Source organism: Azospirillum ramasamyi (assembly GCF_003233655.1).
In the GTDB taxonomy this organism is placed as follows: Bacteria; Pseudomonadota; Alphaproteobacteria; order Azospirillales; family Azospirillaceae; genus Azospirillum; species Azospirillum ramasamyi.
The window spans coordinates 169,048-226,718 of the sequence record NZ_CP029830.1 but is presented as its reverse complement, the minus strand read 5'-3'; the positions used below and the strand labels follow the sequence as shown (position 1 = coordinate 226,718).

Sequence of the window (57,671 nt, the reverse complement as noted above, 5' to 3'; positions counted from 1 at the left end):
GCTTCTGCTGGTGGGCGATACCACCTCCCGCCTGGTCGATCCGGACGACCGGGCGGTGGCCCCGCTGTTCGGCGACGGCGCGGCGGCGACCGCTCTCGAACTGGACGGTGCCGCGGCGCCCATGGCGTTCGATCTCGGCAGCGACGGTGCCGGCGCTCCCTACCTGACGGCGGAGGGCGGGGCGATGCGCCATCCCGACCGGCCGGCGCGCCTGTTCATGGATGGAACCCAGGTTTTCGCCTTCACCTTGCGCGAAGTCCCCGGCAGCCTGCGTGCCGCGCTCGACGCCGCCGGCTGGGCGATGGAAGCGGTCGACCACCTCGTCCTGCATCAGGCCAACGCCCAGATGATCCGCCATCTCGGCCAGAAGCTGGGCGTGGCGGCCGACCGGACCGTGGTGGCGTTGCGGGACGTCGGCAACACCAGTTCCGCCTCCATCCCGCTGGCGATCGCCGGCGCGCTGGCGGCGCCGCTCGCGGCGGGGACATGCCGGCTGCTGCTGTCGGGCTTCGGCGTCGGCTGGTCCTGGGGCAGCGCCGCAGTTGCGGTGGGGCCGCTCGCGATGTGCGAAACGGTTGTCCTGCCCGGCAGGAAATACCCGGCAGATTCTGCCGCCCCGGCAAGCCCTGCCGCCTGACCGGCAGAATCTGCCGAGGGGTCGGCAAATTTTGCCGGGTGCTTTTCTGCCGACCGGCATGGATTTCCAAGGAAACCCGGCAAAATTGAACTGGCCCGCTTCTTGCCTACTCCTTTGATGGGGGAATTAGTCCCCTTCCGGTAACCGGCGCTTCCAAAGAGGGGTGCTACCGGATATCGATCCTCCAAAGGAGTGGCCATCATGGCTGGCAACGTTACCCTCTCCTCTTCGATGCGGACCAACCTGCTGCAGCTGCAGAGCACGCAGGAACAGATCAACAAGAAGCAGAACATCCTGTCGACGGGCAACAAGATCAACACCGCCCTCGACGGTCCGACCGCCTTCTTCTCGGCCAAGGGCCTGAACCAGCGCGCCGGCGACCTGACGTCGCTGAAGGACGCGATGGGCCAGTCGATCAGCACCATCCAGGCCGCCGACAAGGGTCTGACCGCCATCGACTCCATGGTCGACCAGGCCAAGGGCCTGACCACCGCGGCCTACGCCGCGCTGGGTAACGACGCCGCCTCCGTGGCCACCCGCAAGTCGCTGGCCGCCCAGTTCAACACGCTTCGCGGGCAGATCGACAAGCTGGCCGCCGACAGCGGTTACGGCGGCAAGAACCTGATCGCCGGCAACGGCATGAGCATGGACAGCACCAGCGAGTCCCGCGCCGCCGTCAACACCATCACGGGTGTCGACAACGCCCGCGTCACCAACGTCCAACGGGCCGACACCTATTCGATCCGCATCCAGGGCGACGGCTCGATCGAGGGCAAGACCGCCGACATCGGCAAGGCCGAGAACGCCCATGGCCTGACCGGCCTGAAGCTGTCGGGCACGATGTCCAGCACGTCGGGCAGCTTCTCCAACGTCCAGATCGAAGTCCGCGGCGCCAACGGCCGCACCCGCGACTTCATCGTGTCGGACGGCAACGAAAGCCGCACGATCTCCTACTTCGACAACACGCAGACGATGACGACCAATCTGGCGCAGGCCGCCACGGCCGGCAACGCGCAGCAGTCGGGCGTGAACGTCAGCGGCACCATCGAAGAAGGCGACATCTTCAGCATCACCGTCGAAGGCCAGACCTTCAGCTACACCGCCACCTCCGGCGACGTCGCCGTGGGCATGAGCGGAAGCGGCAACGTCGCCGCCCAGCTGGTGGCATCGATCAGCAACGCCATCACCAGCGGCCGCCTGCAGGGCAAGGACGTCGCCACCGCTTCGCTGGGCTCCGGCAACACGATCGTCCTGACCGGTGCGACCACCGCCGGCGTGGTCCGCGACTTCACCGTGACGGCCAGCACGACCAACGCGCTGACCAAGAAGATCTCGGAAAGCTTCGCGTCGGGCACGGTGGTGTCCTTCACCGTCGACCGCAAGCTGCTGGAAGCGGCGAACAACCAGGGCAACGGCATCTCGACCATCGAGAAGAAGGTCGACCTGCAGATCCAGGTGACCAACTCCAACGGCGCCCAGATCACCCGCGACGGCATGAACGAGCAGGGCGACAGCAAGCTGTCCGGCGGCGAGCAGGCGTGGGCCTTCGACAGCGGCACCGTTCGCGTGAACGTCGATGCTGCCACGATCAAGCAGGCGGCGGACGCCAACTGCTCGGCCAACATTGTCACCAAGCAGGTCTCCGACGCCAACTCGTCGAACGACATCACGGTTCAGCTGAACGAGACGAACACCAACTCGATCACCGTGAACGCCGTGAACCTGTCGACCAGCGGCCAGGGCCTGAAGCTCGACGAGGCGCAGAACGACTGGACCGACCGCGCCGACATCGACAAGGCGGTGGCCGGCCTGGACAACGCCAAGGCGACGATCCGTTCCGCGTCGCAGTCGCTGTCGACCAACCTGAACATCATCACGACCCGCGAGAACTTCACCAAGGAGTTCAGCGACGTGCTGTCGGAAGGCGCCAGCAAGCTGACGCTGGCCGACCAGAACGAGGAAGGCGCCAGCCTGCTGATGCTGCAGACCCGTCAGCAGCTCGGCACCATCGCCCTCTCGCTGGCCAACCAGTCGCAGCAGTCGATCCTGCGTCTGTTCTAAGGCGTGGAGTTCGGGTAGGGAGTTCGGGTAGGATCACGCCCGGCGGGCGGCGGCATCAGGCCGCCGCCCGTTTCTTTTTTGGGTCCTGGCCGGGCCGGCAAAGGCCGGACGGCAATGGCCCGCAAGCCCCGGGTTCCGCACTCATGCCGCTCAAGTTCGTTCTTCGCCCCAACGAGAAGGTCATCATCAACGGTGCCGTCATCGGTGCCGGTGACCGTCCCGGCTCGTTCTTCCTCTACAACACCGCCAACTTCCTGAGAGGACGCGAAGTCCTGAAGGAAGAGCAGATCGACAGTATCGAGAAGAAGCTCTATTTCGTCATCCAGCTCGTCTACATCTTCCCGGAGGATGCGACGCTGAACCTCCAGCGCTTCGCATCGATCCTCGACGAAACGCGCCAGGCACGGCCCGACGCCGCCAAGACGCTGGGCGAGATCGAACGCCTCGTCGAAGCCCGCAACTACTACCGGGCGCTGAAGCTCTGCCGCAAGATGTTCAAGTCCGGCGATGGCGGGACCGGCGATGGCGGAAGCGCTGACGGCGGGACGGGCGACGACGACGATGCACCGGCAAACGATCGGATGCCGTGACCCTCGCCGAACTTCTCGACGCCGCATTGCCGCTTCATCGGGCCGGCCGGTTCGCCGAGGCGCTGGCTCTCTACCGCCGGATCCTGATCGCTGATCCGGCGAACGCCGATGCGCTGCACCTGTCGGCTTTGATCATCCATCGCGCCGGGCTGCCCGCCGCGGCGTTGAGGCGATTGCGGGCCGCGCTGGCGGCGCAGCCCCATTTCCCGGTGGCCTGGAACAGTCTCGGCAACATCCTGGCGGACATCGGCCGGCTGGACGAAGCGCTGGATGCCTATGCGCGGGCGATCGGACAGGACGACCATTATGCCGAAGCCTACAACAACCGCGGAACGGTTCTCCGGGGGCTAGGCCGGCGGGAGGAGGCGGTCGAAGACTATGTCCGCGCCCTGACATACGGGCCGGACAACATCACGGCCCGCTTCGGTTACGGCATACTGCAACGGGAACTGGGCCGGATCGGGCCGGCGGCCAATGCCTTCTACGCGGTGGTGCAGGCCAACCCGTCGCATCCCGATGCGTGGCGTCATCTGGCGATCTGCCTGCGCGGGCTGGGCCATCCGGACGCCGAGGACTGCCTGCGGCGCGCGCTCGTCGATGCGCCGGCGGACGAGGAGCTGTCGGTCGAACTGGGCGTGATGCTGAACGCCCAGGGGCGCTACCGGGATGCCTGCGACGTCCTGGCTCCGGCTGCGGAGGCCCATGGTGGCAACGCGCTGCTGCATTTCACGCTCGGCACCGCTTTGCAGGGCATGGGCCGCCTGCCGGAGGCCGTGGCCCGGCTTCGCCATGCACTGGGCTGCGAGCCGATGTTGCAGGGCGCCTGCAACAACCTGGGCGTGGCGCTGCTCGACCTCGGGGATGGTGACGCGGCGCTGCCGGTCCTGCGCCGTGCGATGGTGCTCAGCCCGGACGACGCGATGGTGGTCAACAACCACGGCACCGCGCTGGAGAACCGGTACGACCCCGACGCCGATCCGGGACCCCCGGCAAGATGGTACCGCCGCGCCCTTCGGCTGCGTCCCGATTATGGGAAGGCCCTGATCAATCTTGCCGGCATCCGCGGCGCCCTTCGGCAGACCGATGCGGCCGAGGATCTCTATCGTCGCGCAGTGGCGGCCGAACCGAGGAATACGGAAGCCTATGCCAATATGGCCAGCATTCGGTTGGACCGCGACGATCTGGCCGGAGCGGAGCGGTTGTACCGGCGGGCGCTGGCGATCAACCCCGGTCGGCCGGAGACACTGACCGGCTATGGTCTGGCCCTGCAGATGCGCGGCCGTATCGAGGAGGCGGAGGCGGCCCATCGACAGGCGCTGGCGATCGATGCCCGCAGTGCGGATGCCGCAGCCAATCTCGGGATGCTGATCTGGCAGTACCGCCAGGATGCGGCTGCCGCCGAACCCTGGATGTCGCTGGCCCTCTCGATCAATCCGGCGCTGGGCAGCGCGCATCTGAATCGCGGCCTGCTGCGGCTAGCCGGGGGGGATCTTGCCGGCGGCTGGGACGATTACCGTTGGCGCTTCCGGGCGAAGGGGTATGTGAGCCGGCGGATCGCCGTTCCGCCCTGGCGCGGCGAGGCGCCGACCGGCAGGCGCCTGCTGGTCTGGCGGGAGCAGGGGGTGGGCGACGAAATCCTGTTCGCCTCGTGCTTTCCGTCGCTCATAGCGCGCGCCGGCCATGTGGTGATCGAGTGCGACCGCCGTCTGGTGCCGCTGTTCGCGCGTTCCTTCCCAACGGCGACGGTGCGGGAGCAGTCGGTCGGCGCGTCCGGCCAGGAATTGATCGAACCGCCGGATGTCGACGCCCATGTGGCGGCCGGCGACCTGCCGGGACTGCTGCGTGGCAGCCTGTCCGCCTTCGAGCCGCAAGGCGCCTGGCTGGTCCCCGACCCGGCGCTGGTGGAGCATTGGCGCGCGCGGCTGGCGGCGCTGGGACCGGGGCTGCGGGTCGGCATCGGCTGGCGCAGTCAACTGATGACGACAGACCGCAAGGCCTCCTACGTGATGCTGGAGCATTGGGGGCCGCTGTTCGCCATTCCGGGTGTGGTGTTCGTCAACCTGCAATACGGCGACTGCGACGCCGAGCTTGCGGCGGCCGAAGCGCGCTTCGGGGTGTGCATCCACCGCTGGGACGATCTGGACCTGAAGGACGACTTCGACGGGGCGGCGGCGCTGACGGCGAACCTGGATCTGGTGATCTCGCCGGCCATGTCGGCGGGGGAATTGGCCGGGGCGCTGGGGGTGCCGGTCTGGCGCTTCGGCCATCGCGACTGGACGCAGCTCGGCACCGGGGTCCGTCCCTGGTTCCCGTCCATGCGCCTGTTCCAACCCAACCCCGGCGAAGGGTTGGAGGCGGTGATGGGTCGGATCGCCAAGGCTCTGCGCGCCGGCGCTTCGCCACAGGACAATGCAGGTCCGGGCGAGGGCGGTCCGTCGGCCGGCGCGGGGGCAGGGGACGACGAACCCGCCGATCGGGCTCCGGTTCCCAACGCGGGGTCCGGCCCAAAATCCGGTCCAGAATCCGGCCCGTCATCTCATAGCGACCCGGATCAACTGTTGGAATTGGCGGTCGCCGCCCACCGCGGCGGTGACGCAGCCGGGGCCGCCGCGCTCTATGGGCGTGTGCTCGCCTGCCGTCCACGGGATCCGGTGGCCTTGCACCTGTCCGGCCTGCTCGATCATCAGTCGGGCGCATCGGAACGGGGCGAGCCGCGCATCGCCGCCGCGGTCGCCGCCGCTCCCGCATATGCGACGGCGCATATCAGCCTCGGCAATGTCCGTCTCGCACTCGGCCGGGCCGCGGAGGCGTCGTCGAGCTTCCGGGCGGCGCTCGCCCTCCAGCCGGCTGACGCTGTGGCGTTGACCAATCTCGGCAATGCCCTGGACGGGCAGGGGTGGAGCGGGGCCGCTCTGCGGGTTCAGGGATGGGCGGTCGCCGCCGATCCTGAACTGGCCGAGGCGCATGACAATCTTGGCGCGATGCTGGCCCGGCACGGCCGGTGGAGCGAAGCCGAGCAGGCGCATGTCCAGGCGCTGCGCCGGGCGCCGCAACTGGTGGCCGGCTGGATCAACCTGTCGGTGGCTCTGCGGCGCCTCGGGCGTCCGGGGGCGGCGGAACGCGCCGGGTGTCTGGCGCTGACGCTGCAGCCGGCATTGGCCGACGGACTGGCGAACCGCGGCAGGCTTCTGCGAGAACTGGGGCAGGATGCGGCGGCCGGACTCTCCTGCGCCCGCGCCCTGGCGGTGGAGCCCGGCCACGCATCCGCCGCCTTCAACGGCGGGGTGCTGCATCTGGCCGCCGGTCGGCTGGCGCAGGGATGGGGCGGCTACGATCGACGCTTCGACACGCGCGATCTCGTCACGGCGGCCCGCCGCCCCGGCGTGCCGGCCTGGGGCGGAGAGGATCCGGCGGGCAAGCGGATCCTTGTCTGGCGCGAACAGGGCATCGGCGACGAGTTGATGTTCGCGCAGCGTCTGCCGGAATTGATCGCCCGTGCCGGGCATGTGGTGGTGGAATGCGATCCGCGCTTCGTCCCGCTGTTCACCCGGTCCTTCCCGCAGGCGACCGTCCGGTCCATTCCGGCGTCACCGGACGCCCCCGCTGCGGATGTCGATTGCCATGTCGCGATCGGCTCGCTGCCGCGCCACCTCGGGGGCACTCTTGCCGATTTCGCCGACGTCGGACCGGCCCTGCGGGCCGACCCGGCGGCGGTGAAGGAATGGGGTCGGCGGCTCGCCGCGCTGGGTGACGGCTTGCGGGTCGGCATCGCTTGGCGCAGTGGCCAGCTGGATCCGGACCGCATGCCCAGCTATACGCGGATCGAGGATTGGAGGCCGGTGCTGACCCTGCCCGGACTCGTTCCGGTCACGCTGCAATATGGCGACTGCGGGGCTGAACTGGCGGCAGCGTCAAAAGCCTTCGGCCGGGCGCCGCATCTGTTCTCCGACCTCGACCTGCGCAACGACCTCGACGGCACCGCGGCGCTGATGTCGGCGCTGGATCTGGTGATCGCGCCTGCCACATCGACCGGCGAACTGGCGGCGGCGCTGGGTGTCCCGGTCTGGCGGCTGGCGCTGCCGGGGGACTGGACGGCATTGGGAACGGCGGTGCGGCCCTGGTTCCCGTCGATGCGGCTTTTCCGGGCCCGCCCAGGGCAGCAGGTTAGCGATCTGTTGCCGGCAGTGGCGTCGGCGCTGTCGCGCCTCAAGGAGCCGACGGGCTGAGCGGCGCCCCTTGAAGGCCGCCGTAAAAAAGCGGTCATTAAAAAAGCCGGGAGAGGTCAATAACCTCAACCCGGCTTTTCAAACCCCGTTCGGGGGCGATGCTGTGATTGGGGGATTAATTCATAGTGCCGGAGCGCGTCAGGCGATCGATCTCTTCCTTGACGTGCAGCTTTTCAAGCTTGAGGCGCTTCACCGCGCTGTCATCCGGCCAGGACCGCTTTTCCTCGTCGAGGATCGCGCGATCGAGGCGCATGTGCTTTTCTTGCAGAGACGAAAGGCGAGCTTCAGTGTGCATGAGTCGCTCTCCATAGGATCAGTCCGCGTCCCGCCGCAATGTGACGGGCCGGTAACAAGAGTGTTCACCCATCTGAACCGCAGAACAACCCTATTCTTGCGTTTTATGCGCTCAAACCATGCAAAAAAGTGTCGCATCCGCCCGGTTGTATAACGGTATGTCACTGTCGTGGGATCTTGATATCACTCTGGGCAACACCAACCGGAGACCAACCCACCCTTTGCCGTGAAGGGTTATGCCGGCGTCGGTCCATCGCCGTGGTTGAGGGCCCGTCCGGCGATGACTTTCATTGCGACGCAGGCATCGGCATGATCGGGCTGGAGGATCAGCATGCGGCGATACCACCATGCGGCCTCGCCTTGGCGGCCCAGCCGGCACAGGATCGCGGCCAGTCGCGCGGCGACCGATGGAACGGTCGGGTCGAGGCGGGCCGACCGGCGCAGCGCCGCCACCGCGTCTCCGCTGCGGCCCAAACCGTCGAGAGCGATCCCCCATTGATGCAGCAGGGCCGCCCCGGCACCGAGTAGGGCTGCCCGGCCATAGGCGCCTGCCGCCGCCGGGATGTCCCCGCGCTCCCGCTCCGCATGGCCTAGTCCCTCCTGCGCGGCAAGCAGGGCGGGGGACAGGAGCAGGGCCTGGCGGAAACGGCCAGCCGCCCTGTCGGGCCGCCGCAGCGCACGCAGGATCTTGGCATGGTTGACCGCGGCCTCCGCATCGGCAGGCTCCAGCACCACGCTGCGGGCGAGCAGCACATCGGCTTCCTCCAGCCGGCCGAGCTGGGCAATCAGAAGTCCGTAGCGGTGAAGGGCTTTCCAGCTGGCCGGATCGCTCTCCAGAACATGGCGGTAAAGCGCTTCGGCTTCATCGAAGCCGCCGGTCTGGTGGTGGTCGAAGGCCCGCGCCAGCAGCGTGCCGACGGCGCCCATCAGGCCGGCGCCAGTGCGGTCAGCGCGCGCACCGCCTTCACGGTGGCGTCGGCCATCCCTTCGCCCGGACCGGGCTGGATCAGCCGCATCGACGGGTACCAGGGCCGTACGCCGGCGCCCAGTTGAGTCCAGTCGCGGGAGCCCAGCCGCCAAATGGGAACGCCCAGCGCGCCGGCCAGTTCGCCAACCGCGGTCGCCGGCGAGATCACCAGATCCAGATTGGCGATGAGGGCGGACACCCCTTCGAAATCGTCCTTCAGGTTCAGGTCGTCCCACCGATGCAGCCGGCGCGACGCCGTTTCCACCCGCGCCAGTTCGGCGGCGCAGTCGCCATATTGCAGCGTGACGACGCTGACACCGGGCAGGTCGAGCAGAGGCAGCCAGTCGGCAAGTCCGGTGTAGGAGGCGGCGCGCTGTGCGGTGACGATCTGGCTGCGCCAGGCCAGCCCGACTCTCAGGCCGGGCAGGGCGGCGACCCGGTTTCGCCACAGGGCGAGGAGTTCCGGATCGGGGCGCAGAAATGCGGGGCGGGACGGGAAGCGGTCCAGCCGGTCGCGGATCAGGGCGGGCAGGCTACCGGCTGGCATCTGCAGGTCGCAATCGGGCGGGTTTACCGTCTCCCGTCCGGCGGCGTCGGTGGTTTCGGCCCGCACCGAGACGCCGGGGAAAGAGCGGGCGAACAGGCTGACCAGCCGCCGGTCGCATTCGACCGTCACCGGCCCGTCAAGTTCCCGCAGCGCGTCGAAGCAGGAGGCGAACAGGATTTCGTCGCCCACCCCCTGTTCCGACCAGACCAGCAGCCGGCGTCCGCGCAAGCTCTCCCCATTCCACTGCGGACGGTCGATCCTGCGGGCGCGCTGCAATTGCCGGGCGGAGAAGCGGCGGGCATAGCCCTCCCAACCGCGGTCGAGCTTGCCGTCGGTCAGGTCGATCAGTCCGAGATTCCAGGCGGCGAGCGCGAAGTTCGGGGCGATCCGCAAGGCGTATTGCAGATGGCGCCTCGTCTCCCCCTGTCGGCCGGCGTACATCGCCATGGTGGCAAGGTTGTTGTGGGCGTCGGCGGAGTCCGGCTGGAGGGCCAGGGCGCGCCGGTAATGGGCGGTCGCCTCGCCGCTCCGTCCCGCCAGTTCGCAGGCATGGCCGAGATTGGCGAAGGCGGGCGGATTCTCGGGCTGAACCGCGATGGAGCGGCGGTGCAGCCGCATGGCCTCCGCCACCTGCCCGCCGGTCTGATGGCCGCCGGTCTGATGGGCAAGCCCCAGATGGGTCAGCGCTTCGGGGAAGGCGGGGTGCAGCGCCAGCGCGCGGGCGAAGGCGCGGGAGGCTTCGGCATGCCGCTTTTCGGCCTCGTGGATCAGGCCCAGATGGTTCCAGGCATGGGGAAAGACGGGATCGAGGCGCAATGCCTCGGCGATGAAATCCAGGGCGTCGGTGCTGTTCCCCGATTGGTGCAGAAGAAGCCCCAGAAGATGGAGCGCATCGGCATGTCCGGAGTTGGCCCGCGCGGGATCGGCGGCAAGGGCGGCGCGATAGCCGGCCTCCGCCTCCGCCGCATGGCCGGCGCGGTGCAGGGCGACGGCATGGTTCAGCAAGGCGTCGAAATCGGCCGGCGGGGTGGGGGACTGGGCCGGCGGCTCGGCGGGCTGCGGCAAGGCGCCTTCCGGCAAAGCGGCGCGAAGGGCCCCGGCGATGGCCTGCATCGTCGTCTCCAACCCTTCGCCGGGGTTGGGCTGGAACAGGCGCATGGACGGGAACCAGGGACGGACCCCGGTGCCGAGCTGCGTCCAGTCGCGGTGGCCGAAGCGCCAGACCGGCACCCCCAGCGCCCCGGCCAATTCCCCCGCCGACATGGCCGGCGAGATCACCAGATCCAGGTTCGCCGTCAGCGCCGCCGCCCCGTCGAAGTCGTCCTTCAGGTCCAGATCGCCCCAACGGTGGATGCGCACCCCGAAGCGCGCTTCGGCCGCCGCAAGCTCGGCGTCGCAGTCGCCATGCTGCAGGTTGACGAACACCACGCCGGGCAGGGCGAACAGCGGCCCCCAATGCTCCAGCATCACGTAGGAGGCCTTGCGGTCGGCGGTCATCTCCTGGCCGCGCCAGCCGATGCCGACCCGCAGCCCCGGTCCCAGCGCCGCCAGCCGCGCGCGCCAATGCTCCACCAGCGCCGGGTCGGGAACCAGCCAGGCGCCTTGCGGCTCGAAGGCGGACAGGCTCTCGCGCAGCCGGTGCGGCAGGTCGCCGGCCGGGGCCTGGAGGTCGTAATCCGGCGGATCGATGGTCTCGCGCGGACCGCCGCCGAAAGCGTCACCGGTGCAGCTTTCGGCCCGGACGGTGGCCTTGGGAAAGGAGCGGCTGAACAGCGGCACCAGACGCGGATCGCATTCGATGACGACCGGCCCGCCCGCCCAGGCGATGACGTCGGGATAGCAGGACGCGAACAGGATCTCGTGTCCCACCCCCTGTTCCCGCCAGATCATCAGGCGCTTGCCGCGCAACACCTCGCCCTTCCAGCGGGGCGCCGCGATCCGGCGGTCCGGCGTCGCCTCCCCGGCGGCGAAACGCCGCTCGTAGCCCGTCCAGCCGCGTGGCAGATCGCCATGCCGCAGAGCCAGCAGGGACAGGCCGTAGGTGGCGGAGGCAAGGTCGGGTTGCCGCGCCAGCGCGTCCTCGAAACAGGCAGCAGCTTCATCGAAGCGCCCCAGCGCCTGTAGGGTGTTGCCGAGATTGTTGTGCGCCTCCGCCATGCCGGGCGAAAGCCGGACCGCGCGATCCAGCGCGACGGCGGCGTCGGCATGGCGGCGGACGGCCGCGCGGCCGTTGCCGAGATTGTACCAGGCCTTGGCATAGTCCGGCTTCAGCGCCAGCGCGAGGCTGTAGGCCCTCTCCGCCTCGTCGTGGCGCCCCGAAGCGGCCAAGGCGTTGCCCAGATTGTGCCGCCGCTGCGCTCCGCCGGGATCGAGCGTCGCCGCGCTGCGGTGGGCCTGGATGGCGTCGGCGGCACGCCCCGCTGCGCGCAGCGCGCTGCCCAGATTGTCCCAATAATCGGCGACGCCCTTCGAGCGCTCCAGCGCCTTGCCGATCAAAGCGACCGCCTCATCCGCCCGGCCGGATTGCAGCGACAGCACGCCCAGCAGGTGCAGCGCGTCGGGATGTTGCGGGTCGGCCGACAGCGCCGCGCGGTAGCCCTGCTCCGCCTCGGCAAGGCGCCCGGCCTGATGGTGTGCGACTGCCTGCGCAAGCCTGCTGCTGTCCTTCGCCACGGTCCCGCCCCGTCCCAGATGCCCGTTCCCTCAAAGGGAGTGCCATCATCGGTGGATCACGGTAAAGATGCCATTGATATCGACGGTGTTTTCGATGGTGGAGGAAGACGCAATGGCCGGGTCACGCTTGTCCTCGCGCGGTGGATTGCGGGCGGGCGCCCTGCCGCCGGCGGTCCGGCTCAGCCGGCAGGCCGACGCGCTGGCCGCTGCCGGCGATCCGGCGGGGGCGGAGCCGCTCTACGCCCGCGCGCTCGCCGCCGACCCGACGCTGGCGGGCACCCACAACAACCATGGCAACGCCCTGCGCGCGCTGGGCCGGCTGGACGAGGCCGCCGCCGCCTATCGCGCCGCCGTCGCGCATGGCCTGGACGAGGGGATGGCCCACTACAATCTCGGCTCCGTCCTGCGGCAGGCCGAAAGGCGGGTGGAGGCGGAGGACGCGTTCTGCCGTGCGCTGGCCCTGCGGCCGGACCATGCGGAGGCGTGGAACAACCGCGGCAACCTGTGGCGCGACCTCGACCGCTTCGGCGAGGCGGCGGCGTGCTACCGGCGGGCGCTGGCGCTGCGGCCGGACTGGGCCGACGCCCACGACAATTTCGCCGCCGTGCTCTACCTACTGCACGAACTGGGCGGTACGGAGGAAGCGGTGGAGCTTGCCCGGCGCTGGCGGCGCGACCATCCCGGCAACCCGCTGGCCCGCCACATCGGCGCCGCCATCGCCGGCGAGGAGGCCGACCCGCGCGCGCCCGACGACTACGTGCGCCAGACCTTCGACCTGTTCGCGGAGGAATTCGACCGCAAGCTGGCGGAGTTGGACTACCGTGCGCCAGCCCTGCTGGCCGGGCTGCTGGCGGGCGAGAGGGCGGACGGCGGCCTGGACGTGCTGGATGCCGGCTGCGGCACCGGATTGTGCGCGGCCTCGCTGCGGCCGCGCGCCCGGCGGCTGGTCGGCGTCGACCTGTCGGACGGCATGCTGGAACGCGCCCGCGCCCGCGGCCTTTACGACGAACTGCACGCGGCGGAACTGGTCGCGTTCCTCGCCGGCGCGCCGGGGGGCTTCGACCTGGTGATGGCGGCCGACGTGTTCTGTTATTTCGGCGTGTTGGACGAGGCCTTCGCGGCGGCCCGCGCGGCGCTGCGCCACGGCGGCCGGCTGGCCTTCACGGTGGAGGAACTGGCGGCGGAGGATGGTCGCCCGCACCGCGTCGCCACCCACGGACGCTATGCCCATGCCGAAGCCTATGTGCGCGCTGCCCTGGCAGGGGCGGGGCTGGAGGTTCGGCGTTGCGACCGCGAGCGGCTGCGCTTCGAAAGCGGGGAGCCGGTGATGGGGCTGGTGGTTCTGGCCGTGAGATCCGCTGTTTAGGCCCGCTCATCAGCCCCGCCCCTCCCCCCGCCGGGGCCGGCGGGGGGAGGGGCGCTTGGCGGGCGGCTTGCTCACCGCTGCGGGCTCCATGGCGGGGGCGGTGAGGGCGTCGGCTTCCGCGGCGTGTCCGAGCGACCGGAGCGCCAGGCCCAGCGTATCGCGGGCGGCGGGATGGGCCGGATCGATGCGGACGGCATGCCGCAACGGCGCCAGGGCGGCGTCGGCGCGGTTGGTCGCGGCCAGCGCGATGCCCAGATTCAGCGCCGCCGACAGGAAATCGGGCACCAGCGCCAGGGCGTTGCGGAAGGCGATCACCGAATCCGCCCGCAGCCCCGTTGCGAACAGCGCGTTGCCCAGCAGGAAGGCGATGTCGGCGTCCTGCGGGTCGAGGGCGGCGGCGCGGATCAGATCGGTCAGGGCCGGCGTCACCTGCCCGGCTTCCAGCCGCAGCCGGCCGCGCGCGTGCAGCAGGGCGACCAGCTTCTCCCGTGCCGGCTCCAGCGCCGGTTCGATCCGCAGGGCGCGTTCCAGCAGATCCGCCGCACCATCGACGGCACCGGCATCGCCGCGGCCATGGCGGGCGAAGGCGCGGTCGGTCCATGCCTCCGCAAAGTCGGGGCGCAGGGCCAGCGCGCAGCGATAGCCGGCCTCCGCCTCGTCCAGCCGGTTCAGGCCGCGCAGCAGGTTCGCCCGGTTGGCGCGAATGTCGGCCGCCTCCGGCCGCAGGGCGACGGCCTTGTCGATCAGGGTCAGGCCGAAGTCGCCACGGCCGATCTGCCCGGCCAGGACGCCCAGGTAATGCAGCGCGTCGGGCTGTTCCGGCTCGGCGTCGAGGATGCGGGTATACAGTTCCTGCGCTTCGCCGAAGCGGCCGGCGAGATGCAGGTCGAGCGCGAGCGTCAGGGCTTCGAGGATCGTGGCCATGGCTAACGCTTAGGACGCCGGGCGGCATGGCCGCAAGTCCCCGCAACAGCAGTGCCGGAATCCGGCGCGAATACTCCTGTATTGAGTATTCCCCATTCTCCGAATGGGTTGGTTGCGCACTCTCGAATAAGAGTAAAGAAAGCCTTTACGGCGGACCGGGTTCACGGTAATTTAATGTCCGATTGTCACAGATTCGGGTAAGCCGGTCATGAACGTGGCGTCCGCCACATCGACGGTCTCACGGCCGTTCGCTTTCATGACGCCCCGCGGCAGCGATGCCGCCGAGGGTGGGGCCGGCGCCCGGATTCCGGCCGCCCCCGTCGCCACGACCTCCGGTGCGGAACAGGCGGAACCTCTCGTCAATCGTTTCCCGAGCATCGCCTACAGCTATGACACCGATGCCTCGCGGCTGGTGATGCTGTACCGCGATCCGGCGAATGGAAAGACCGTCTCGCAGATTCCGACCGAAGCGGCCCTGAAGCAGTACAAGGAAGCCCAGCAGCAGGAAAAGAACGCGCAGCGCGCCGCCCTGCTGAAGATGACGGTCGGCGGGGCTCAAGGTGGCGGATCCCAGGGCGCTGGCCCGGAAAACAGCCGGGCCGCCGGTGCCGCTTCCGGCCCTGGTGGCGCCGGCAACCCGGTCGGCGGCGGCAGATGGCTCAGCGGTGGCGCCGGTTCGTCGGGCGGCGTTGATGCTTCCGCCGCGGCGGCGTCTGTGTCACAGTCGGCGAAGACCACCGCCCTTTCCGCCGGCACGTCCGCCGCGCGGGTGAATGTGGTGATCTGAGAGCTTCCTCTCCCAAGGGTTCCGTCATGGGCATGGACATCACCTCCTCGACCGCCGGTGCGGCAATTTCCTTGAAGCAGGCGCAGGGGCAGATGGATTTCGGCGTCAAGACGCTGAACCAGATTGCCGAGCAGCAGCAGGCGGCGGTCACGGCCCTGATGGAGGGCGGCAGTGGCGGCGGCAACGTAACGCCGACGCGCGGCCAGAACCTGAACATCACCGCCTGAACATCACCGCCTGACCGAAGCGGTCGGAACAGGCGGCTTCCGGTCCTCAGACTTTCGAGTTCAGCAGCGACGTCAGCATCTCGTCCTGGGTTCGAACCACGGCGATGTTGGCGCCATAGGCCCGGCTGGCCGCGATCTGATTGATGCGCTCCCTCGCCGGATCGACATTCGGCGCCGCGACCATGCCGTCGGCGTTGGCGGCGCTGTCGTCCGGTGCGTATTCCTGCAGATAGGCCGGGGTGATCGGCGTGAAGGTCGCCCGCGTGCCGGGGTTGGCATCGGTCTGCGCCACCGCCAGCGGCTGATAGGCCGCCCGCTTGTCTCCCGTCGTGCCGTCTTCCGCCGGGATGGCGCCGGTGGAGCGGACATTGGCGACGTTGGAGGCGGATGCGTCGAGCCGACGGGTCTGGGCGGTCAAGCCGCTGAGCGCGGTGCCGATGCTGCCGACCATGACGGGCCATCCTCCATCCGACGTGTGTGTGGGGCGACAGTACCACATCAGGTTTACAAGAACAGGCGGACAAATCGGCCGTTCGGCGGCATGGGTTCCGCCTGCGGACTATCTCCCGGCGCAATCGTCCGCTGTCGGCAATCCCCGCTGTATCTTTTCAAATGCTTGCGCCATTATCGGGCGAATGGTCGAGGCTCCGGTCCCGATGGAGCCGGTCCAAGAAATTCGGTCCAGCCTCCATGGATCCAGACGTTCGCGAGACGGGAGCCGCCGCCTGCATGCCCAACACCGCCTTTGTCCTGACCGCCGCCGGGCTGACCGATGTCGGGCGTACCCGGTCCCGCAACGAGGACGATTTCCACGTCGATGCGGCCGGTGAATTCGCCATCGTCTGCGACGGGATGGGCGGCCATGCCGGCGGCGATATCGCCAGCCGCAAGGCGGTGGAGGAGATTGCCGGCTTCCTGAAGGATTACGTGTCGTCGGAGCCGATCACCGTGGTCGACCGCGACGACATCGACCGGACCCAGACCGACCCGGCGGCGACGGAGCCGGCGGTTGGCCGCGCCCTGGCGGTCGCGCGTTCGGCCGTGCAGACGGCCAACCGGGCGATCCACGACCTGAATCTCGCCCGCGGCTACGCCCAGGGGCGGGGCATGGGTACGACGGTCGCCGGGCTCTGGCGGGTTCCGGGCACGGCCCGGATGGTGACCTTCCATGCCGGCGACAGCCGGGTCTATCGCCTGCGCGACGGCGACCTGCGCACGCTGACCCGCGACCACAGCCTGTATCAGATCTGGCTCGACAATGGCGGGCGCGGGACGCCGCCGCAGCGGAACATCATCGTGCGGGCGCTCGGCACCGGCGAGGATGTGGAGCCGGAGGTCGCCGTCCATTCGCTGTTGCCCGACGACGTCGTCATGATCTGTTCCGACGGGTTGAACGGCATGGTCACGGACAGCGCCATCGCCCGCATCCTGACGGTGGAGCACGACCCGGCCAGCGCCGCCGCCGCGCTGGTCGATGCCGCCAACACGGCCGGCGGCCAGGACAACGTGACGGTGGTGGTCGGGCGCTTCACCGCCAACGCCTGACGGGTGCGGCCAAGGAGGGCGATCAGGGGCCGGTGGTGATGAAGCGGGCGGCGGCGAGCGCAGTTGGCGCGTCGTCCGGCATGGCCGCCAGCGCCTCCACCAGGGCGGCCAGATAGTCGGCCGCCGGTTCCTGCTCCGGCCGAGGGGTGGGGAACAGCGGCTCTGTCGTGGCGATGGTCAGCAGCAGCTCGCTGCCATAGGGCGGGCCGATGGTCCAGTGGCGTCCGCCATCCGCCCGGTCGCCCAGCCGCCGCGATGCCCCCGCCGCCAGAGCCGTTCCGCTGTCCGAAGGGTTGGGCAGCAGATGAACGACGGTGCCGTCGGTGGTGAAGTAATCGACTTGAACCCGCACCGGCCGCGCCGGGGCCTTGATCTCCATGATCAGCGGGTCGCCCGAACTCAGCTGCGGTCCGCTTCCCTCCGCTGTCGCCACCTCCGGTGTTGCCAATCCGGCCGTCAGCGGTTCCGCCACGCCCCGGTTGGCGTCCAAAGCGGCGGCGACGCCGGCCAGCGGCGCGCAGAACTGCGCATCGGCGGTGGCGAGGTCGAAGCCATGCTCCCAGCCGCCTGCCGCCGCTTCCACCGCCTCGCGCACCGCGGCCTCGGCCGTTTCCCCCGCCGCGGTGCCGGAGACGAGCAGGCGTCCGCCGGTTTCCTCCACCGTCACCAATGCGCAAGGAACCGCCCGCAACGCTTGAGCCACCGCCTCCACCGGCGGCCGTCGCGGCGCATCCGGCGCTGGGGCCGTGGCCGGGGAAGACGGCACGGCAGCCGCGCCGGGTGCGTTCATCGCGGCGGCAGGCGGCGAGGAGGGGGGCAGGGGCAAGTTTGGCGCGGGCCGGTTCATCAGGACCACGCCCGTCGCCAGCCCCCCCGCCAGCGTCAGACCGCCAAGCCACACCGGCCAGCGGCGCCCGCGCTTCGGTGCCGTCGCAGAAGCGGGAAGGGGCGTTCCGGTCAGGCCGGCGACCGCATGGCGAAGCGATGCGGCATCCGGGAAGGCGCCGCGCTCCCGCAGCCGCTCCAGCAGCGCCGACACCGCCGGGTGGTCGACATGGTTCGACAGCAGCCGCTCGACCAACCGGCCGGCGGCGGCAAGATCGTCGCTGCGGCTTGCGCGCGCCGCGGAGAGCGCCGCCCGTCCAAAGCCGGTGACCATGGCGGCGGCCGCGCTGTTGCGGATGGCCTCCGCTTCCAGCGCGCCATGAACGATTCCGGCCCGGTGCGCGGCGTCCAGCGCGCCCAGCACGCGGTCAAGCGTCGCGACGCTGTCGTCCAGGCCCAAAGCGCCATCGGAGAGCCGGTCGGCCAGCGTCGGCCCGGTCACCGGCGCGATGGCGACGAAGGCGGTGCCGGCATGCTCGCCGGAGGCCAGCACGGCGGGAATGGCCGGGTGGGACAGTTGGGCCGTGGCGGCGGCGGTGCGGCGGAACCGCTCCAGCGAGGCGGCATCGGCACACAGCCGTGCCAGCGGGATGGTCCACAGCGCCACCGCCTGCCCATTCTCATCCAGCGCGCGGTGCAGCCGGGCCTCGCCGTCCCGGCCGAGCAACTCGCGCAGCCGGTAGCGGCCGAGCCGCCGCTCAGAATCGGCCGTCACCGTCGTGGCCGCCGCCGTCCCCTTGCCGCGCTGCATTCCCGCTCCCCCTTGGTGAGCGCTGGTATAGCCGCAACCTGCCCGAGCGGCCAAGCCCCCAGCCACCCGGCTGAAAGATCCTGTCCGTCCGGCCGATCTGTACGAAAGGGGAATGCCTGCGAATACGATCCGCCGGTAACCTTTCGTTAGCCACGGCGGGGGAAGCTTGGGCGCTGAACCGGCAGAGCTGCGCCGGGATCGCCAACCCCGGCGCGGAGCCTGCTGCCTTGACCAACTCCATCATCCTGCCCCCGTCATCCGGACCGAACATCTCCTGGCTGAACGGGGCGGCGCTGTACCAGATCTATCCGCTCAGCTTCCGCGACAGCGGCGGCGACGGCTGGGGCGACCTCGACGGCGTGATCGAGGGGCTGGACCATGTGGCGTCGCTGGGGGTGGACGGGGTGTGGATCAGCCCCTTCTACCCGTCGCCGCGCACGGACTTCGGCTATGACGTCGCCGACCATCGGGCGGTCGATCCCCGCATGGGCAATCTCGCCGTGTTCGACCGGCTGATCGGGCGCGCCCATGGGCTGGGGCTGAAGGTGCTGGTCGATCTGGTCTGCGGCCACACCTCCGACGCCCATCCCTGGTTCGTCGACAGCCGGCGGTCGCGCGACGGGGAGTTGGCCGACTGGTATGTCTGGGCCGACGCCAAGCCCGACGGGACGCCGCCAAACAACTGGCTGTCGGTGTTCGGCGGCGCGGCCTGGGCCTGGGAGCCGCGGCGGCGTCAATATTACCTGCACCATTTCCTGTCCAGCCAGCCGGCGCTGAACCTGCACCATCCGGCGGTGATGGACGCGCTGTGCGAGACGGCGGAATTCTGGATGGAGCGCGGCGTCGACGGCTTCCGCATCGATGCCGTCGATTTCTTCGCCCACGACCCGCAGCTGCGCTCCAACCCCGCCGCCCTCTGGCACGAGCCGCAACCGCCGCTGAAGCCCTTCGCCCTGCAGCAGCATGTCTACGACATGATGCACCACGCCATCGACGGCATCCTCGCCCGCCTGCGCGAGACGGTGGAGCGCTATCCCGGACGCGTCCTGCTGGGCGAGCTGTCGAGCCAGCCCGGCGCCGGCCAGCGCATCGCGGCCTACTGCTCGCCGAGGGGGCTTCACGCCGCCTACAGCCTGTCGCTGGCCAAGCAGCCCTTCAGCGCCAAGGGCTTCGCCCAGGCCCTGACCTCTGTGCCCCGGCCGGACACGATCTGCTGGAGCCTGTCCAACCACGATGTGGAGCGCGCCGCCAGCCGCTGGCTGCCGGACGGCGCCGACCCGCAGTCCTTCAACGCCCTGCTTGCCATGCTGGCGGCCTCGCTGCCCGGCACCGTCTGCCTCTACCAGGGGGAGGAGCTCGGCCTGCCCAACGCCGTGCTGGAGCAGCATCAGCTGCGCGATCCCTTCGGCATCACCTACTGGCCCGATTTCCAGGGACGCGACGGCAGCCGCACCCCGATGCCCTGGCGCGCCGAAGAGCCCAACGCGGCCTTCACCGTCGGCGAGCCCTGGCTGCCGGTGCCGGACACCCATCTGGAACTGGCGGTCGACCGGCAGGAACGGACCGCGGGCAGCCGGCTGGCGGTGTGGCGGGCCGCGCTCTCCCTGCGCCGTGGCCTGGAGGCGCTGCGCACCGGCGCCGTGGCGGCGGTGGAGGAGCATGGCGACCTGCTGTCCTTCGAACGCGCCTGCGGCGAGGAGCGTCTGCTCGCCGTCTTCAACATGGCCGACCGCCCGGCGGAATTCGCGCTGCGTGGGCGTGGCGAGCCGGAAGCCCTGCCGGTGCCGCGCGCGCCGGGCGCCCTGCCGCCGGAGCAGACGGCCGACGGCCGGACGCTGGTGATGCCGCCGCTGTCGGTTTTCCTGGGGCGCCTCCGCCTGTCCTCCTGATCCCGCCGCATACGCCTTTCGATGGTGTTACCGACTCCCTCGAAAGGCAGGCATGCACATTTATGCGATGCAGGACTCCGCTTTGGATGGTTTGTTACGCTCTCGTCTAAGTCGCTGTAATTCCCTGATTCACTGCGGGTCATGGAAATCGTCAGCGGAAGCAATAATATTGCGGAGTAGCGGGAGTGGAAAGAAGAGCGTTTCTCACCAAGGCTGGCGTCGGCGCCGTTTCGACCGTTGCCGCCTCGACCCTCGCGGCCCCGGCCATCGCGCAGACCCAGCCGACCATCATGTGGCGTCTGGCGTCGAGCTTCCCGAAGAGCACCGACATTCTCTTCGGCACCTCCGAGATGATCGCGAAGCGCGTGTCCGAGGCGACCGACGGCAAGTTCCAGATCCGCGTGCATGCCGCCGGTGATATCGTTCCCGGCCTGCAGGTTCTGGACGCCGTGCAGAACGGCACCGTCCAGTGCGGTCACACCTGCGGCTACTACTATGTCGGCAAGGATCCGACCTTCGCCTTCGACACCGCGATTCCCTTCGGTCCGAACGCCCGCCAGCAGAACGCCTGGTACCAGTATGGCGGCGGCCAGGAGGTGATGCGCGCCTTCTTCGCCAAGCACGGCATCGTGCAGTTCCCGGCCGGCAACACCGGCGCCCAGATGGGCGGCTGGTACCGCAAGGAAATCAAGTCGCTGGAAGACTTCAACGGCCTGAAGATCCGCATCGCCGGCATCACCGGCCAGATCATGGCCAAGCTGGGCGCCGCCCCGACCCAGATCGCCGGCAGCGACATCTACCCGGCGCTGGAAAAGGGCACCATCGACGCCGTCGAGTTCGTCGGTCCCTACGACGACGAGAAGCTCGGCTTCGTCCAGGTCGCCAAGTACTACTATTATCCGGGCTGGTGGGAAGGCGGGCCGCAGGTCTCGCTCTACATCAACCAGAAGGAATGGGACGCGCTGCCCAAGTCCTATCAGGCGATCCTGACCGCCGCCTGCGCCGAGGCGAACAGCGCGATGACCGCCCGCTACGACGCGGAGAACGCCAAGGCTCTGAAGCGCCTGGTCGCCCGGGGCGCGCTGCTGCGTCCCTATCCGCGCGACCTGATGGAAGCCGCCCACAAGATCGCCTACGAGCTGTACGACGACATCGCCAAGACCAATCCGGAGTTCAAGGCGGTCTACGACAGCTGGAAGCCGTTCCTGGACGAGGTGCAGCTGTGGTTCCGCGTGGCGGAGCTGCCCTACGACAACATCATGCAGTCGGCCAACCGTCCGAAGTGACGGTCCGATACGGCCGGACCCGCCGTCTGAGGGCGAGCGTAAAGCCCGAAGGTACGAAAGGTCCGAGGAAACGGGAGGGCGGCCGGGTCGGCCGCCCTTCTTCCGTTCAGGCGAGATAGTTCAGCAGCGACAGCTTCTGCGTCTGGCCGGCGACGGCATAGGTCGCCTGCTGCACGTTCATCGCGCTGCTCAGCCGTGCCGCGACCTCGTTCTGGTCGATCCCCTCGATCTTGGCGATCCGCTCGGTCAGGGTGGCGACGGACTCCCTGTGCGATTCCTTGATGGTCTCCAGCGTGGCGCCGTCGGACGCGACCTTGGCGTGGATCGACCGGAGCTGGTCGGTGGCCTGGGTCAGCATCTCACGCGCCTGGGTGCTGTACTCGGTCCATTTGCCGGGGTTCGCCGCCGCCGTGCGCACCAGCTGCATCGCCTTGATCAGCGTCTGGAACGCCTTGTCGTCGGCGCTGACGCCGTAGGTGACGTTCAGGTTGTCGTCGATGGTCACCTGGGACTTGCGGTATGCCTCGGCGTTCTTGCCCTTGCTGAGATATTCGGCGTCGTAGAAGGGCAGGTCGGGCGGATCGGCGTAGGGAACGTTGATCAGGCTGTCCTGCTCCGGCGGCAGGGTGCCGACCGTGATGGTGTTCTCCAGCGACCCGTTCGTCACCTTGGCGGAGGTGGAGAACAGCGACGTGCGGTTGGGGTGATTGGTGGGATCGGCGAAGCCCGTGCTGGTCAGCGCGATGCCGGGACCGTTGCCCACAGCGTCGATGGTCACCGGCGGTGCGGGGTTCAGCGTAGCGAACTGCTCGCGCAGCTTGTCGGCGACCTGCCCGACATTGTTGACTCCGGCGGCGTAGTCCGTATCGCTGACGGTATAGCGCACCGTGTAGGTCTGGTAGGGCGGCAGGTCGTGTGGGGCGGTCGGATTCCGGGTGTAGTAGTTCTGGTTGTACGGATCGTCCGGGTCGCCGACCGCAACCGTGAACTCGAAGGTGTCGCCGATGTCCACCGCGGCGCCGTTCAGGGTGAAGCCGTCGATCTGCGGCAGGGCGGCCGTCGGCGCCTGGGTGGTGGTCGGCGTATCGACGCTGTTCTCCACCGTCGCGGAGTTCACCACGCGCGCCGAAAGGTCGAACTTCTGCCCCGGATCGTTGCCGACCAGCGTGATGATGCCGTTGGAGGTCGAAACCGTCATCGGCAGCGCCGGGTTGGCGGCGTTGATCTGGGCGGTCAGGGCCTGCGCGACGAAGGTCAGCGACTTCGGATCGGCCGCCAGATTCTGATGGCTGAAGGTCTGGCCGTTGATGGTCACCTCGAAGTAATCGTCGGTGTTCACCACGGCGCCGTTCAGCGTGATCTTGCTGGTCTGCTTGGTCGCCAGCAGGTCGGTGACCGGTTCCGTGCCAAAGCGCGCGCCGGCGAACAGGTAGCGGTCGCCGAAGCGCTGGTTCAGCAGCGCCTGGATGTCACGCATGGCGCCCTCGGCGCGGTCCTTCACCTGATCGGCCTGCGGGAAGGAGACGTTGAAGCTGCTGCTGGATGCCGCCTTCAGCGTGTCGAAGCTGAGGTTCAGCATGGCGCCCTCGCCGGGGCCGCCGGAAATGTTGAAGTTGTAGCCCTTGCCGTCGTTGGGCGGGGTGGTGGCCAGGTTGATGGCGCGGGTGGTCTTGCCTCCAAGCCCGTCCGTCACCGTCACGTCGAAGGTGCCGTTCGGCCCCTGCTGCGACGGCACGGCGGTGACGGTGTATTGGGCGCCCACCGTCAAATTCGACTTGGCGGGATCGATCGTCACCTTCATCCCCTCGGGATTGGTGTTGATCGGCGAGGTGACGCTGGCGGAACCGGGCTGGAAGGGGAAGGTCGTGCTGGAGGTCCAGCTCGACACGATGGATTCCAGGGAGGTCAGCACCTTGTCCGTCGCCTGGATGCGCGGGGCCGCGGTGTTGATGCTCTGGATGTAGTTGTCCTTCTTCGCCATCTCCGCCCGCAGATCCAGAAGCTTCTGCACCTCCGGCCCATAGGCGTTGAGATCGACCGACTTCTTGCCGGTCGTCAGCTGCTCCGACAGGCGGTTGATGTCGTTCTGGCCCCCGGACAGGTTCCGGACAAGGCTCAGATATTTCGAGTACGTGCTGACTCCCGTTATCGAGCTCATCGGATCACCGCCTCCAGCGCGTCAAACATTGCATTGGCCACTTGCATGACCCGTGCCGACGCCTGGTAGGAGGTCTGGAGCTGCTGCAGCTGGGCGATTTCCTCGTCGATGTTGACGCCGGTCTGCGACTGGTAGCGCTCCGTCAGAAGCTGCATCGACGCCCTGTTGGACTCGCTGGCGGTGTTGGCGGTCTTGGCCGCGGCCATCCAGGTGCCGGTGATGGCGCTGCCCATGGCGCTGTAGCTGGTGTCCTTCAGCTGCAGGCCGTCGGCATTGAAGTTGCGGCCCGAGGCGTTGATGGCCGTGACCATGTCGTCGATGGCCGCCCGCTTGATTTTCGCCGTATTGTCAACGAGTTTGGCGTTCACAGCGATGGTGAAGCGGTCCTTTCCGGTGAAGAACTGGTTGATCTGCTCGCCGTCGGCCGCCGGGGAGGACAGGTCGTAGGCGTCGGCGAAGCTGGTCGGCTCCCCGGGGCGGGTCGGACCGGTGAAGGCCCTGGCGAATTCGTCCAGCTGGGAGCGCAACTTGCGGATGATCTCCGCCGCCGGGTCGCCGCTGGCCGGCGTCGGCGGCTCGGAGGTCGAGCCGTCCTTGCGCATCTGGATCAGCGAGCCCAGCTTGCCGGTGGTCAGGTGGTTGTTGATCGAGGTGACTTGATTGCCGACCTGTAGGTTGATGTTGCCGCCGTCATAGGAAAGATTTGCCGGCTGGGCATCGACCAGCGCCAGACCCGACGGGGTGAAGAGCGCCAGACGGCCGTCCGGCCGCTCCACGGTGCGCACGGGCATATAGGTGCTCAGCTCGCGGATCAGACCGTCGCGCTTGTCGGCGACCGCGTTGGCCGCCGATCCCCGGCCCAGCAGCGACACCGTGTCGTTGTTGATCTGGTTGATCTGCTTCAGCAGGTCGTTGACCGTGTCGACCGACTTGGTGATGTCCGTCTTCATGTCCCGGTCGAGCTGCTCCACGCCTTCGGAGACGCGGCGGATCTCGCGCGAGAAATTGTCGGCGGCCTGGATCAGCTGGTATTGCGCGGTCTCGTCCTCCGGCGAGGTGGCGAGCGTCTTCACCGCCGCCTGGAACTTGTCGGCATAGTCGTTCAGCAGGGGGGTGCCGTTCGTCGTCCGCAGCAGGTCGCCCAACTGCTGCATGTAGGCCGCCGTCGCCTGCGACCCGCCGTCGCGCGCGGTGAGATCCATCACCTGCGCCATCAGGGCCTTGTCCACCTCGCGGCGATAGGTCGTGCTGATGACCTGGCCGCTGGCGTCCACCGACTGCTGGGCGGTGTGGCGCGTGCGGTTCGGATCGTTGGCCTGCGCGATGTTGTCCGAAACCAGCTTGACGCTGGACTGGACCGTGCGCAGCCCGGCCGTGGCGCTGTTCAAGGCTGCGAAGAGAGACATGGCAGGGGACCTTTCGCGGATCGGGAGGATCGGGGCGGTGCCGGGATGGCCGCCGCCCCCCTCTGGCGATCAGGGAAACGGGCGATGGGATGCACGTTCGGGAAATCAGGACGTCAGGGCCGCGGCTTAGCGCTTCAGACCCAGCACTTCCTGCAGCATTTCGTCGGAGGTGGTGACGATCTTCGCGTTGGCGGAATAGCTCCGCTGGGTGACGATCATCTTGGTGAACTCATCGGCGATGTCGACGTTGGAGCTTTCCACGCTGTTCGCCACCACCGCACCGGCGCCGTTCGTCTCCGGATCGTTGAAGTTCGGCTTGCCGGCCTCCTCGCTCTCGACGAAGACGCCGCCGGATTCGCGCTGCAGGGCGTTCGGGTTGTTGAAGGTGATGATCGGCACCTTGGCGACCATCTTCGACCGCCCGTTGTCGTAGTTGACCATCACGGTGCCGTTGTCGCCGAAGACCACGTCCTTGAACTGTCCGCGCGGGGCGCCGTTCTGGACCAGCTGGGTGACGTTGATCTCCTCGCCGGCATACTGGGTCAGGCCGCCGGGCTTCTGGTATTTGCCGAGGTTCAGCGTGACCTGCTGCGGGCCGAAGCCGTAGTCGACCGTGAAGGTGACGGTGGCGTCGGCACCGGCGGACTGGTTGGCGGAACTGACCGACGTGCCGGTGCCGACCAGGGCGGTGGAGATGTTGGTCAGCGTGCCGACCGTCTCCGGCGTCTTGCCGAAGGTCAGGCCGATATGGGCCGGCGTCTGGCCGGCGACGGCGCTCTGGTCCAGGATGAACTGGGCGGCGGGGGCATCGCTGACCGTGCCGGTCGCGCCGGGCGCGGTCAGCTGGTTGCCGGTCGCGCTGGCGCCGGGGATGACCGACGCGAAGTACTGCATGACCTTGGCCGGCGTGTCGTACATGCCGTAATTGGCGTTGGTAATCGTCAACGGATAATCGACGCCGCCGGAACTGATGGTGTAGGTGTCGCCGATATCGACGGAGGAGCCGTTCAGCGTCACCGTGCCGGCGCCGGTCATCGTGTTCGGGTTGGTGGGGCTGGCCGCGGTCTTGGCGGTGACGGTGATGACGCCGCCCTGCGCGCTGGCCGTCACCGGCAGCGAGGTGTTGGAGTTGATCCTGTTCGCCAGCGCCGCGGTGATGTCCTCCATCGTCATTTCTTCGCCGGTGGTGCTGTAGGTCACCGCCGTGCCGTTGATGCTCAGCGTGTATTGCGTGCCGATGTCGCCGGGCGTGCCGGTCAGCGTCACCGTACGGCTCTGGCGCACGCCGGCCACGTTGGCGACCGAAGGCAGGGAACTCAACGTGTTCACCGCGGGAGCCGAGTTGGTGGCGGTCGCGCTGGAGGTGACGTTGGTGTTCGGCGCGTTCGCCTGGATCGACAGAATGTTGCCGGCCGACGAGGCGGTCACGGTCGAACCCAGCTGCTGGTTGATCCTGCCGGCCAGCTGGGACACGACATCGCTGACCGTCGAATAGCTCTGATAGGTCGCGGCAGTCACCGTGTAGCTGATCTGCGTGCCGTTCACGTTGATGGTGAAGGAGTCGCCGACCTCGACCTGGGTCTGCGGGAACTGGAACTTGTCGATCTCGCCGGCACTGGCCGTCGCCGCCGTCGAGGTCTGGGCGACGATGGTGTTGGTGGTGTTGGTGCCGGACTGCACCTCGGTGTTCAGCTTGAACGGCGTGCCGGCATCGCGGGCGGTCACGCGGATCGTCTGGCCCGACGAGGTGGCGAGCACCGCCGCCGCCGGGGACGCGGAATTGATCTGGTTGGCCAGCGCGCCGGCCAGGCCCGAATAGGTGCGGATCGACCCGATGTTGTCGGCCGTGATCTTCAGGCTGTAGCTGGTGCCGTCGACCTTGACCGTATAGGTGTCGCCGATGCGCAGGTTGTCCTGCCCATTGGTGTTGTTGCCGGAGATGGTGACGACGTTCACCTGCGCGACCGCCGTCTGGCCGGGGATGTTCTGGCCGAAGGATACGGTGGCAGGATTGCCGGTGAAGGTGCCGTCGACCGGCTTGATGTTGGAACCCGGCGCATCCAGGACCATGCGCCAGCTGCTGTCCGCCTGCTGCCGCCACTGGAAGTTGACGGTGCGCGGATTGCCCTGGCTGTCGAAGATTTGGATGCTGCTGTCGGGGACCTTTTCGCCCGGCTTCGGCGTCGCCGGCAGGTTGGCGGACAGATCGATGGTGCTGGTCGCCACCGGCTTGTCGATCAGCGAGTTCACCTGGATCGGCGCCACCTGATCCTTGTGCAGGACGCCCGTCACCGGATCGACCAGCCAGCCGTTCAGGGCGTAGCCGGCGCTGTTGACCAGATAGCGGCTCTTGTCCAGTTCGAAGTCGCCGGCGCGGGTGTAGAAGGCGGCCGACGACGACACCGTGCCCGTCTGCGTCTGCACCAGCGTGCTCGATCCCTGGGTCGCCACCTTGGTGACGCTGAAGAAGCCCTGGCCCTGGATGGCGATGTTGGTCGGGCTCTGCACCTGGGTCAGGGCGCCCTGGATGTTGTTCATGAAGACCGGCTGCGCCGTGACCCCGCCCGGCTCGTGCAGGCGCTGGCTGGACTGCAGGACCATCGTCTCGAACGCCGAATCGACACGCTTGTAGCCGATGGTCGAGCTGTTCGCGATGTTGTCCGAGATATGTCCGAGCGCCTTCGACTGGGCATTCAGGCCGAGAACGGCGGTTGTCATCGAACCGAAGATGCTCATGGCCGGGGTCTCCGATAGAATAGGGCAAAGGTCTTCTGCGCCCTATCTAGCAAACGGAGTGCCAATTGCAGCCTTCCCGGCAACCTGTTGAATTTCCTCGCTTCTTTGCGTGAGCGGCACGGCGGCGCCCGAATTTGCCGGGAGGTGGGAAAGTTTCGCCTAGTGCCGGCGGGGGCGGGCGGGCAGAAAGATCCCGCCCGCTTCCATCGCCTCGCCGCTATTGGCCCACCGTTATCGACCCGCCGTTATCGACCCGCCGTTCTGGCGGCGCGCAGGGCATGGGCCTTCAGCACGGCGGCGGCGGTGCCGATCACCGTGGTCCAGTCGCCGGGCCGCGGCTGGCGGAACAGCCGGAGCGACGGGTACCAGGGGCTGTCGGCACGGTCGAGCAGCCAGCGCCAGTCCGGCACATGGGGAAGCAGGAGCCAGGACGGCACGCCCATCGCCCCGGCCAGGTGGACCATGGCGGTGTCGACCGTGATCAGCAGGTCGATGTTGGCGAGGATGGCGGCGGTGTCGGCGAAGTCGCGCACCCGCTCCACCACGTCCCGCACCCCCTCGCCGGGCAGCCGCGGCAGGTCGGCGAGGGCGTCGCCCGTCTGCAGGCTGACGAAGCGCACCCCCGGCACCGCCAGCAGCGGACGCAACGCCGCGACCGGGATCGAGCGGTTGCGGTCGTTGCGGTGGAGCGGGTTGCCGGCCCAGACCAGACCGACGCGCAGTTCCGCCGCGCCGGCCCTGTCCCCGTCCCCGTCCTGCTCCGCCAGCCGGTCGCGCCAGCGCGAGACGTCGGCGGGTTCCGGAGAGAGATAGGGGATGGCGGCGGGAATGCTCGCCAGATCGGTGCCGAAGGCGCGGGGCAGGCTCATCAGCGGGCAGTGGAGGTCGTGCGGCGGCGGCTCCTCCCCGCGCACCAGAACCTGGACCGACTGACCGAAGGCCCGGTTGAACAGGCGGTAGAGCAGCAGGTGCGTCTCCAACACCACCCGGCCGCCGCCATCCGCCGCGATCCGCGCCACCAGCGGGGCATAGCGGACGAACTGCATGGCGTCGCCGAACCCCTGGTCCATATGCAGCAGTATGGTGGCGGCGCCCGGCGGCCGGCCGTCCCAGGGCGGGGCGGCGAAGCGGTGCCAGCGGTGCTCGAACCCCTCCCAGCCGGCGCGCAGGTCGCCGCGCACCAGCCGCCCGACAGCGCGGGCGAGATGGACCTCGGAACGGGCGGGGTTGCGGCCCAGCGCGGCATCGAAACAGGCTTCCGCCTCGTCGAAGCGGCGCAGGTCGCGCAGGACGGTGCCGAGGTTGAGCAGCGTTTCCGCATGGCCGGGCCGCAAGCGGGCCGCCCGGTCCAGCCAGCGCCGGGAGTCCGCGTAATGCGCCAGCGCATGCAGCGATGCGCCCTGCGCCTCCAGCGCGTCGCCATGGGCCGGATCGAGCGCCAGGGCGCGCCGCAGAATCCGCTCCGCCCGCTCCGGAAACTCGGCTGCGCGCAGGGCGGCGCCCAGATGCCCCCAGGGAGAGGCTGCCGGCGGACGGACATGGATGGCCCGGCCGATGGATCGGATGGCGGCGGCGAGGTTGCCGGTCTGCGCCGACAGCACGCCGGAGAGGTGCAGCGCGTCGGGCTGTGCCGGCTCAGCCACGAGGATGCGGGCGTAGCCGTCGGCCGCCGCATCGAGGCGGCCGGCCATGTGGTGGTTGACGGCGGCGTTGAGAGCGTCCACGAGTGTCGTCATGGCTTCTTCTCTACACCGGCGCGCCGGGCAGGGCGAGGGGCGACGTCACCGTCAAGCCGGGGCCGCAGCCTCGAAACAGGAGCCGCACACGGGAATGGACGACCGACTTCCGACACATCTCTGGGTTTCGGCCCATATCCGCGCCGCCGATGCCCAGGGCGTGGCGATGACCGTGGTCCGCAAGGGCGACCCCAGCCGCGGAACGGTGATCCTGAAGCTGAACCGGCTCGACCGGAGCTTCACGGTGCTGGTCCAGACCCGCGAGGGTGATGGCGACCGCCTGTTCTGGGCGCGCGGCACCGGCCAGGATCCGGTGCCGGAAGCCGATGCCGACGCCTACATCGCCCGCCAGACCCGCTACGACCCCGACGTTTGGGTGGTGGAGGTCGAGGACCGCCAGGGCCGCCACTGGTTCGAGGGGCCGGTGCGCTGATCCGTCCGCCGCCCCCCGCGCCCGCCCGTGCCCGACTGCCCGTCCGTCACGCGGCGTCGGTGATCCGGGGGAAGCGCAGGGTGAAGCGGGTGCCGTGGCCGGGGCGGCTCTCCACCCCGATGGTGCCGTGCAGGCGGCCGGTCACCAGATTGTAGACGATGTGCAGCCCAAGCCCGCTGCCGCCGCTGCCGCGGCGGGTGGTGAAGAAGGGATCGAAGATCTTCGGCAGAACCTCCGGCGCGATGCCGTTGCCGTCGTCGGCCACCGACAGTTCCACCATGTCTCCGTCGCAAGGGAGGGCGGATATGGCGATGCTGCCGGGCTGTTCCGGGTGCAGCGCATGGATCAGCGCGTTCATGATCAGGTTGGTCAGGATCTGCGACAGCGCGCCCGGATAGCCGTCCAGCTCCAGGTCCACCGGGCAGTCGACGGAAATGGTCAGCGCCGTCCGCGACTTGTAGGTCGGATGCAGGCTGCGCAGAAGCTCGTCGATATAGTCGCGGAGCAGGAAGGCGCGGCGTTCGTCGCTGGACTGGTCGACGGCGACCAGCTTGAAGCTCTGCACCAGATTGGCGGCGCGGGTGCTGTTGGACAGGATCAGGTTCGCCATTTCCATGCTGTCGCTGAGGAAACGCTCGAAATCGGATTTCCTCAGCGCGCTGGCGGCATGGCGGTCCGACAGCTCCCCGATCAGCGACTGCAGCTGGGAGGCGCCGGTGATGGTGATGCCGATGGGGGTGTTGACCTCATGCGCCACGCCGGCGACCAGCTGGCCCAGCGAGGCCATCTTTTCCGCCTGGATCAGGCTGGCCTGCGTCGCCTTCAGCTCGCAGAGCGCGCGTTCGGCGGCGTCGCGCGACTGGCGCAGCGCATTCTCCGCCTCCACCTCGCGGGTGACGTCGACCACCACCGCCTGGATCGCCGGACCATCCATCCAATCGACGCGCCGGCCGGTCAGTTCCACCCATAGACTGCCGCCGTCGGGACGGCAGGCGCGGATGCGGCGGCGCGGCGTGGACCCGCCGTCCAGCAGCCGGTCGTAGTTGTCGATCAATCCATTGCGTTCCTCCGCGGGCACCAGTGCCAGCAAAGACGGCAGGGCCATCACCTCGGCCACCGTCAGCCCCAGCATGGCGGCGAAGCTGTCGTTGGCATAGAGCGGGTGGAAGTCGCGGTGGATGATGATGCCCTGGATCGATCCCTCGACCAGATCGCGGAACCGCCGCTCGTTCTCGGCCAGCGCCTGCTGGCGCCGGTCGATCTCGTCGATGAAATAGCGGATGGAAGCGCCGATATCGGTGATCTCGTCGTCGCCATCCACCGGAACCGGCTCCTTCACCCCCGGAACGGGCGGCGCCGTCCCGTCGCTACGCTGTCGGCCGGGCCTCTCATGGCTTGCCGACAGACGGGCCAGCACCGCCTGGTTCATCGCCACCAGGCGGGAAGACAGGAAATGCCGGAAGATGAAGTAGACGCCGACCGCCAGGATGATCGACGCGCCGGCCAGCATCATTACCGTGCGCGACCGCTCGGCGATCAGTTCGACCAGGGCATCGGTGCGTTGTGCCGACTGCGCCCGGATGGAATCGTTGAGCGTGCGGGTGGACCGTTCGACCGTCTCCACCAGCACGCGGGCCTGCGCGGTCAGCGCCTGGGCGCGGTTGCGTGCCTGCAGCCGGTCGATGGCGCTGTGGAACAGCCCGCCCGGCGCGACCAGGAGGGAGAAAAGCTCCTCCTGCACGGTGGACATCATCTGTCCGGTCGGATCCGGCGTGTTGGCGGACAGGCGCGCCAGATCCGCCAGCGTGCGTTCGGCCGCCCGCGCCTCGCCCTTCAGCCGGCTGAGATGGTCCAGCTGCGTGGCGCCCGCGGCCCGTGTCATCAGCGCGCCGACGCGGACCGCCCAGGCGCCGGTGCCGGGCATGGTTTCGATGGAGGCGGCGAGCCGGCTCAATTCCCGCGCCGCCTCGGCCTGACGGTCGCCGTATTCGATCTGGCGTGTGACCTCGGCATTCAGGTCGGCGACGGTGGCAGCCAGGATCAGCAGGGTGGAGCGGGTCTGCTCCAGCAGGCGGACATTGCCGTTGCGCTCGCCCTCCTCATGGCCGCCCTCCTTCATCAGCCCGCGCATGCGGGTGACGAGGAACTGCATCGATTCAAGCTCCGTCACCAACCCGTCATAGATGGAGCGGCGCTCCGGGGTCGTGTTGGCGGCGGCGAGCCGCGGCAGCTTCGCCACCAGCTTCTGCAGGGATCCGTGCAGATCGGCGCTGGCGATGACTTCCGGCAGGGTGGTGGTCGACAGCGCCGTGACCTCCGCCCGGAACAGGCGGAAGGACGATATCGACACGCCGCCGATCAGCACCACCAGCAGGGCCATCACCGACAGCCCCAGCGTGATGCGCAGGGCGATGCCGAAGCGGCGCGGCCGGTTCGGCGGCGGGAATTGCGGCGCCTGCCGCGCCTGCGCCTGGCTCCCCGCCTGGCTCCCCGGTTGGATCAATGCGCCCGTCCGCGGCGGGTTGTCGGCGATCGTGGAAGCCATGCCGTTCATCACCGCCTCACCGTCATCCGGCCGTCCAGCCGCGGAGCGAATTCCCCATCGCGGGCGATCTCGCCGATCAACCGGGTGGAGACGAAGTCCGTGTTGCGGTCCTCCACCAGCCGCGGAGTCCCGGCCAGCATCCCGTAGCCGTCGCCGCCGGCCGCGAGGAAGCTGCTGGTTCCCAGCCGGTAGCGGGTGGAAAGGCCGACCGGCTTGCCGCCGACCGACAGGCTGCGCAGCCTCTGGCCGGGCGGGCGGCTCAGGTCGATCTCGGCACGGGCGTTGGACAGGTGCGGAAAGCGGCCCTGCAACTGCTCCACCGCCGACACGCCGCTTTCCACCGCATCCCAAAGCTGCTGCCCGGTGACGTCCAGCACCACGCCGACATCGTGATAGGGAAGCTCGGTATAGATGTCGCGGCGGGTCAGCAGGGCGCCGGCCGGATAACGGCGGTCGCCGCGGATGCCGCCGCCGTTGATCAGCGCCACATCGGCCTCCAGCGCCGTCCGCAGCATGTCGACGACGGCGTTGGCGAAGGCGTTCTCGCCGGTGCGCACCGATTCCTTGCGGGTGTCGATGGGACCGGTGAGACGTCCCACCTCCATCCTCAGCATGGTGTCCAGCCGCGCCGCATAGGCCTTGGCCTGGATGTCGGTGGCGGCATCGGGCGCGACGGCGGCGGTGTCGATCAGGCGGGGCGAGGGGGCCCAGCTCACCTGCGTCCTGCCATCGGCCCGCGCCGTCCGCTCCACCGTCAGGTCGAGCGCCAGCACCCAACCCGCCTGCGGACCCACGGCGGCGGACAGGAAATGCCCGTCATAGTCGACGGCGAAGGGGCGGCTGCGGTCCTGGTACAGCACGATGTCGGCGGGGCGGGCGTCCAGGATGCTGCGGTGGGTGTCGCCGGCATAGCCGGTCATCGCCACCACCAGATCCACCCCCTCCTCCCGCAGCGTCGCGGCCTTGGCGGTCAGGGCGGCGACGGGATCGTGGAATTCCGTGCGCTGGGTCCGGGTGGTCTCCCCCGTCAGCACGGGCGTCGCCGCCAGCACACCGATGCGTAGGGGGCCGGCGGTCAGCACCACCGCCTCTTCCAGCCCGTCCGGCGTGCGGCCGGTCGAGCGGTCGACCGTGTTGGTGGTGACGATCGGGAAGCCGGCCTCGAAGGCGCGGGCGCTCAACTGGTCGTCGCCATGGTGGAATTCGCGGTTCAGCGCGGCCATCGCATCGATGGTCATGCCGTTCAGCAGGTCGATGATGTGCGCGCCCTGGTCGTAGAACGCCAGAACCGACGGCGCCAGCGTCTGGCCGCCATGCAGGGCCAGGACATGCCGCTGGGCGTTCCGTTCCTGCCGGATCGCCCCGGCCAGACGGGCCATGCCGCCGCGTCCGCCGGTTTCCTCCAGCTCGGTGGTGCCCTGGGCGTAAAGGATGGTCAGCTTGACCGTGTCGCTTTGCCCGGCCGGCGGTGCCGCCGCGGGATCAGCCTGCTGGGCGTGCGACGGGAAGGCGCCGAACGCAAGGCACAGGGAAAGTCCCAGCGCGAGCGGGGCGATCAGGGATGACAATGGCCTGCCGGGCCGGGACCGGATCCCGCCGGCAGCGCCGCTTCCAATACCGATTTTGTCCATAGCCCGGCGTCACCATTGGCCCCCCAGCGGGATTATGCGCGTTTCGGTGCCGCTGTAGAAGCAAAGCCGCGTTACGGGACTGTCATATTGATGGCACGCGGGATGGCAGTGCCCGCTTTATCCATTCGTACATGCCGAGAATACGCAGGATTTCAATCAACTTCATGCGCAACGGGGCCGGCACTGAGGCAAAACGCGGCGCCAGCCCGGCCCGCCGCGTCTTGGCGAGCGCCGCCCCGCGCGCGTAGGCGGCGCGGTGCAGGGTGACGCGCCCGGCAGCGCTGTCGAAACAGGCGAAACAGGCGCGCTGGTCCGTTCCGCGCGGCTCCCCCACCGTTCCGGGGTTCAGCAGATAGACCGCATCGGGCCGCAGCATCGCGCCGCCGTCCAGCGGGATCGACCGCACCGAGCCGTCGCGCCACTCCCACAGACCGGCGCGGTGCGTGTGGCCGAAGGCGCAGACCCGCACCCCCGAGGGATGCTCCGCCAAAGCCTGGAGGCTCAGGGCGCGCTTGGCGTCGTCATCCAGCCGCACCAGTTCCTTCCCCACCTCCGGGTGCAGGGCGCCGTGGACGGCGACCAGCGCGCCATCGACCACGGCGGTCAGCGGCAGGCCGGACAGGAAGGCGCGGCTCTCCTCGTCCAGCCTCCGCCGGGTCCACTCGACGGCGCGCGCCGCCGGACCGCTGAACCCCTCGGTCCCGATGACGCCGGTCACCGCCCGGTCATGGTTGCCGGCGATGCAGACCGCGCCCGCCTGCCGCAGCAGGGTGATGCAGGCGGCGGCATCGGTGTTGTAGCCGACGATGTCGCCCAGGCAGACGATGCGCTCCACCCCTTCGGCCCTGATGGCGTCGAGCGTCGCCTGCAAGGCCTCCAGATTGGCGTGGATGTCGGAGATCAGGGCGATCTTCATGGCTTCGCGGTCACGGCTTGGCGAGGCGGGGCGTGCGGGCGCCGCCGGAGAAGCGGGCGAGCAGCCGGTCCAGCTTCGGGCGCAGGAAGGGCATCGGGTCGTCGGGGGTGATCGCCTTCGCCTCGCACCGCGCGACCCAGGCGAGCCAGCGCGCCGTGGACAGGCCGCTGTCGCGCGCCGCCAGCCGGTCCTTGCTGATGTGGCACCAGCAGGCGCCGGGCCGCGCCTTGGCCGGGGCGGGGCGGGGGCGGCCGGTCAGGTCGGCATGGACGAGGGCCGGCAGGTTCACCCCGGCGACGGCGCCCAGATGGTGCCAAAGGTTGAAGCGCGGGTTGATCTCCAGCAGGTGCAGGCGGCCGTCGGGATCGCGCTTGAAATCGAACTTGGCGACGCCCGTAAGACCGATGCGGGCCGCGATCTCCCGGCCCAGCGCGGCGACATCGGCCCCCTCGCCGTCGATGTCGGTGATGGTCAGCGCGGTGCTGTGGCCGTAATCGACGGGGTAGGTCCTGATCTTGCGCCCGGTGAACTCGCCCGCCACGTTGCCGCCGGCATCGATGTAGACATGGTGGCTTTCGATCCGCGTCTCCGGTCCGGGGATCAGTTCCTGCGCCAGCAGGTCGATGCCGACCGGGATCAGCCGCGGCCAGAGCGCGCGCAACTCCTCCGGCCCCTCCAGCCGGATCGCCTTGCCCAGCCCTTCGATCTCGTCCCAGGGCGGACGGCGGGTCAACGGCTTGACGATGACGGGATAGCGCAGATCAAGGTCGGGGGCCTCGCTGCCCGGCAGCGGGCGCAGCCTCCGGGTGCGCGGAACCGGCAGGTCCAGCCGTTCCGCAAGCGCCTGGAAGCGGCCCTTGTCGACCAGCGTCTCGACCAGATCGCCGTCGGCGAGTGCGAAGCGGAAGACGGCGGCCAACCGGTCGCGATGGCGCGACGCCATCAGCAGCTGGGCATCCTCCTCCATATAGAGCACCGGCTTGTCGGGCTGGGCCGCCCCGAAACGCAGCAGCCGGTCCACGAGCGCGTCGTCGCAGCCGCCCTCCCAAGGGATCGTCCGTTCGGTGAAGCGGGAATGGGCGGTGGCGCCGCCGGGCGCGCCCACCACGGCGCAGCGGACACCCGCCAGCCCCAGCGGGCGAACCAGATCCATGTCGCCCAGCACGCAGGCCAGCGCTCCGGTCTTCCTCTTGCTCATTCGCACGCCTCCCCTTCAGATGCTTTTTGCCGGCGCGATCCAGCCGCGCAGCGACCGTTTGACCGCATCGACCATCAACCCGCGCGCCGAACGGCAATGGGCCTCCACCCGCCGGCTGACCCGGTCGGGGCCGAGCGTCAGCCAGTTCATCGGCTGTTCGGCATTGGACAGCAGCGGCTTGTGCCCGGCCGGGGTCGACATGAAGTCGTAGCAGTCCTCGCCGCGGGCCAGCGCGTCCTCGATCGCCAGCACATGGCTGAGCAATCCCGGCTTCAGCCGGTTGTCCGTCTCGAAGGCGAAGCCGCCCTGATAGTTCATGACCCGGTTGCGGTGGACGAAGTTGTAGAGATAGCCGATGGGCTGACCGCCGGCGCTGATCCGGCACAGACGCACCGCCCCGCTCGGCACGCCCCGCGCGATCAACTGTTCGTGGAAGGGGCGGAAGGCCGGGTTGGAGAAGGCTCCGGCCTGGCCGCGGGCCTGCCAGCCGGCCTGGTGCAGCACCTCCAGCCCGGCGAAATCGGCCAGCGCCTCCTCCACCGTCGCGGCGACGCGGTACTCCAGCCGGCCGCGGGCGCGGTAGAGCCGTTCGCTGCGGTTCACCGCCGCGCGCGTGTTGCGGCCGAGACCGGCGCGGAAATCGCCGCCCCTGGCTCTGACCGGCGCCAGATCCACCCACTGCGCGGAATCGGCGGTGCGGATCTGCAGCGAATGGCCGGTTCGCGCCGCCACGCGCCTCGCTGCGCGCTCCGCCGCCAGGGTCAGCCCGCCGAGAACCAGCTCGTCATTGGCGGAAAGCCGTGCGCCCAGCCAGTGCAGGGCGGTGTCCGTCACCTCGTCGCCGAGGCGGCGGTCGGCGAGAATGCCGTTGTATTCCATGAACAGCCGGTCATAACCGCGGTCGCCCGTCTCGTGCAGCATCCAGCAGCGGCCGGGCAGCAGGCCGAGACGCCGGCGGCGGCGCGGGCAGAGCACCGCCAGCCCGACCACGTCGCTCCCCCGCCGGGCAACCAGCAGCCGCGGCTCGATGCCCGCCGGCATCTGCGACAGCCATGGGCCGATCCAGGTCCAGGACAGGAAGAAGGAGGAGTCGGCGCGTGCCTCGAGATCCGTCCAGATCTGCGCCAGTACGGGCAGGGGAGGCAGCGGATGCAGGGCGATGTCGATTGCGGCCGTGGGTGAAGCGGTGGATTGGATGGCCGTGCCGGTCGCCGGGTCGATGGCGAAGCCGTCGGAGTCGGTGCGGGGCCAAATGCTCATCGGCGCGGCGTCTCCGGATAACATTCCCTGCCAAAAACAACACACTTGCGGCAGAAATGGTCCCGTCTACGCCGGAGACACCCAAAATCCTGCAAAGCGCGAAAGGAGGCCGCAAAAGATCACAACCTTATCCCAACGCGCCGGCCCGGTGGATAGGACCGGGCCGGCGGATAGGGTCAGCGCTTGATCGTATCGGCGGATTGGCCGAACAGGATCTTCTTGCTTTCGTCATTCACGGTGGGCGTGCCGCTGGGGTTCACGGCCTGGCCCTTTTCATAGGCGCGCACCACCGCGGGCCGCTCCTTGATCGCGTCGAACCAGCGCTTCAGGTTGGGGAAGCTGTCCAGATCCTGCTGCTGGCGCTGGTGCGGAACGATCCAGGGATAGCTGGCCATGTCGGCGATCGACAGTTCCGATCCGCCCAGGAACGCGTTGTCGGCAAGGCGCCTGTCCATCACGCCGTAGAGGCGGCCCGTCTCCTTGACGTAGCGCTCCATGGCGTAGGGGATGCGTTCCGGCGCGTACTGCACGAAATGGTGGTTCTGCCCGGCCATCGGGCCGAGACCGCCGACCTGCCAGAACAGCCATTCCAGCACCGTCTTCCGCCCACGCACGTCGCCGGGCAGGAACTTGCCGGTCTTCTCGGCCAGATAGACCAGGATGGCGCCGGATTCGAAGATGGTGATCGGCTCGCCGCCATCGGCCGGGGCGCGGTCGATGATCGCCGGCATGCGGTTGTTGGGCGAGAAGGCCAGGAACTCCGGCTTGAACTGGTCGCCCTTGGAGATGTTCACCGGCTCGAACCGGTAATCCAGCCCGGCTTCCTCCAGAAAGATCGTGATCTTGTGGCCGTTCGGCGTCGGCCAGAAATAAAGGTCGATCATCCCAAACCCTCCTGTGATTTTCGGGAAAGGTTAACCGCTTCCTCCCGGCTGGCAAGCCCGCGCCGACGCGGAGCAGCCCTTCGGTCCGTCGATCCCGGAATGGCCGGCCTTCCGGCCGAACGCGGCGACCGGGTGGACCTGGACCGCCCGCACGCGCTTTACTCCGCGCACGAAACAGCTGCGTGATGGAACAGGGTATGGACGATCTGCTGAATGGGGAGCCGGAATCGGGATTCCAGCGCCTGCTGGGTTACGCCCTGAGTCGCTGGGAAGAAGGGGAGGCGGAGCTGACGATGGCCATCGACGACCGCCACCTGAACCGGGCCGGGGTGGTGCATGGCGGGGTTCTGGCGACTCTTCTGGACACGGCTTCCGGATTCTCGGCGACATATTGCCCCTTCCCCGGCCGGGTGCGCCGGGTGGTGACGCTGTCGCTCTCGACGAGTTTCCTGGGACAGGCGCGCACCGGTACGCTGGTCGCAACCGGCCGGCTGCGCGGCGGCGGGCGCAAGATCGTCGGGGTGGCGGCGGAGATCCGCCACGGAGACACCGGTGCCCTGATCGCAACGTCGGAAGGCATGTTCAAATACCGGCCGGGCAGCGAAAACCGGGAGGGAACCGAGCTATGAGCGGACAACTGACCGTCGCGCGCCAGGGCCGCGTGATGGTGCTGACCATGGACGACGCGGCCACCAGGAACGCGCTGGGGCCGGAGATGATGGCCGCCGCCCGCGACGCGCTGAACCGGGCGGCCGAGGATTCGGGGGTGGGCGCCATCGTGCTGACCGGGGCCGGCGGCACGTTCTGTTCCGGCGGCAATCTGGGCCAGCTGCTCGGCAGCGCCAAGGCCGGCCCGGAGGCGACGCGCGGCAGCCTGGAGCTTTTCCATGGCTGGGCCCGCGCCATGCGCGCCTGCCCCAAGCCGGTGATCGCCGCGGTGGAGGGCTCTGCCGCCGGTGCGGGATTCTCGGTGGCGCTCGGCTGCGACCTGATCGTCGCGGCGGAGGATGCGGTGTTCACACTGGCTTATGTGAAGGTCGGGCTGAACCCGGACGGCGGCGCCTCCGCTTTCCTCGCCCGCGCCGCGACGCCGCAGCTGGTGGCCGAGATCATGTTCGAGGGCGGCAGGATCGGCGCGGCGCGGCTGGCGCAGCTCGCCATCGTCAACCGGGTGGTGGCGTCCGGCACCGCTCTCGCCGAGGCGATGGCCTGGGCGGAGCGGCTGGCCGACGGGCCGACGCTCGCCATCGGCCGGGCCAAGCGCCTGATTGAGAGCGGTTTCGGCGCGCCCGACGACCAGCTCGACCACGAGGCCGCCTTCTTCGTCGAAGCCCTGCACGGGGCGGAGGCGGCGGAGGGCATCGCCGCTTTCTTCGAAAAGCGGGCGCCCGATTACCCCCGCGGCTGAACAGGCCGTCAGGCCAGTAACGACAGGGTAGGCTCCGGCGGTGCGGGGGCGGCGTTTTCCAGGGAGCGGGCGATGTCGGACGGCGCGCCCGGCAAATGCAGCGGCTCCGCCCGGCCGGTGAAGTGAAGTTCCGTCCCGCCATCGGCCGTCGCCCGCAGATAGGCGACGGCGATGGGGTTCACCAGAACGGTATCCCCCGATATCTCTGTCAGTTCAACAAAGGCCATGTTTTCTTTCCTCTCACGCGTTCGAGTAAAACTGGCGGCAATGGTGTATGTTTCCAAGCCGGTTGTTCAGTAAGGCCGCATGGTCGGAAGGGGGTACTCCTTCGACCTCTTGAACGGGGCGGAACTGCGACAAACATGGGCGGTTCAGTGGATCGAAGCCGAACAAGGCTTCGAATTCCGGAAAGAGAGGGCTATAAGCCCGCTCGGTTGAATCAAGGGAGCACGCCGTCTTGAAGTTGCTTGTCGTCGAGGACGATCCGCTGATCGGTCCGGCCGTGAAGGCCGTTCTGGAGAATGCGGGCTATACCGTGGTCGGACCGTTGCGCGATGCCGCCAAGGCCGCGCGGGTCGGCGCCCGCGAATGTCCCGACCTGGCGCTGGTCGACGTCAATCTCTCGGGTGGAGAGAACGGCCTCGTCCTGGCCCGGCGGTTGTGGCAGGAGAACGGCATTCCGTCGCTTCTGATGACCGGTTTCGATCACCATGCGGCGGAGGCCCGCAGCTTCGCCATGGGCCTGCTGCGCAAGCCGGTGATGCCGGACGCGCTGGTCCAGGCCATCGGCGCCGCCGGGGAGATCCTGGGCGGGCTGCGCCCGTCCTCCAAGCCGGAGGCGCTGGAGATCTTCCAAGGTTCCGCCGCCTTTACCGCCAGCCTTCCCAAGATGCGCTCGGCCTGACCCCCAGCCCGAACGCCGTCCCGCGAAATCGCCCGCCCTTCGGCGGGCGTTTTTCGTTTCCGGTGCCTTCTGGCCCCGGCGCTTTCCGGCCAAGGCATCGGCGGACGATCGGGAAGCCGGGTGGAATTCGGCGCGATCATTCCGGCCCGTCGCTGTTGGTGGCATGGAATACGGAGACGGACCCGGCCAGCGGCTTACGGCTCATCGCCCATGACCCGGTCGGAGTCAGCCCTCGTATACGAAATTCGATGTCCCCAAACCAAGGCCGCCCGACCGCCGGCAGACTGGCGTCAATGGGCGGCACAGCGAAAGGAATCGTTATGAAGAGCCTGATGATCGGCGCCGCCACCGCTCTGGCCCTGATGGCCGCCCCGGCCTTCGCCGCCGACAGCAATTCGATCTCCGGCAGCCCGGCGGCCAACAGCGCCGGCTCGACCACCAACTCGAACCAGACCAACCCGCCTTGCACGGACAACAACCAGCTCGGCTGCGGCGGCATGGGCGGCGTGGACAGCAACAGCGCCGGTTCCAGCGGCTCCAGCGGCTCGACGACAGGCAGCGGTTCGATGACCGGCTCCGGTTCCTCCGGCTCGACCGGCGGCATGGGTGGCAACAGCCTGGGCAACAGCGGCTCGATGGGCACCGGCTCCGACGGTCCGGTCGGCACGCAGCAGCGCTCCGGTTCGATGGGCGGGGCCAGCGGCGGCTCCATGGGCGGTTCTTCGTCCCCGGGCACCGGCGGCACGGTCCGCTGACCCTAGGGATCGGACAGATGGGACGGGCGCGCGATCATTCGCGCGCCCTTTCCTTTTGCACCGGATGTCGATGGCCGGACAAATTCCCTCTCCCCTGGGGGAGGGGGAATTCACCCCTCGCGTGACAGCAACGCCACCGGCAAATCGGCGAACAGCGTCGCGGCGGAAACCGTTTCGCCGCCCTCCACCTCCGCCCCGGTCAGGCGGTTGCGCCAGCGGGTGCCGCGCGGCAGCGGGATGGCGGTGTCACCCCAGTCGGGATTCTCGCCCAACTGCGCGACCAGCCTAGGCACCGCCACCACCACCGTGTCGTCGCCCGCGCGGCGGGCATAGGCGACGACATGGTCGGCGCACTTGCCGGCCGCCTCCAGCGGCAGGTATTCGCCGGTGCCGAAGACCGCCGGCTTTTCCGTCCGCAGCGCCAGGGCCTGCCGGGTCACCGCCAGCTTCACCGCGCCGTCGGTCCAGCGCTCCAGAAGGGTGGGGACGGCGCCGCGCTCCACCAGATCCTCCACCTCCTCCAGCAGGGCGCGGCGGGCGTCGTAATCCACCGGCAGCCGGTTGTCGGGATCGACGAGGCTGAGGTTCCACAGCTCGCAGCCCTGATAGATGTCGGGGACGCCGGGGCTTGTCAGCTTCAGCAGGGTCTGGGACAGCCCGTTGACCATGCCGATGCGCGCCAACACCGCCTGGAAGGGCAGGAAGGCCTCAAGGAAGGCGTTGCGGCGGGTGACGTCCAGGGCGTCGTGGATGAAGCTGACGACCGCCCCCTCATAGGCTTCGTTGGGCGCCGCCCAGGTCGAATGGACCTTGGCCTCGCGCATCGACTTGGTCATGGCGCCGACGATGCGTTCCGCGAAGGCGGTCATCGCCGGCTGGTCGATCTGCTCGACCGTGGCGCCGGTCAGTTCCGTCGGCCAGGCGCCGAGCAGCAGCTGGTAGAACAGATACTCGTCGTTGCGGTCGGGCGGGGCGGTGCGCTCCACGTCGCCGCGGCGGGCGCGCAGCAGCCGGCTCCAGGTCTGGACCTGCCGCTCCCACTCCTCTGGCATCTCCGACAGGGCATAGAGACGGGCGCGGGTGTCCTCGCCGCGCTTGGTGTCGTGGGTGGTGCTGGCCAGCATGTTGCCGGCCCAGTTGCGGGCGCGGTCCTGGTTGGCGCGGTGGAAGGCGGAGATGCTGACGCCGAAATGGTCGGGATGGCCGCCGACCTCGTTCAGCGCCACCAGCCGGTTGTAGCGGTAGAAGGCGGTGTCCTCCAGCCCCTTGGCCATCACCGGCCCGCTGTACTGCTGGAAGCGCATGGCGAATCGCGTGACCTGCCGGTGGCTGTAGCCGCTCTTCGGCGCCGCCACCAGGTCGGTGGTCAGCAGCCGCTGCAGGAAATCATAGACCGAGCCGTCCGGCCCCTGTTCCGCCCGCCGCGCCCGGGAGATCGCCCAGTCGATGTCGCGGCGGTCCAGATCGCGCGGGGGCCCGCCGTCGACATAGGTGCGGTAGACCGGGAAGCGGGCGATGGTCTCCTTCAGTGCCTGATGCAGGATATTGGCGGTGAAATCGGCGGTGGCGGGGTTGGAGCGGGCGATGCGCGACGCCTTGCGCGACAGCACGTTCAGCTCGCTCGCCATCTCGCTTTCCATGATGCGGATCTTGCACTGCCGCACCACCTCCTCGAAATCGTCGCGGCGGCCGATGAAGTCGGCATAGAGGCGGGTGAAGGCCTCTTCCCCCTTGGGATCGACGAACAGGCCGCCCATCAGGTTGGCATATTCATAGCCGGTGGTGCCGTCGATCGGCCAATCCTCGCGCAGCCGCTCATGCCGGGCCAGGATCTTCTCCACCACCAGATAGAAAGGTTTGGAGGATGCCGCGACCAGCCGCTCGCAATAGCCCTTGGGGTCGATCAGCCCGTCGATGTGGTCGATGCGGATGCCGTCCAGCGTGCCGTCCTCCACCATCTTCAGCACCATGCGGTGGGCGAGGTCGAACAGCTCCGGCTCGTCCATCCGCAGGCCGGCCAGCTCGTTGATGTTGAAGAAGCGGCGGTAGTTGATGTCGTCGGCCGCCACCTTGAAATAGGCGACGCGCCAGTTCTGGCGGCCGATCAGCTCGTGCAGGTGGCTCCAGCTGTCGATCTCTCCCTGGTACCCGCGGAAGACGGACAGCCGCTGGTTGATCGCGTCGGCCACATCCGGCCGCGTCGCCACCAGGGTCGCCAGTTCTGCTTTCTGAACGCCGGCCCGCGCGATCTGATGGGGCCGGGCGTAGGCGAGATGGGCGAACGCGTCGCCGATGCGTTCCAGATCCGGGTGGTCGTTGCCCAGGATGGTGCCGTAATCCTGCGGCCGAACCGGCAGCTTGTGGGTGCCATAGGCCCAGACGGCGAAGCTGCCGGTCTCCGGATCGAAGCGAAGCTCCAGCCCACCCGACATCAGCACCGCGCCATACTGGTCGCCCAGGAAGGGCACCAGCAGCTTGCCATGCAGATAGCGGTAGTCCGATTCCCATTCGATGTCGAAATACCCGGCATACGGGCTGTCCGGTCCCCACTCCAGCACATTCAACCACCATTCGTTGTCGGCGCCGCCGACCCCCATGTGGTTCGGCACGAAGTCCAGGATCTGGCCGAGGTTGTTGCGCTTCAGCGCCTCCACCAGATCGTGGAAGCTGTTCTGGTCGCCGACCTCGGGGTTCAGCTCGTTGTGGTTGACGATGTCATAGCCGTGGGTGCTGCCCGGCCGCGCCTTCATGTAGGGGGAGGCGTAGAGATGGCTGACGCCCAGCCGGGCGATGTAGTCGGCGATGGCGGCTGTGCGGTCGAAGCCGAACTCGCCGTTCAGTTGGACCCGGTACGTCGCACGAGGGATCGGCTTGCCGGCGGCGGGGGCCATGGATGTTTGCTCCTGGGAGGGGGAAAGGGCGGAGGATGAAAGGCGGAGTGGGGAAGGGCTGCCGGCCGGGGTCATCTGCCGGCGGGCGGAGAGGGCGGGCGCGCCGCGGCCAGGATGGCGGCGACCGCCGCCGGCTCCGGCGCGTCGGCCAGCTCCTCCAGCGTCATCGACAGCTTGCGGCGCCAGTTGGGATACTGGTCGGTGGTGCCCGGCAGGTTGACCTGATCGCGCTCACGGGTCAGGTCGTCCAGCTGCGCCACCGCCAGCGCCGCGTTGGTGCGGGCAAGGAAGGCATGGACCGCATGGTCCAGCGTGTCGTCATAGGGGCTGTCCGCCCCAAAGCCGGCGGGCAGGGCGATCTCGGCGGCGCGCAGGGCGTCGAGCAGGGCGTTGCGGTCGGCCGACCGGCGGCCGCGCTGCTTTTCCTCCTCGTCCGCGGCCGGATAGAGTCCCTTCTCCGCCTTCAGCGTGATGTCGTCGCCCTCCCACCAGCCGCGCAGCGTGGCGAGGTCGTGGCTCCCGACGGTGGCGAGTGCCAGTTCCGGATACTCGTCCGGTCCCTTGAAGGCGCCGTCCCCGGTCCACTCGAAGAAGACGACGCGGTAGCTCAACACCCCGGCCTCGGTCATCCGCTCGCGGAATCCCTCCGGCACGGTGCCCAGATCCTCGCCGACGACGAGGCAGCGCTGACGCTGGCTCTCCAGCGCCAGGATGCCCAGCAGATCTTCCATCGGATAGGCGACATAGGCGCCTTCGCCCGGCGGATGGCCGTCGGGGATCCAGTAGACATGCTGAAGCGCCATGGCGTGGTCGATACGCAGCGCGCCGGCATGGCGCATGTTGGCGCGGACCAGATCGATGAAGGGCTGATAGCCGGCCTCGCGCAACGCCCGCGGATGGAAGGGCGGCAGGCCCCAATCCTGCCCGGCCGGATTGAACATGTCGGGCGGGGCGCCGACATGGGCGGCGTCGACCACCGCCTGCGGAGTCATCCAGGTTTCCGCCCCGGCGGCATCGGCCCCGACCGCGAGGTCGCGGTAGAAGCCGATCGTCATGCCCAACGCCGCCGCCCGCTCCGCCGCCGCGCGCAGCTGGTCGTCCGCCAGCCATTGCAGCCAGGCGAAATAGGCGATGCGGTCGGCATGCTCCCTGGCGAACCGCGCCACCGCCGGTGCCGCCGCATCGTGGAACTCCGCCGGCCACCGGTGCCAGTCCGCCTTGCCCTCCGCTGCGAAGCGTTCCCGCAGGGCCTGGAAGGTGGCGAAGCGCTCCAGCCCGATGCCGCCTTCCATCCAGAAAGCGTCGAAGGCGGCGCGGCGTTCCGGCTTGGCCGAGTTCTGGAAGCTGGCGAACAGCTTTTCCAGGATCGGCAGCTTCAGCTTGGACACCGCCGTGTAATCGACATTCGCGGAGGCGCGTGCCGCGTCCAGCGCCTGCCGGAACTCGGGCGACGCAACCTCCCGGCGCAGTTCGGCATCGTCGAGGAATTCCGGCACCGCGGTGATATCGATGTAGAGCGGGTTCAGGTACAGCCGGCTGGCCGGGGAATAGGGGCTGGCATGTTCGGGGTTGTCGAGGAACAGGGCATGCAGCGGGTTCAGCCCGACCACCGCCGCTCCCCTTGCTGCGGCGATGTCGGCCAGCGTCCGCAGGTCGCCGAAATCGCCGATGCCCCAGTCATGGTCGCTGCGCAGGGTGTAGAGCTGCGCCGACAGCCCCCACAGCTTCTCCCCCACCAGCATCGGCGTCGGCAGATGGCAGCGGGCCGGCGCCAGGATCAGCCGGGTTTCCGCCTCGCCATGCTCCGTCTCCACCCGCAGCGTGTGGTAGCCGGCCTTGTCCAGCTTGCCCAGCGGCAGGCGCCGCTCGGCATAGGTCACGTCGCCGACGGTGATGCAGCGGCAGCGCGGCAGGCTGCCGAAGCCGACCACTCCGCTCTGGGTTTCCCCGCTTTCCAGCGTCAGGGTGTAGCGCAGGGTGCGGGTGCCGTGGGGGAGGACGACCGGCGCCGTCACCGCCTCTCCCGCCCGGCGGACCACCACCGGGGGCAGGGGGCGGGCATACTCCTCCTCGTCCAGCCGGTCGAGCAGGGCAAGCGCGGCGGCCTCGTCACCGGCCTCCACGCCCATCGCCGATAGCAGGGCGCGGATGGTCTCCTCGCTGGCCGTCACCGTCTCCCCGGCGGCATTGTCGAAGGAGCGCTCGATGCCCATGCGGTCGGCCAGCCGGTCGAGCGCCGACGCTTCCTCCAGCCACAGCACCACCGACCAGGGGGCGAGCGTGTCGCCCGTCAGCCCGTCGCCCTCCGTCCACAGCACGCGGCCGGACGCCTCGGGGAAGCCGGATGCCGGCGTATCGGCCAGATTGGCGAAGGCATGCAGGCGGCTGCCGTCGCCCAGCTTCCAGCAGACGGTCAGGCCGGTCCTGCCGACGACGCCATGGCTGGACGCTCCGCCCGGAACGCCGTCCAGCCGCGGCACGATCTCCGCCCGGCGCAGGGCCAGGGCGCGGCGGTACCAGTCGAGCCACTCCGCATGTTCGGGCTTCCCGCGCGCCTCCCAATCCAGCTTGGCCGATTCCGCCGTTTCCGGCGCGGTGGGGTCGGGGATGCGGGCGCGGGCGTCCGGGTCCTGGAATTCGGGGAATTTGGCGAACTCCTCCGCCCGGCCCTTGCGCACCGCCTCGGCCAGTTCCTCGCCGAAGTCGCAGAAGAAGGGAAAGGGCTTGGCCGAGGCCCATTCCTCGCCCATGAACAGCATGGGGATGCCGGGGCCCAGCAGATAGAGGATGGTCGCGGCGCGCACGGCCTCGGGCCTGGCGATGTGCGAGATGCGCTCGCCGAAGGCGCGGTTGCCGATCTGGTCGTGGTTCTGGATGAAGGTGACGAAGGCGGTGGGGGGCAGATGCGCCGACGGCTCCCCGCGCAGCTCGCCGTCGCGGTAGGCCGACGGGTCGCCCTGGAAGGCGAAGCCCTCCGCCAGGGCGCGGCCCCACTTCGCCGGATCCCGGGCGTAGTCGGTGTAATAGCCGCCGCCCTCGCCGGTCGCCGCGCTGTGCAGGCAATGGTGCAGGTCGTCGTTCCACTGGGCGGAGTGCCAGCGCGGATCGCCCTCGCGGTGGCGGGCCAGGAAGCGCGCCTGGTTGGCGTCGTTCTCCAGCACCAGATGGACGTGGCGCTGGTTCTGGAAGTGGGCGTGCACCCGCTCGGCCAGCTCCTCCAGCACATGGCGGTCGCTGTCGTCGATGATGGCGTGGACGGCGTCCAGCCGCAGGCCGTCGAGGTGGTATTCCTCCAGCCAATACAGCGCGTTGTGGATGAAGAAGTCGCGCACCGGCCCGCTGCGCTCGCCGTCGACGTTGATCGCGGCGCCCCAGGGCGTCTTGTGGCGGTCGGTGAAGAAGCTGCCGGCGAAGGCGTGGAGATAGTTCCCCTCCGGCCCGAAATGGTTGTAGACGACATCGAGGAAGACCATCAGCCCGCGGGCATGCGCCTCCTGCACCAGGGTCTTCAGATCCTCCGGCCGGCCATAGGCGCTGTCGGGCGCGAAAGGCAGCACGCCGTCATAGCCCCAGTTTCGCGAACCGGGGAAATCGGCCACCGGCATCAGCTCGATCGCGGTGACGCCCAGTTCGACCAGATCGTCCAGCCGGTCGATGGCCGACAGGAAGGTGCCCTCGGGCGTGAAGGTGCCGACATGCAGCTCGTACAGCACCGTCTCGTGCCAGGGACGGCCGGTCCAGGCGGCATCGGTCCAGGCATGGACGCCGGGGTCGATCACCTCGGACAGGCCATGCACGTCGTCCGGCTGGAAGCGGGAGGCCGGATCCGGCACCGCCAGCCCATCCGGCAGGACGAAGCGGTAGCGGCTGCCGGCCTGCGCCCGCGCGGTGGTCAGGCTGAACCAGCCGTTCCCCTGTTCCTCCATCGCCACCGGCTGGCCGCCATCGTCGAGCGACAGCAGCACCGACGCCGCCGACGGCGCCCAGAGGGAGAAGCGGACGGAGCCGTCGGCCTGCACCTCCGCCCCGAAGGGCATGGAATGGCAGCGGCGGCGCTCGTCCACCGGGGCGATGCGGTCGCGGTCGCGGCTGGCGATCTCCGGCCCGGCATCGGCGCGGATGATGGCGGTGACGCCGGCCAGCGGAATCGCCACCCATCCCGGCCGGTTGGCAAGCTCGTAGCCGACCTCGTACAGCGCCTTTTCCAGCAGGAACAGCTTCAGCAGCGCCGGGGCCGCGTGCGGGTCGCGCGGGAAGCCGGGGCAATCGCCGATGGCGCCGCGGTAGCCGTCGAGGAAGGCGGCCGACGCCGCCCCCTCCCACCAGGACAGCCAGGCGGTGCGGGCATCGCGTGACGGCTCGTCGATGTCGGCCGGAATCGCGGCGCGGGCCATGGCGGCGGCATAGGCGATGGAGCGCAGCATCCCGGCGACGTCGCGCAGGATGCAGTGCTTGGCCCGCCGTTCGGCCAGCGGACGCATCGGCTCGCCTTCGAAATCGACGATCTGCACGTCGCCGCGCGACACCAGCACCTGCCCCAGGTGATAGTCGCCGTGCAGGCGCATGGCGCTGAGATCGGCGGCCGCGGGGATCAGCGCGTCGATCTGGGCCATCATCGCCGCCTCGCTGGCGGCCAGCGCCGCAGCCTGGGGCGCGATGGCGGGATCCAGCGTCGGCGCTGCGGCGCGCAGCCGTTCCAGCACCTGCTTCGCCAGAGCGCGCACGCCGCCCGCCCATTCCTTCAGCCGCTCCGCCGTCGCCGGCTCGGGCGTGAAGGCGTCGCCGCCGCCGGGGGTGGCGAGCGCGCGGTGCATCTCCGCCGTCCGCTGGCCGAGAAGGCGCAGGAAGGCGACGCTGTCGGCATCGGCGGCCCGCGCGGCATCGCCGTCCTCGAAACGGGCGACGCGGTCGTTCAGATAGCCGGTGACATGGCCCCAGGCATCCTTGGCCTCCGGCACCAGCTCCTGCATCACGCACAGGGTGGTGGAGCCGGAGCTGTTGGCCCGTTCGACCCAGCCCAGCAGGGCCGGGGAGTTGGGGAACTGCGCCACCTCGGTGAGGAAGCGGCTGACCTCCAGTTCGGGATGGATGCCGGGTTCCAGCTTGCGCAGGCCCTTCAGGATGGCCGCGTCGCCGATGCGGATGGAGGTGTTGGACTGCTCCGCCGTCATCCGGTGCAGCGCGGCGTCCGCGTGCAGCCTGTCGCCCAGCGCTTTGCAGGCGCGCGTATGGCCGGCGGTGAGGCCGGGGGACAGGGATGTTTCCCCCGCCTCCAGGTCGCGGTTCAGGATGGCGCCCAGCAGCGCCCTGACCACGCCGTCATCGGCATAGCCGTCGCGCAGGCGGCCTGCGAGCAACAGTTCCTCGGTTCCCCCGATCAACGACGGATCCTCGCCCGTGCCGCGGTCGAGGGTTAGGGGAAGCTGATAGAGTTGGGGCTCCCGCCCCGGCGGCTCGACGCGCAGCAGGCAGAGCTGCGCCTGCGATCCTCCGGCCAGGGGCAGCGGCAGGGCATCGACGATGCGCACCACCGGCCGGCCGGCGTCCTTGGCCGCATACCAGCGGCGGGTCAGCAGATGATCCGGCAGCAGGGAGTCCTGGAGGCGCGCCAGGATCTCGCCTTCCAGAGGGCTCGCCAGGACATTCGAGTGGACATGTTGCTGCGGCGCGGTGGGCACGAGGGCTCCTCCCCTGTTGAGCGCTGGGTGGCACGTCGCTCAAACAGCACGGAGGGAAGGAGTTCCCGCACCCGCGAAGCCGCTTCCACGAACGACCGCGCCTTCTCCCGAAAGAGTTATCAGACAGTCCGCGGGTGGTGCGGCAGATGGGCGAGACGGCCGATCCGCTCGGCCACTTGCAAAGCCTCGACGACGTCGTCGAGCCGCCCGTCGCGCATCAGGTTATGCGCGTGGGTGTTGAGCGCGGCGACGACGGCCCGTTCATCGGACACCCCGCGGGCCGGCTTCCCGTCCGGATCGAGCACGGTGGCGCCCAGCGCCGCCATCGCCTCGGCGGTCAGGTTCACGGCTTCGGACAGGGCCTCTTCGTCGTCTTCCGCTGCGGCCAGGATCGGTTCCAGAAGCTCCGCAAGGAGACGGGGGGTCATGGTGCTAATCCTCGGTGACATTCTCAGGCCGTCCCCTTCGACGTCGATGCTGCAAGTTCTTTCGGTACAACAGCCGGAACGGAGGAAAGGTCCGTCCCGCCGCGCCACCCGCTGCCGCTGCCGCGCGGGTGGATACGGCACATGGGAAGCGGGTCCGGAGCCGGCAAGCGCGAGCCTCGTCAATTGCCCCGATGGGAGAGGTGCAGAGCGGCCGGGTCGCGCGTTCAGGTTGAGGAAACCGCGAACCAGCTCGCCGAAACCTGGGACCGGCTAAGGCCGTCGAGCGAGAGCGTGAAGGTGTTGTTGACGTGGGCGGGCAGTTGCAGCCCCAGCTCGGTGGTGGTGAAGCTGGCCTGCACCCCCTGTCCATCGGCGCGGTCGTTGAAGCGGGCCATCACGTCGGAGAGGCTGAGCGAGGTGTGGCGGAAGCTCAACACATCGATGCCCGGCTGGAAATCCGTGACCGTCGTGACCCCGGCGCCGTTCCACGAGATGGAGGAATAGACATCGTCGGGACCGGGGGTCGCGGTCCAGGCATTCGGATCCTGCCAGAGCAGGTTCGGCGCGGAGCCGAGATCGACGAGGATGGTGTCGTCGCCGTCGCCGCCGATCAGCGTGTCGTCGCCCGACTGAAGCGAGAACCAGACCCGGGCGCTGGTGGTGGCGGCGGCCAGCAGATAGTCGTTGCCGGCGCCCCCCTCCACGATCGCGCCCCCGCCTCTGCCATAGCCGCCGTTCAGCGTGTCGTTGCCGTCGCCGCCCAGAATATGGATGGGGGTGTTGGTCCTGCCGGCACCGATCCAATCGTCTCCGGCACTGCCGGTGATGGTCAGCGTCGGCACGCTGCCGATGGCGTCGACGACCACCCGCAAGCGTTCGACATTGGCCGGCATGGTGTAGTTGAAATAGCCGCTGATGCTGTCCTGCATCAGGACGACCTCATCGATTCCGGCATCGGCCCCCTCGGTCACCAGCACGCCCGACGAGTGGACGTCGAACACCAGGAAGGCGCCGTGCCACAGCCCCCAGACCACGAAGGTCCAGGCGGCGTCATGCCAGAGGCCGCACAGGAGGAAGACGACGAGCAGGTTCCGGTAGGTGGTCAACGCGCCGGCGCGGTTGCCGCCCAGCGGGATGTAGAGATAGTCACGGAACCACATCGAAAGCGAGATGTGCCAGCGGCGCCAGAACTCGGTGATCGACTGTGAGATGTAGGGATAGTTGAAGTTCTGCGGGAAGTGGAAGCCGATCATCAGCGCCAGGCCGATGGCCATGGTGGAATAGCCGCAGAAGTCGAAGAAGATTTGTAAGGTGTAGCAGACGATGCCCAGCCAGGCGACCGGCAGGCTCAGCCCGGTCGGGTCGAGCGCGAAGATCTGGTCCGCCGCCACCGCCACCGTGTTGGCGATCAGCACCTTCTGCGCAAGGCCGATCACGAAAATCTGAATGCCCTCGGCGAATAGCCCGGCATTGACCCTGCGGTTGTGGATCTCGTCGCGGATGTCGTGGAAACGGATGATCGGCCCGGCCACGAGCTGAGGGAACATGGTGATGTAGACGGCGACGTAGATCAGGCTGCGCTCCACCGGAACCTGCCGGCGGTAGACATCGATCAGGTAGGACAGCGCGTGGAAGGTGAAGAACGAGATGCCGAGCGGCAGATGGACCTGTGGCGGGCCGGAGATCAGGCCGGGCGCCACGGCGGCGACCATTTCGTAAAAGAAGCCCAGATATTTGAAATAACCCAGGATGCCGAGATTGACGGCCACACCGGTGCCCAGGGCGAGTTTGCGGCCCCGTCCGTCCTGCCCGGCGATCCATAGCCCGAAGGCGTAGTTGAGGAGGATCGACAGCAGCATGACGTAGGTGAAGATCACCTCGCCATATGCATAGAAAACCAGACTGAAGAGAAGGAGGGTCGCGTGCTTGAACGGCAGTGAATAATAACAAAAAAGAATACAGGCAGAAAATAGAAGATGAATAAGATGGAGCTGAAAACCATTTTTCACCCAAACTCCCTGTTCACTGCGCGCTTGTGATTCCAGGGATTCCAAAAGCAGAAGCGCTTAGGGTCTGGACCCATAAGCTTAGGGTCTGGACCCATAAAGAGCCTTTCCGGCAGTGAGCCGTTGTGATTCAACGCCGTGGAAAGGGGCTATGCGATGAGCGACGGTCAGTTCTGGTTGACGGTGGAGCAGTTCGGACGGCTTGAGCCGCACCTTCCGCGCAACACCCGCGGCAAGCCGCGCGTGGATGATCGTCGTGTGATCAGCGGAATCGTCCATGTGCTGAAGTCGGGTGGGCGCTGGGCGGATGCTCCACCGGTCTACGGCCCCCGCAAGACGCTCTACAACCGCTTCGTCCGCTGGGCGGCCAAGGGCGTGTGGGAAGACATCTTCCATGCGTTGGCAGCGGCAGGTGGCCCACCGGCGCAGGTGATGATCGACTCCACGGCGGTCCGCGCCCATCGTTCGGCGAGCGGCGGCAAAGGGGGGAGCGCGCTCAGGCCATCGGACGGTCCCGTGGCGGACGAACCACCAAAATCCACGCCCTGAGCGATCCACGCGGTCGGCCGCTCGCCTTCCTGTTGACCGGCGGTCAGGTTGCCGACTGCACCGCCGCCGACCGTCTGCTCGACCGGATGCCTGCTACCGATCTCCTGCACGGCGACAAGGGCTACGACAGTGCCGCTGTTCGCCGGAAGATCGAAGAGGCGGGAGCCGCGCCCAACATCCCGCCACGCGCCAACAAGCGCTGAAAAACTGCTTCTCTCCCTACCTCTACCGGAACCGCAACGTCATCGAGCGCATGTTCGGACGCCTCAAGGACTTCCGGCGCATCGCCACCCGGTATGACCGCTCCGCAACCAACTTCATGGCCGCCGTCCACATCGTGGCGACCGTCGCATACTGGTTATGAGTCCGGACCCTAGGTCCGGAGCGACACAGGGCGTGACGCGAAATGGGCATCCGGCCAGACCCGCCAGGAAGCCTGACTCTTTAGCGCGGCGAGCCGCAGCGGCAGGCTGGTGCCGCAATCATCCCGACCGCGTTGGCGGCAGAAAAATGCTCGACCGTCATGCAGTTGAAGAAATCGAGCCGTCTGGGGATCGGGCCGTCTTGCGCCATAGTCATTGCCGCGGGAATGTTGATCGAATGCAGGCAAGTTGGCGCAGCATCATTCCGATAGCAAATCTATTCTATTACCTCTTTAGAGCATGGGGAGGCTTACCACTTTCAGTATAGAAATCGTCGCGGCTCAGTCCATAGCGCTTCAACTTGTCGTAGAAGGTCTTGCGCGGGATGTTCAGCGCCTCGATGGCGGCCTTCACGCTGCCGCGGTGACGGGCGAGTTCGGACTGGATCAGGCCCTTTTCGAACAGATCCACCTGTTCCGCCAGCGACAGGGCGGACGGCGCGGCCACCGTGGCCGGCGCCGCGTCCTCCAGCCCCAGTACGAAGCGGTCGGCGGCGTTGCGCAGTTCGCGGACGTTGCCCGGCCAGTCCTGGCTCATCAGACGCTGCATCTGCTCGCGGGCCGGCACGCGCGGTTCGCGGTTGTACCGTGTGGCGGCCTGGGCGACGAAATGCTGGAACAGCAGCGGGATGTCGTCGCGCCGTTCACGCAGCGGCGGGATGGTCAGCACCACCACGTTCAGCCGATAGTATAGATCGGCACGGAACGTCCCGGCATCCGCCGCCTGCCGCAGATCCGCCTTGGTGGCGGCGACCACCCGCAGGTCGACCGGCACCTGCTCGTTGGAGCCCAACGGCTCGACCACCCGTTCCTGGATCACCCGCAGCAGCTTGACCTGCAGCGACAGCGGCATGCTCTCGATCTCGTCCAGGAACAGGGTGCCGCCGCTGGCATGCTCGATCCTGCCGACGCGCCGCTTGGCGGCGCCGGTGAAGGCGCCGGCCTCATGGCCGAACAACTCGCTCTCGAAGATCGTTTCCGGCATGGCGCCGCAATTCAGCGCGACGAAGGGGCTTTTGCGCCGTCCGCTCGCCTCGTGAAGCGCGCGGGCCACCATCTCCTTGCCGGTGCCGGTCTCGCCGAACACCAGCACGTCGGCATCGGTATCGGCGACCGCGGCGATGGTGGCGCGCAGCCGCTCGATGCCGGGGGTGCGGCCGACGATGGTCCCGGCGGGATCGGCGCCGCCGGCGATCTGCGCCCGCAGCCGGCGGTTCTCCAGCACCAGCCGGCGCTTCTCCACCGCGCGGCGGGCGATCTCGGTCAGCCGGTCGGACGGAAAGGGCTTCTCCAGGAAATCATAGGCGCCGTTGCGCATCGCCTCGACCGCCATCGGCACGTCGCCATGCCCGGTGATCAGGATGACCGGCAGGTCGGGATCGATCTCCTGCACCCGCGCCAGCAAGGCCAGCCCATCCATCTGCGGCATCCGTACGTCGGTGACGAGGCAGCCCGGCCAGTCACGGCCGAGATGGCGGAGCGCGCGCTCCGCCCCGTCGCAGGCGGTCACCTCGAACCCCGCCAGTTCCAGCGCCTGCTGCCCGGCCATCCTCACCGCGCGCTCGTCGTCCACGAACAGGACGCTGCCGGCGCTTTCCGGGGCGACTCTCTCCAGGGTCCGGGTCATGCAGGCTGCTCCGTGGTCTTGAGGCGCAGGGTGAAGACGGCGCCGTGGCCGGGCTTTCCGGTGCGGTTGGCGGCGGTCAGGCTGCCGCCGAAATCCTCGACGATGCCGCGGCTGATCGACAAGCCCAGCCCCAGCCCGTCGCCGGCCTCCTTGGTGGTGAAGAAGGGGGCGAACAGGCGCGGCAGGTCGGCCTCGGCGATGCCGGTGCCGGTGTCGGCGGCGCTCAGCAGCGCTTCCCCGTCCGCCGTGACCAGCCCGATGCGCAGGCGGCGCACGGGACAGCCGCGCATGGCGTCCGCCGCGTTGCCGATCAGGTTGACCAGCACCTGCTGCAGCCGCACATCCTCGCCCATCACCAGAACCGGCCGGTCGGGCAGATCGACCTCGACCGTGATGTCGTCCCGCCGCAGCTTGGACTCCAGCAGCGCCAGGGCCTGGATCACCGCGGCGTGGACCGACACCGGCCCCAGCGTGCCGGAGGCGCGGCGGGCGAAGCCCTTCAGCTGGCGGGTGATCGCAGCCATGCGGTCGGTCAGTTCCGCGATCTCCGCCAGATTGGCGCGCACCGCGTCCGTCCGCCCCCGTTCCAGCAGCACCACCGCGTTGTCGGCGAAGCTGCGCATGGCGGCCAGCGGCTGGTTGATCTCATGGGCGATGCCCGCCGACATCTGGCCCAACGCCGCCAGCTTCACCGCCTGGGTCAACTCGTTCTCCGCCGCGCGCAGATCGGCGGTGGCGGCGGCGACCCGACGTTCCAGCTCCGCCCGCGATTCCTCCTGCAGGGCGATGCGCTCGACCAGGGCGACCCGGCGCAGCGCCACGGCATAGCCGGTGAGCGCGGCCATCGCCACCGCCGCCGCGGCAAGCAGCCCGGCGACCCAGGCGCGTGCGGTCACCGGATCCAGGCTGGTCAGGCTGTGCAGGGTCCAATCGCCGCCGGGCATGGCCACCGACGACAGCTGATAGCGGCGGAGCCGGCCATCCTCCTCCAGGGCGATGCGGTCGGACGCGCCGCCGAACGCCCAGGGCAGCACGTCCAGCCCCTCGCTGGACCCTTGCGGGACGATCGGCAGGCTGATCGGCAGCCGGCGGGGCAGGGCGTGATAGCGCCAGGACGGCATGTTGGTGATGAACACCACCCCGTCGCGGTCGGTCACCAGCAGCTTTTCATGTCCGGGCGCCCAGGCCCGTTCCAGCCGGTCGAAACCCAGCTTCAGGACCACCGCGCCCACTGTGCGGTTTTCCGCCACCACCCGGTTGGCGGTGTAGTAGCCCGGCACCAGCGAGGTGGTGCCGCGCGCGAAGTGGTGGCCTTCGCCCTGGTCGATCGCCATGCGGAAATAGGGCCGGTAGGAGAAGTTCTCTCCCACGAAGCTGGCGGCATCGTTCCAGTTGCTGGCCGCCACCGTCGTGCCCTTGGCGTCCATGACGTAGAGCGCCAGGGCGTCAAGCGCCCGCGCGATGTCCTCCAGCTTGCGGTTCAGCCGGTCCATCGCCGCCGGCGACGGATAGGCCAGCAGGGCGCGGACCTCGGCATCCTGGGCCAGCGCCAGGGGAACGGCGGCATGCCGCTCCAGCTCCGCCCGGAGATTGGCGTTGTAGAGCGCCAACTGCGCCCGCGCATTGTCCCGCAGATCCTCATGCGCCAGTGACGACGCCCAGCCGGCTGCCAGGGCCGCCGCCACCGGCACGCCCAGCAGAAGTGCCGCCATCAGCAGCCGGCGCGGCCGTTCCAGCGCCCGCGCCGCCATCTGCGACGCGCGGGAAGGCGGCGCCGCCGGGGGGGTGGAGGCCGATTCTGTCGCCGGGTCGTCGGAATGGCTAAGCAACGGCGTCTTTCATCATGTTGCGCCGCAACAAAGATGCCGCAGCGCTGTGAACTGTGCGGATTTTCGCACATCGGAAAGCCCCCTGTCGTGCGGATTCTCGCCCGCCCTCCTTCGTCAAATGCTTGATGTTGCTGGATTCAGCAATTGGCCCAGCGCTTGCTTTCACTGGCAATCAGTTGGGGGCTCGCCCGCCCAGCCGGCACCAAAGCCGGACGAAAGAACGGGTGCCCCGCCAGGAACGCCGTTCCGAGGAACGCCACCCAAGAACGCCTCGAGGAGAGCAACATGAGCGCAGACGCCATCGACGCGCGCCGGGATGGGGCGAAGAAGCCCATCTATACCAACCTGACCTTCCAGGTTCTGACCGCCATCACCGTCGGCATCCTGTTGGGCCATTTCTTTCCGTCCATCGCGGTGCAGATGAAGCCGCTGGGCGACCTGTTCATCAAGATGGTCAAGATGGTGATCGGTCCGATCGTCTTCCTGACGGTCGTGACCGGCATCTCCTCGATCGGCAACCTGAAGAAGGTCGGCAAGGTCGGCGGCAAGGCGCTGCTGTATTTCGAGGTCGTGACCACCATCGCGCTCGGCATCGGCCTGCTGGTCGTCAACCTCGT

The 57,671-nt window shown here is 68.8% G+C and carries 39 protein-coding genes and 1 pseudogene (2 of these 40 only partly in view); 17 read left to right on the top strand and 23 right to left on the bottom strand.

Features of this window, described 5'->3' with window-relative positions:
- The 4 genes from DM194_RS13655 to DM194_RS13640 form a co-directional block, all read left to right on the top strand.
- Positions 1-637, top strand: the 3' portion of a protein-coding gene (locus DM194_RS13655) for a ketoacyl-ACP synthase III (protein WP_111068147.1). Its footprint begins 422 nt before the window's first position; 637 of the gene's 1,059 nt are visible here — the last part of the coding sequence; its start codon lies off the left edge, out of view; the stop codon is at positions 635-637.
- A 201-nt stretch (positions 638-838) separates the two neighbouring features.
- On the top strand, positions 839-2,698 hold the full coding sequence (locus tag DM194_RS13650; protein ID WP_111068146.1) for a flagellin N-terminal helical domain-containing protein: 1,860 nt from the start codon (positions 839-841) through the stop codon (positions 2,696-2,698).
- A 143-nt stretch (positions 2,699-2,841) separates the two neighbouring features.
- Complete coding sequence (locus tag DM194_RS13645; protein WP_111068145.1) at positions 2,842-3,288, top strand: flagellar biosynthesis repressor FlbT; 447 nt, start codon at positions 2,842-2,844, stop codon at positions 3,286-3,288.
- Positions 3,285-7,514, top strand: coding sequence for a tetratricopeptide repeat protein (locus DM194_RS13640; protein WP_111068144.1), 4,230 nt, complete (start codon positions 3,285-3,287; stop codon positions 7,512-7,514). The genes DM194_RS13645 and DM194_RS13640 overlap by 4 nt, the downstream gene beginning before the upstream one ends.
- Before the next feature lie 115 nt (positions 7,515-7,629).
- Here DM194_RS13640 and DM194_RS13635 read toward each other — a convergent pair whose 3' ends face one another.
- From DM194_RS13635 to DM194_RS13625, 3 genes are all read right to left on the bottom strand, one after another.
- A complete protein-coding gene (locus DM194_RS13635; RefSeq protein ID WP_108547700.1) occupies positions 7,630-7,809 on the bottom strand; it encodes a YdcH family protein in 180 nt (59 codons plus the stop codon).
- A 233-nt stretch (positions 7,810-8,042) separates the two neighbouring features.
- The gene (locus DM194_RS13630; RefSeq protein ID WP_111068143.1) at positions 8,043-8,735 is read right to left on the bottom strand and encodes a tetratricopeptide repeat protein; all 693 of its coding nucleotides are present in this window, start codon (positions 8,733-8,735) and stop codon (positions 8,043-8,045) included.
- Entirely contained in the window at positions 8,735-11,995 is a 3,261-nt protein-coding gene (locus tag DM194_RS13625; protein WP_111068142.1) for a tetratricopeptide repeat protein, read from the bottom strand. Before DM194_RS13625 ends, DM194_RS13630 begins: the two co-directional genes overlap by 1 nt.
- 112 nt (positions 11,996-12,107) lie before the next feature.
- Here DM194_RS13625 and DM194_RS13620 point away from each other — a divergent pair, with 112 nt between their 5' ends.
- The gene (locus DM194_RS13620) at positions 12,108-13,361 is read left to right on the top strand and encodes a tetratricopeptide repeat protein (RefSeq protein ID WP_111068141.1); all 1,254 of its coding nucleotides are present in this window, start codon (positions 12,108-12,110) and stop codon (positions 13,359-13,361) included.
- A 9-nt stretch (positions 13,362-13,370) separates the two neighbouring features.
- On the opposite strand, the gene DM194_RS13615 is transcribed toward DM194_RS13620, so the two are convergent.
- A complete protein-coding gene (locus DM194_RS13615; RefSeq protein ID WP_111068140.1) occupies positions 13,371-14,285 on the bottom strand; it encodes a tetratricopeptide repeat protein in 915 nt (304 codons plus the stop codon).
- A gap of 256 nt (positions 14,286-14,541) precedes the next feature.
- On the opposite strand from DM194_RS13615, the gene DM194_RS13610 reads away from it, so the two are divergent.
- Positions 14,542-15,072: a hypothetical protein gene (locus DM194_RS13610; protein WP_162630031.1), complete on the top strand. Its 531-nt coding sequence runs from the start codon at positions 14,542-14,544 to the stop codon at positions 15,070-15,072.
- A gap of 26 nt (positions 15,073-15,098) precedes the next feature.
- A complete protein-coding gene (locus DM194_RS13605; protein WP_111068138.1) occupies positions 15,099-15,299 on the top strand; it encodes a hypothetical protein in 201 nt (66 codons plus the stop codon).
- A gap of 46 nt (positions 15,300-15,345) precedes the next feature.
- On the opposite strand, the gene DM194_RS13600 is transcribed toward DM194_RS13605, so the two are convergent.
- Positions 15,346-15,750, bottom strand: a complete 405-nt coding sequence (locus DM194_RS13600) for a flagellar basal body rod protein FlgC (RefSeq protein ID WP_111068137.1) — start codon at positions 15,748-15,750, stop codon at positions 15,346-15,348.
- Positions 15,751-15,989: 239 nt separating this feature from the next.
- On the opposite strand from DM194_RS13600, the gene DM194_RS13595 reads away from it, so the two are divergent.
- On the top strand, positions 15,990-16,844 hold the full coding sequence (locus tag DM194_RS13595) for a PP2C family protein-serine/threonine phosphatase (protein ID WP_246024396.1): 855 nt from the start codon (positions 15,990-15,992) through the stop codon (positions 16,842-16,844).
- 22 nt (positions 16,845-16,866) lie between these two features.
- Here the strand turns inward: DM194_RS13595 and DM194_RS13590 are convergent, their stop codons facing one another.
- Positions 16,867-18,480: a DUF4384 domain-containing protein gene (locus DM194_RS13590; RefSeq protein WP_246024395.1), complete on the bottom strand. Its 1,614-nt coding sequence runs from the start codon at positions 18,478-18,480 to the stop codon at positions 16,867-16,869.
- A gap of 227 nt (positions 18,481-18,707) precedes the next feature.
- Here DM194_RS13590 and DM194_RS13585 point away from each other — a divergent pair, with 227 nt between their 5' ends.
- Both DM194_RS13585 and DM194_RS13580 read left to right on the top strand, forming a co-directional pair.
- Positions 18,708-20,369, top strand: a complete 1,662-nt coding sequence (locus tag DM194_RS13585; protein ID WP_111068135.1) for an alpha-amylase family glycosyl hydrolase — start codon at positions 18,708-18,710, stop codon at positions 20,367-20,369.
- A gap of 185 nt (positions 20,370-20,554) precedes the next feature.
- Positions 20,555-21,655 (top strand): TRAP transporter substrate-binding protein, encoded by a 1,101-nt coding sequence (locus DM194_RS13580; RefSeq protein ID WP_111068134.1) that lies wholly within the window; start codon positions 20,555-20,557, stop codon positions 21,653-21,655.
- Positions 21,656-21,761: 106 nt separating this feature from the next.
- Here DM194_RS13580 and DM194_RS13575 read toward each other — a convergent pair whose 3' ends face one another.
- The 4 genes from DM194_RS13575 to DM194_RS13560 form a co-directional block, all read right to left on the bottom strand.
- A complete protein-coding gene (locus DM194_RS13575) occupies positions 21,762-23,813 on the bottom strand; it encodes a flagellin (protein WP_111068133.1) in 2,052 nt (683 codons plus the stop codon).
- Positions 23,810-25,219: a flagellar hook-associated protein FlgK gene (gene flgK / locus DM194_RS13570; protein WP_111068132.1), complete on the bottom strand. Its 1,410-nt coding sequence runs from the start codon at positions 25,217-25,219 to the stop codon at positions 23,810-23,812. The genes DM194_RS13575 and flgK overlap by 4 nt, the downstream gene beginning before the upstream one ends.
- 126 nt (positions 25,220-25,345) lie before the next feature.
- Positions 25,346-27,955 (bottom strand): flagellar hook-basal body complex protein, encoded by a 2,610-nt coding sequence (locus DM194_RS13565; RefSeq protein ID WP_111068131.1) that lies wholly within the window; start codon positions 27,953-27,955, stop codon positions 25,346-25,348.
- A gap of 245 nt (positions 27,956-28,200) precedes the next feature.
- On the bottom strand, positions 28,201-29,691 hold the full coding sequence (locus DM194_RS13560; protein ID WP_111068130.1) for a tetratricopeptide repeat protein: 1,491 nt from the start codon (positions 29,689-29,691) through the stop codon (positions 28,201-28,203).
- Between the two features lie 94 nt (positions 29,692-29,785).
- On the opposite strand from DM194_RS13560, the gene DM194_RS13555 reads away from it, so the two are divergent.
- Positions 29,786-30,124 carry a DUF1491 family protein gene (locus DM194_RS13555; protein ID WP_111068129.1) on the top strand — a complete coding sequence of 113 codons (339 nt, stop codon included), beginning with the start codon at positions 29,786-29,788 and terminating at the stop codon, positions 30,122-30,124.
- A 46-nt stretch (positions 30,125-30,170) separates the two neighbouring features.
- On the opposite strand, the gene DM194_RS13550 is transcribed toward DM194_RS13555, so the two are convergent.
- The 6 genes from DM194_RS13550 to DM194_RS13525 all read right to left on the bottom strand — a co-directional run bounded on the left by DM194_RS13550 (position 30,171) and on the right by DM194_RS13525 (position 38,558).
- Complete coding sequence (locus DM194_RS13550) at positions 30,171-32,669, bottom strand: ATP-binding protein (RefSeq protein ID WP_246024394.1); 2,499 nt, start codon at positions 32,667-32,669, stop codon at positions 30,171-30,173.
- 8 nt (positions 32,670-32,677) lie between these two features.
- Entirely contained in the window at positions 32,678-34,237 is a 1,560-nt protein-coding gene (locus DM194_RS13545; RefSeq protein ID WP_246024393.1) for a bifunctional metallophosphatase/5'-nucleotidase, read from the bottom strand.
- Positions 34,238-34,382: 145 nt separating this feature from the next.
- Positions 34,383-35,216, bottom strand: a complete 834-nt coding sequence (locus DM194_RS13540) for a metallophosphoesterase family protein (protein ID WP_111068126.1) — start codon at positions 35,214-35,216, stop codon at positions 34,383-34,385.
- Between the two features lie 10 nt (positions 35,217-35,226).
- On the bottom strand, positions 35,227-36,414 hold the full coding sequence (locus DM194_RS13535; protein ID WP_111068125.1) for a carboxylate--amine ligase: 1,188 nt from the start codon (positions 36,412-36,414) through the stop codon (positions 35,227-35,229).
- A 15-nt stretch (positions 36,415-36,429) separates the two neighbouring features.
- Positions 36,430-37,674: a GNAT family N-acetyltransferase gene (locus tag DM194_RS13530; protein WP_111068124.1), complete on the bottom strand. Its 1,245-nt coding sequence runs from the start codon at positions 37,672-37,674 to the stop codon at positions 36,430-36,432.
- A gap of 176 nt (positions 37,675-37,850) precedes the next feature.
- Positions 37,851-38,558, bottom strand: coding sequence for a glutathione binding-like protein (locus DM194_RS13525; RefSeq protein ID WP_111068123.1), 708 nt, complete (start codon positions 38,556-38,558; stop codon positions 37,851-37,853).
- Between the two features lie 185 nt (positions 38,559-38,743).
- Between DM194_RS13525 and DM194_RS13520 the strand changes: the two genes are divergently transcribed.
- Together DM194_RS13520 and DM194_RS13515 are read left to right on the top strand one after the other, a co-directional pair.
- Positions 38,744-39,187: a PaaI family thioesterase gene (locus tag DM194_RS13520; RefSeq protein ID WP_111068122.1), complete on the top strand. Its 444-nt coding sequence runs from the start codon at positions 38,744-38,746 to the stop codon at positions 39,185-39,187.
- Positions 39,184-39,966, top strand: a complete 783-nt coding sequence (locus DM194_RS13515; RefSeq protein ID WP_111068121.1) for an oxepin-CoA hydrolase, alternative type — start codon at positions 39,184-39,186, stop codon at positions 39,964-39,966. The genes DM194_RS13520 and DM194_RS13515 overlap by 4 nt, the downstream gene beginning before the upstream one ends.
- Positions 39,967-39,974: 8 nt before the next feature.
- Here the strand turns inward: DM194_RS13515 and DM194_RS13510 are convergent, their stop codons facing one another.
- Positions 39,975-40,193, bottom strand: coding sequence for a hypothetical protein (locus tag DM194_RS13510; protein WP_111068120.1), 219 nt, complete (start codon positions 40,191-40,193; stop codon positions 39,975-39,977).
- Positions 40,194-40,423: 230 nt separating this feature from the next.
- Between DM194_RS13510 and DM194_RS13505 the strand changes: the two genes are divergently transcribed.
- Together DM194_RS13505 and DM194_RS13500 are read left to right on the top strand one after the other, a co-directional pair.
- Positions 40,424-40,870 (top strand): response regulator, encoded by a 447-nt coding sequence (locus tag DM194_RS13505; protein ID WP_111068119.1) that lies wholly within the window; start codon positions 40,424-40,426, stop codon positions 40,868-40,870.
- A gap of 320 nt (positions 40,871-41,190) precedes the next feature.
- Positions 41,191-41,625 (top strand): hypothetical protein, encoded by a 435-nt coding sequence (locus tag DM194_RS13500; RefSeq protein ID WP_111068118.1) that lies wholly within the window; start codon positions 41,191-41,193, stop codon positions 41,623-41,625.
- Between the two features lie 110 nt (positions 41,626-41,735).
- Here DM194_RS13500 and treY read toward each other — a convergent pair whose 3' ends face one another.
- From treY to DM194_RS13480, 4 genes are all read right to left on the bottom strand, one after another.
- Complete coding sequence (gene treY / locus DM194_RS13495; protein WP_111068117.1) at positions 41,736-44,516, bottom strand: malto-oligosyltrehalose synthase; 2,781 nt, start codon at positions 44,514-44,516, stop codon at positions 41,736-41,738.
- A gap of 71 nt (positions 44,517-44,587) precedes the next feature.
- Positions 44,588-50,194 (bottom strand): malto-oligosyltrehalose trehalohydrolase, encoded by a 5,607-nt coding sequence (treZ, locus tag DM194_RS13490; protein WP_111068116.1) that lies wholly within the window; start codon positions 50,192-50,194, stop codon positions 44,588-44,590.
- A gap of 119 nt (positions 50,195-50,313) precedes the next feature.
- A complete protein-coding gene (locus tag DM194_RS13485) occupies positions 50,314-50,622 on the bottom strand; it encodes a hypothetical protein (RefSeq protein ID WP_111068115.1) in 309 nt (102 codons plus the stop codon).
- Positions 50,623-50,846: 224 nt separating this feature from the next.
- Positions 50,847-52,499: an MBOAT family O-acyltransferase gene (locus tag DM194_RS13480; RefSeq protein ID WP_111068114.1), complete on the bottom strand. Its 1,653-nt coding sequence runs from the start codon at positions 52,497-52,499 to the stop codon at positions 50,847-50,849.
- 285 nt (positions 52,500-52,784) lie between these two features.
- Between DM194_RS13480 and DM194_RS29135 the strand changes: the two are divergent.
- Positions 52,785-53,541 (top strand): annotated as a pseudogene (locus DM194_RS29135) (IS5-like element ISAzba5 family transposase).
- Positions 53,542-53,824: 283 nt separating this feature from the next.
- On the opposite strand, the gene DM194_RS13470 reads toward DM194_RS29135, so the two are convergent.
- Together DM194_RS13470 and DM194_RS13465 are read right to left on the bottom strand one after the other, a co-directional pair.
- Positions 53,825-55,225: a sigma-54-dependent transcriptional regulator gene (locus DM194_RS13470; RefSeq protein WP_111068113.1), complete on the bottom strand. Its 1,401-nt coding sequence runs from the start codon at positions 55,223-55,225 to the stop codon at positions 53,825-53,827.
- Positions 55,222-57,054, bottom strand: a complete 1,833-nt coding sequence (locus DM194_RS13465) for an ATP-binding protein (protein WP_246024392.1) — start codon at positions 57,052-57,054, stop codon at positions 55,222-55,224. The genes DM194_RS13470 and DM194_RS13465 overlap by 4 nt, the downstream gene beginning before the upstream one ends.
- A gap of 285 nt (positions 57,055-57,339) precedes the next feature.
- Here DM194_RS13465 and DM194_RS13460 point away from each other — a divergent pair, with 285 nt between their 5' ends.
- Positions 57,340-57,671, top strand: the start of a protein-coding gene (locus DM194_RS13460; RefSeq protein ID WP_111068112.1) for a dicarboxylate/amino acid:cation symporter. Its footprint extends 985 nt past the window's final position; only the first 332 of its 1,317 coding nucleotides appear in the window; its start codon is at positions 57,340-57,342; the stop codon falls past the right edge of the window.

Excerpts from the sequence above, each read along its gene's own strand:
- DM194_RS13650 (WP_111068146.1), top strand. The coding sequence starts at position 839 with ATGGCTGGCAACGTTACCCTCTCCTCTTCGATGCGGACCAACCTGCTG.
- DM194_RS13645 (WP_111068145.1), top strand. The coding sequence starts at position 2,842 with ATGCCGCTCAAGTTCGTTCTTCGCCCCAACGAGAAGGTCATCATCAAC.
- DM194_RS13635 (WP_108547700.1), bottom strand. The coding sequence starts at position 7,809 with ATGCACACTGAAGCTCGCCTTTCGTCTCTGCAAGAAAAGCACATGCGC.
- DM194_RS13630 (WP_111068143.1), bottom strand. The coding sequence starts at position 8,735 with ATGGGCGCCGTCGGCACGCTGCTGGCGCGGGCCTTCGACCACCACCAG.
- DM194_RS13620 (WP_111068141.1), top strand. The coding sequence starts at position 12,108 with ATGGCCGGGTCACGCTTGTCCTCGCGCGGTGGATTGCGGGCGGGCGCC.
- DM194_RS13615 (WP_111068140.1), bottom strand. The coding sequence starts at position 14,285 with ATGGCCACGATCCTCGAAGCCCTGACGCTCGCGCTCGACCTGCATCTC.
- DM194_RS13610 (WP_162630031.1), top strand. The coding sequence starts at position 14,542 with ATGACGCCCCGCGGCAGCGATGCCGCCGAGGGTGGGGCCGGCGCCCGG.
- DM194_RS13605 (WP_111068138.1), top strand. The coding sequence starts at position 15,099 with ATGGGCATGGACATCACCTCCTCGACCGCCGGTGCGGCAATTTCCTTG.
- DM194_RS13600 (WP_111068137.1), bottom strand. The coding sequence starts at position 15,750 with ATGGTCGGCAGCATCGGCACCGCGCTCAGCGGCTTGACCGCCCAGACC.
- DM194_RS13595 (WP_246024396.1), top strand. The coding sequence starts at position 15,990 with ATGGATCCAGACGTTCGCGAGACGGGAGCCGCCGCCTGCATGCCCAAC.
- DM194_RS13590 (WP_246024395.1), bottom strand. The coding sequence starts at position 18,480 with ATGCAGCGCGGCAAGGGGACGGCGGCGGCCACGACGGTGACGGCCGAT.
- DM194_RS13575 (WP_111068133.1), bottom strand. The coding sequence starts at position 23,813 with ATGAGCTCGATAACGGGAGTCAGCACGTACTCGAAATATCTGAGCCTT.
- flgK (WP_111068132.1), bottom strand. The coding sequence starts at position 25,219 with ATGTCTCTCTTCGCAGCCTTGAACAGCGCCACGGCCGGGCTGCGCACG.
- DM194_RS13565 (WP_111068131.1), bottom strand. The coding sequence starts at position 27,955 with ATGAGCATCTTCGGTTCGATGACAACCGCCGTTCTCGGCCTGAATGCC.
- DM194_RS13560 (WP_111068130.1), bottom strand. The coding sequence starts at position 29,691 with ATGACGACACTCGTGGACGCTCTCAACGCCGCCGTCAACCACCACATG.
- DM194_RS13555 (WP_111068129.1), top strand. The coding sequence starts at position 29,786 with ATGGACGACCGACTTCCGACACATCTCTGGGTTTCGGCCCATATCCGC.
- DM194_RS13550 (WP_246024394.1), bottom strand. The coding sequence starts at position 32,669 with ATGGCTTCCACGATCGCCGACAACCCGCCGCGGACGGGCGCATTGATC.
- DM194_RS13540 (WP_111068126.1), bottom strand. The coding sequence starts at position 35,216 with ATGAAGATCGCCCTGATCTCCGACATCCACGCCAATCTGGAGGCCTTG.
- DM194_RS13535 (WP_111068125.1), bottom strand. The coding sequence starts at position 36,414 with ATGAGCAAGAGGAAGACCGGAGCGCTGGCCTGCGTGCTGGGCGACATG.
- DM194_RS13530 (WP_111068124.1), bottom strand. The coding sequence starts at position 37,674 with ATGAGCATTTGGCCCCGCACCGACTCCGACGGCTTCGCCATCGACCCG.
- DM194_RS13525 (WP_111068123.1), bottom strand. The coding sequence starts at position 38,558 with ATGATCGACCTTTATTTCTGGCCGACGCCGAACGGCCACAAGATCACG.
- DM194_RS13520 (WP_111068122.1), top strand. The coding sequence starts at position 38,744 with ATGGAACAGGGTATGGACGATCTGCTGAATGGGGAGCCGGAATCGGGA.
- DM194_RS13515 (WP_111068121.1), top strand. The coding sequence starts at position 39,184 with ATGAGCGGACAACTGACCGTCGCGCGCCAGGGCCGCGTGATGGTGCTG.
- DM194_RS13510 (WP_111068120.1), bottom strand. The coding sequence starts at position 40,193 with ATGGCCTTTGTTGAACTGACAGAGATATCGGGGGATACCGTTCTGGTG.
- DM194_RS13500 (WP_111068118.1), top strand. The coding sequence starts at position 41,191 with ATGAAGAGCCTGATGATCGGCGCCGCCACCGCTCTGGCCCTGATGGCC.
- treY (WP_111068117.1), bottom strand. The coding sequence starts at position 44,516 with ATGGCCCCCGCCGCCGGCAAGCCGATCCCTCGTGCGACGTACCGGGTC.
- DM194_RS13485 (WP_111068115.1), bottom strand. The coding sequence starts at position 50,622 with ATGACCCCCCGTCTCCTTGCGGAGCTTCTGGAACCGATCCTGGCCGCA.
- DM194_RS13470 (WP_111068113.1), bottom strand. The coding sequence starts at position 55,225 with ATGACCCGGACCCTGGAGAGAGTCGCCCCGGAAAGCGCCGGCAGCGTC.